The sequence below is a fragment of the Streptosporangium sp. NPDC051022 genome (assembly GCF_040683035.1).
Classification (GTDB): Bacteria; Actinomycetota; Actinomycetes; order Streptosporangiales; family Streptosporangiaceae; genus Streptosporangium.
The window spans coordinates 55,951-97,302 of sequence record NZ_JBFBCF010000005.1; the positions used below are offsets into that span (position 1 = coordinate 55,951).

Annotated in this window: 34 protein-coding genes and 1 tRNA gene (1 of these 35 only partly in view); 15 read left to right on the forward strand and 20 right to left on the reverse strand. The window is 71.0% G+C overall.

Features of this window, described 5'->3' with window-relative positions:
- Window positions 1-302: the 5' end (the start) of a SurA N-terminal domain-containing protein gene (locus AB0N02_RS11395; RefSeq protein WP_363944986.1), read on the reverse strand. The gene continues 325 nt to the left of window position 1, outside the view; 302 of the gene's 627 nt are visible here — the first part of the coding sequence; the start codon lies at window positions 300-302; its stop codon lies beyond the left edge, outside the window.
- A gap of 26 nt (window positions 303-328) precedes the next feature.
- Window positions 329-3,859, reverse strand: coding sequence for a transcription-repair coupling factor (gene mfd / locus AB0N02_RS11400; protein ID WP_363944988.1), 3,531 nt, complete (start codon window positions 3,857-3,859; stop codon window positions 329-331).
- A 154-nt stretch (window positions 3,860-4,013) separates the two neighbouring features.
- Here mfd and AB0N02_RS11405 point away from each other — a divergent pair, with 154 nt between their 5' ends.
- The 3 genes from AB0N02_RS11405 (at window position 4,014) to AB0N02_RS11415 (ending at window position 7,175) form a co-directional block, all read left to right on the forward strand.
- Window positions 4,014-4,742, forward strand: a complete 729-nt coding sequence (locus AB0N02_RS11405; RefSeq protein ID WP_363944989.1) for a methyltransferase domain-containing protein — start codon at window positions 4,014-4,016, stop codon at window positions 4,740-4,742.
- Window positions 4,743-4,820: 78 nt separating this feature from the next.
- Window positions 4,821-6,050, forward strand: a complete 1,230-nt coding sequence (cysC, locus tag AB0N02_RS11410) for an adenylyl-sulfate kinase (protein WP_363944990.1) — start codon at window positions 4,821-4,823, stop codon at window positions 6,048-6,050.
- 156 nt (window positions 6,051-6,206) lie between these two features.
- Window positions 6,207-7,175, forward strand: coding sequence for a sulfite exporter TauE/SafE family protein (locus tag AB0N02_RS11415; protein WP_363944991.1), 969 nt, complete (start codon window positions 6,207-6,209; stop codon window positions 7,173-7,175).
- Here AB0N02_RS11415 and AB0N02_RS11420 read toward each other — a convergent pair.
- Window positions 7,059-8,030: a hypothetical protein gene (locus tag AB0N02_RS11420; protein WP_363944992.1), complete on the reverse strand. Its 972-nt coding sequence runs from the start codon at window positions 8,028-8,030 to the stop codon at window positions 7,059-7,061. The genes AB0N02_RS11415 and AB0N02_RS11420 overlap by 117 nt on opposite strands.
- A 583-nt stretch (window positions 8,031-8,613) precedes the next feature.
- Between AB0N02_RS11420 and AB0N02_RS11425 the strand changes: the two genes are divergently transcribed.
- From AB0N02_RS11425 to AB0N02_RS11450, 6 genes are all read left to right on the forward strand, one after another.
- A complete protein-coding gene (locus tag AB0N02_RS11425; RefSeq protein WP_363944993.1) occupies window positions 8,614-9,933 on the forward strand; it encodes a Wzz/FepE/Etk N-terminal domain-containing protein in 1,320 nt (439 codons plus the stop codon).
- Window positions 9,930-11,222, forward strand: a complete 1,293-nt coding sequence (locus tag AB0N02_RS11430) for a hypothetical protein (protein ID WP_363944995.1) — start codon at window positions 9,930-9,932, stop codon at window positions 11,220-11,222. The genes AB0N02_RS11425 and AB0N02_RS11430 overlap by 4 nt, the downstream gene beginning before the upstream one ends.
- Window positions 11,219-12,166 (forward strand): hypothetical protein, encoded by a 948-nt coding sequence (locus AB0N02_RS11435; RefSeq protein WP_363944996.1) that lies wholly within the window; start codon window positions 11,219-11,221, stop codon window positions 12,164-12,166. The genes AB0N02_RS11430 and AB0N02_RS11435 overlap by 4 nt, the downstream gene beginning before the upstream one ends.
- A complete protein-coding gene (locus tag AB0N02_RS11440) occupies window positions 12,163-13,020 on the forward strand; it encodes a sulfotransferase (RefSeq protein ID WP_363944997.1) in 858 nt (285 codons plus the stop codon). The genes AB0N02_RS11435 and AB0N02_RS11440 overlap by 4 nt, the downstream gene beginning before the upstream one ends.
- The gene (locus AB0N02_RS11445; protein WP_363944998.1) at window positions 13,008-14,348 is read left to right on the forward strand and encodes a lipopolysaccharide biosynthesis protein; all 1,341 of its coding nucleotides are present in this window, start codon (window positions 13,008-13,010) and stop codon (window positions 14,346-14,348) included. Before AB0N02_RS11440 ends, AB0N02_RS11445 begins: the two co-directional genes overlap by 13 nt.
- 281 nt (window positions 14,349-14,629) lie before the next feature.
- Window positions 14,630-15,526, forward strand: a complete 897-nt coding sequence (locus AB0N02_RS11450; protein ID WP_363944999.1) for a sulfotransferase — start codon at window positions 14,630-14,632, stop codon at window positions 15,524-15,526.
- A 108-nt stretch (window positions 15,527-15,634) separates the two neighbouring features.
- On the opposite strand, the gene AB0N02_RS11455 is transcribed toward AB0N02_RS11450, so the two are convergent.
- From AB0N02_RS11455 to AB0N02_RS11485, 7 genes are all read right to left on the reverse strand, one after another.
- Window positions 15,635-16,534, reverse strand: a complete 900-nt coding sequence (locus AB0N02_RS11455) for a WecB/TagA/CpsF family glycosyltransferase (RefSeq protein ID WP_363945000.1) — start codon at window positions 16,532-16,534, stop codon at window positions 15,635-15,637.
- Complete coding sequence (locus AB0N02_RS11460) at window positions 16,534-17,475, reverse strand: glycosyltransferase (RefSeq protein ID WP_363945001.1); 942 nt, start codon at window positions 17,473-17,475, stop codon at window positions 16,534-16,536. The genes AB0N02_RS11455 and AB0N02_RS11460 overlap by 1 nt, the downstream gene beginning before the upstream one ends.
- Window positions 17,472-18,431 carry a sulfotransferase gene (locus AB0N02_RS11465; protein WP_363945002.1) on the reverse strand — a complete coding sequence of 320 codons (960 nt, stop codon included), beginning with the start codon at window positions 18,429-18,431 and terminating at the stop codon, window positions 17,472-17,474. The genes AB0N02_RS11460 and AB0N02_RS11465 overlap by 4 nt, the downstream gene beginning before the upstream one ends.
- A 341-nt stretch (window positions 18,432-18,772) precedes the next feature.
- A complete protein-coding gene (gene cysN, locus AB0N02_RS11470) occupies window positions 18,773-20,035 on the reverse strand; it encodes a sulfate adenylyltransferase subunit CysN (RefSeq protein ID WP_363945003.1) in 1,263 nt (420 codons plus the stop codon).
- A 199-nt stretch (window positions 20,036-20,234) separates the two neighbouring features.
- Window positions 20,235-21,149: a sulfate adenylyltransferase subunit CysD gene (cysD, locus tag AB0N02_RS11475; protein ID WP_363945004.1), complete on the reverse strand. Its 915-nt coding sequence runs from the start codon at window positions 21,147-21,149 to the stop codon at window positions 20,235-20,237.
- A 19-nt stretch (window positions 21,150-21,168) separates the two neighbouring features.
- Entirely contained in the window at window positions 21,169-21,936 is a 768-nt protein-coding gene (locus tag AB0N02_RS11480; protein ID WP_363945006.1) for a 3'(2'),5'-bisphosphate nucleotidase CysQ, read from the reverse strand.
- The gene (locus tag AB0N02_RS11485) at window positions 21,936-23,273 is read right to left on the reverse strand and encodes a sugar transferase (RefSeq protein ID WP_363945409.1); all 1,338 of its coding nucleotides are present in this window, start codon (window positions 23,271-23,273) and stop codon (window positions 21,936-21,938) included. Before AB0N02_RS11485 ends, AB0N02_RS11480 begins: the two co-directional genes overlap by 1 nt.
- A gap of 180 nt (window positions 23,274-23,453) precedes the next feature.
- Between AB0N02_RS11485 and AB0N02_RS11490 the strand changes: the two genes are divergently transcribed.
- Window positions 23,454-24,020, forward strand: coding sequence for a 3'-5' exoribonuclease (locus AB0N02_RS11490; protein WP_363945008.1), 567 nt, complete (start codon window positions 23,454-23,456; stop codon window positions 24,018-24,020).
- Window positions 24,021-24,069: 49 nt separating this feature from the next.
- On the opposite strand, the gene pth is transcribed toward AB0N02_RS11490, so the two are convergent.
- The 5 genes from pth to AB0N02_RS11515 form a co-directional block, all read right to left on the reverse strand.
- Window positions 24,070-24,666 (reverse strand): aminoacyl-tRNA hydrolase, encoded by a 597-nt coding sequence (gene pth, locus AB0N02_RS11495; RefSeq protein WP_363945009.1) that lies wholly within the window; start codon window positions 24,664-24,666, stop codon window positions 24,070-24,072.
- Between the two features lie 92 nt (window positions 24,667-24,758).
- Complete coding sequence (locus tag AB0N02_RS11500; protein WP_363945011.1) at window positions 24,759-25,373, reverse strand: 50S ribosomal protein L25/general stress protein Ctc; 615 nt, start codon at window positions 25,371-25,373, stop codon at window positions 24,759-24,761.
- A gap of 233 nt (window positions 25,374-25,606) precedes the next feature.
- Window positions 25,607-26,587, reverse strand: coding sequence for a ribose-phosphate diphosphokinase (locus AB0N02_RS11505; RefSeq protein WP_363945013.1), 981 nt, complete (start codon window positions 26,585-26,587; stop codon window positions 25,607-25,609).
- An 88-nt stretch (window positions 26,588-26,675) separates the two neighbouring features.
- Window positions 26,676-28,112: a bifunctional UDP-N-acetylglucosamine diphosphorylase/glucosamine-1-phosphate N-acetyltransferase GlmU gene (gene glmU / locus AB0N02_RS11510; protein ID WP_363945014.1), complete on the reverse strand. Its 1,437-nt coding sequence runs from the start codon at window positions 28,110-28,112 to the stop codon at window positions 26,676-26,678.
- A gap of 166 nt (window positions 28,113-28,278) precedes the next feature.
- A tRNA-Gln gene (locus tag AB0N02_RS11515) sits at window positions 28,279-28,350 on the reverse strand.
- A 364-nt stretch (window positions 28,351-28,714) separates the two neighbouring features.
- On the opposite strand from AB0N02_RS11515, the gene AB0N02_RS11520 reads away from it, so the two are divergent.
- The 4 genes from AB0N02_RS11520 to AB0N02_RS11535 all read left to right on the forward strand — a co-directional run bounded on the left by AB0N02_RS11520 (window position 28,715) and on the right by AB0N02_RS11535 (window position 33,841).
- Window positions 28,715-29,656 (forward strand): fatty acid desaturase, encoded by a 942-nt coding sequence (locus AB0N02_RS11520; RefSeq protein ID WP_363945015.1) that lies wholly within the window; start codon window positions 28,715-28,717, stop codon window positions 29,654-29,656.
- A gap of 165 nt (window positions 29,657-29,821) precedes the next feature.
- Entirely contained in the window at window positions 29,822-30,844 is a 1,023-nt protein-coding gene (locus AB0N02_RS11525; protein ID WP_363945016.1) for a TetR/AcrR family transcriptional regulator, read from the forward strand.
- A gap of 62 nt (window positions 30,845-30,906) precedes the next feature.
- Window positions 30,907-32,970 (forward strand): RNA degradosome polyphosphate kinase, encoded by a 2,064-nt coding sequence (locus AB0N02_RS11530; protein ID WP_363945017.1) that lies wholly within the window; start codon window positions 30,907-30,909, stop codon window positions 32,968-32,970.
- The gene (locus tag AB0N02_RS11535) at window positions 32,963-33,841 is read left to right on the forward strand and encodes an NUDIX hydrolase (RefSeq protein WP_363945018.1); all 879 of its coding nucleotides are present in this window, start codon (window positions 32,963-32,965) and stop codon (window positions 33,839-33,841) included. Before AB0N02_RS11530 ends, AB0N02_RS11535 begins: the two co-directional genes overlap by 8 nt.
- A gap of 146 nt (window positions 33,842-33,987) precedes the next feature.
- On the opposite strand, the gene AB0N02_RS11540 is transcribed toward AB0N02_RS11535, so the two are convergent.
- Window positions 33,988-35,466 carry a CYTH and CHAD domain-containing protein gene (locus AB0N02_RS11540; protein WP_363945019.1) on the reverse strand — a complete coding sequence of 493 codons (1,479 nt, stop codon included), beginning with the start codon at window positions 35,464-35,466 and terminating at the stop codon, window positions 33,988-33,990.
- A gap of 156 nt (window positions 35,467-35,622) precedes the next feature.
- Window positions 35,623-36,399: a trans-aconitate 2-methyltransferase gene (locus AB0N02_RS11545; protein ID WP_363945020.1), complete on the reverse strand. Its 777-nt coding sequence runs from the start codon at window positions 36,397-36,399 to the stop codon at window positions 35,623-35,625.
- Window positions 36,400-36,568: 169 nt separating this feature from the next.
- On the opposite strand from AB0N02_RS11545, the gene AB0N02_RS11550 reads away from it, so the two are divergent.
- The gene (locus tag AB0N02_RS11550) at window positions 36,569-37,111 is read left to right on the forward strand and encodes a MarR family transcriptional regulator (protein ID WP_363945021.1); all 543 of its coding nucleotides are present in this window, start codon (window positions 36,569-36,571) and stop codon (window positions 37,109-37,111) included.
- A gap of 127 nt (window positions 37,112-37,238) precedes the next feature.
- Here AB0N02_RS11550 and AB0N02_RS11555 read toward each other — a convergent pair whose 3' ends face one another.
- From AB0N02_RS11555 to rsmA, 3 genes are all read right to left on the reverse strand, one after another.
- The gene (locus AB0N02_RS11555; protein ID WP_363945022.1) at window positions 37,239-39,050 is read right to left on the reverse strand and encodes an ABC-F family ATP-binding cassette domain-containing protein; all 1,812 of its coding nucleotides are present in this window, start codon (window positions 39,048-39,050) and stop codon (window positions 37,239-37,241) included.
- A 27-nt stretch (window positions 39,051-39,077) separates the two neighbouring features.
- Window positions 39,078-39,980: a 4-(cytidine 5'-diphospho)-2-C-methyl-D-erythritol kinase gene (locus AB0N02_RS11560; RefSeq protein ID WP_363945023.1), complete on the reverse strand. Its 903-nt coding sequence runs from the start codon at window positions 39,978-39,980 to the stop codon at window positions 39,078-39,080.
- Window positions 39,981-40,067: 87 nt separating this feature from the next.
- Complete coding sequence (gene rsmA, locus AB0N02_RS11565) at window positions 40,068-40,913, reverse strand: 16S rRNA (adenine(1518)-N(6)/adenine(1519)-N(6))-dimethyltransferase RsmA (protein WP_363945024.1); 846 nt, start codon at window positions 40,911-40,913, stop codon at window positions 40,068-40,070.
- Window positions 40,914-41,352 lie beyond the last annotated feature (439 nt).

Here is a 41,352-nt window from a genome sequence, read left to right on the forward strand (position 1 = left end):
TCGATCTCGGCGTCGGTGGCCGTGACCCCCTGGCTCTCGGCCGCCTTGGTGTACTGCTTGGCGGTGACGAGCTGGAACAGCACGATCTGCGAGGTGCTGCCGGGCAGCTGCAGCTGCGAGGGGGAGACGTTGAGCTTGGCCAGCTCACCCTCGTACTCCCGCACGCTGCTGTCCAGCTCGCTGGAGCTGATCCGGTCTCCGCCCACGATGGCGGCGGCCCCTGCCTGCCCCGGAGAGCAGGCGGTCAGCGCGGCTCCGGCGGCGGCGACCGCGAGGAGGACACGCACTCGAGTCGACTTCACTTGCAATCCCTTCATGACAGACGCCGCTACTTTACCGGCACGTTCTCAAGGAACATCGCCTGAACCAGATCACCGCACCACCTGAGCAGATCCAGGTCGCGCAGCGGCTGGCCACCGAGCGGCCTGGTCTTCGGCACGGGCACCAGCAACGTACCGGCCGCCTGCTTCAGCAGCGCCTTCGGGTACAGCCTTTGGAGTCTGACCTGCTGGGAGTCCCTGAGCTCGACGGGGGCGAACCTGACGTTCTGGCCCTGCAGGGTGACGTCGGTCAGCCCGGCCGTACGGGCGCGGATCCGGAAGCGGGCGACCTCCAGCAGGTTCTCGACCGGCTGGGGCGGCCTGCCGTACCGGTCGACCAGTTCCTCGCGCACCGCGGCGATCTGCTCGTCGGAGTCGACGGCCGCGATCCGCTTGTAGGCCTCCAGGCGCAGCCGCTCGGAGGTCACGTAGTCGTGCGGGATGTGCGCGTCGATCGGCAGCTCGACCTTGACGTCCTGGCGCTCCTCGGTGACGGCGGCGCCCGACAGCTTGGCCTTCTGCTCCTGCACTGCCTCGGCCATCATGCGCACGTACAGGTCGAAGCCGACGCCCGCGATGAAGCCCGACTGCTCGGCGCCCAGGATGTTGCCCGCGCCGCGGATCTCCAGGTCCTTCATCGCCACGTACATGCCCGCGCCCATCTCGGTGTGCTGGGAGATGGTGGCCAGGCGCTCGTGGGCGGTCTCGGTGAGCGGCTTCTCCGGGGGATACAGGAAGTAGGCGTAGCCGCGCTCGCGTCCCCGGCCGACCCGGCCGCGCAACTGGTGGAGCTGGGACAGGCCGTAGTTGTCGGCCCGGTCGACGATCAGCGTGTTGGCGTTGGGCACGTCGAGGCCCGACTCGACGATCGTGGTCGAGACGAGCACGTCGTACTCGCGCTCCCAGAAGCCCACCATGATCCTCTCAAGCTGGTGCTCCTGCATCTGGCCGTGCGCGACGGCGATCCTGGCCTCGGGCACCAGCTCGTGCAGCATGGCCGCGACCCTGTTGATGCTCGCGACGCGGTTGTGGACGAAGAACACCTGGCCGTCGCGCATCAGCTCGCGCCGGACGGCCGCGGCGATCTGCTTGTCGTCGTAGGGGCCGACGAAGGTGAGGATCGGGTGCCGCTCCTCCGGCGGGGTGAGGATCGTGGACATCTCGCGGATGCCGGTGAGCCCCATCTCCAGCGTGCGCGGGATCGGCGTCGCGGACATGGCCAGCACGTCCACCTGCGTGCGCAGGTGCTTCATGGCCTCCTTGTGCTCGACGCCGAAGCGCTGCTCCTCGTCGATGATGATCAGGCCCAGCTCCTTGAACCTGACCTCGGGCGAGAAGAGCCGGTGGGTGCCGATCACCACGTCGACCGACCCCTCGCGCATGCCCTCCATCGTCGCCTTGACCTCCGCGTCGCTCTGGAAGCGCGACATCGGCCTGACGTTCAGCGGGAACCCGGAGAAGCGCTCGGCGAAGGTGGACAGGTGCTGCTGGACCAGCAGCGTGGTCGGCACCAGCACCGCCACCTGCTTGCCGTCCTGCACGGCCTTGAACGCCGCCCGCACCGCGATCTCGGTCTTGCCGTAGCCGACGTCGCCGCAGATCAGCCGGTCCATCGGGATCGGCCGCTCCATGTCGCGCTTGACCTCGTCGATGGCCTCCAGCTGGTCCCCGGTCTCGGCGTAGGGGAAGGCGTCCTCCATCTCCCGCTGCCAGGGCGTGTCCGGCCCGAACGCGTGGCCCGGCGAGGCCATCCGGGCCGAGTAGAGGCGGATCAGCTCCCCGGCGATCTCCTTGACCGCCTTCCTCGCCTTGGTCTTGGCCTTGGCCCAGTCGGCGCCGCCCATCCGGTTGAGCGTGGGCGCCTCGCCGCCGACGTAGCGGGTGACCTCGTCGAGCTGGTCGGTCGGCACGTACAGCCGGTCGCCCTTGGCGTACTCGATCACGAGGTACTCGCGCGTCGCGCCCTGCACGGTCCGCTGCACCATCTCGACGTAGCGCCCCACGCCGTGCTGCTCGTGCACCACGTGGTCGCCGATCTTGAGCTGGAGCGGGTCGACCATGTTGCGCCGCTTGGACGGCAGCCGCCGCATGTCCTTGGTCGACGCCTTCTGCCCGACCAGGTCCAGGTGGGTCAGCACGGCCAGCGCGGGGCTGACGAAGCCGTGCTCGACCAGGCCCGTGGTGACGTGGACGACCTTCGGGTCCGGCGCCCGGTCGAGCGTGGGCTCCAGCCGGGCGGGCAGGTCGACCCCCTTGAGCAGCTCGACCATCCGCTCGGCCGGGCCGTGGCCCTCGCTGAGCAGGACGACGGCCTTGTCCTCCTCCAGCCAGCCCTTGATGTCGCCCAGCGCGCGCTGGGTGTCGCCCCGGTAGGCCTCCGCCTCGCGCGCCTGCAGCACCAGCCCGTCGCCCAGGTCGTCGCCGCCGAACGGCGCGATCGACCACCAGGGCTGGCCGAGCTCCCGCGCGTGGTCGCGGACCTCCTCCAGGGTGCGGAAGGCGGCCGCGCCCAGGTCGATGGGCGCCTCGCCGCCCGCCGCCGCGTTGATCCAGGACGCCTCCAGGAACTCCTGGCTGGTGCGCACCAGCTCGTCGGCGCGCCCCCGGATGCGCTCCGGGTCGCACACGAACACCGCGGCGCGCGCCGGCAGATGGTCGATCAGCAGGTCCATCTCCCCGGCGAGCACCGGCGCGAAGGCCTCCATGCCCTCCATCGGGACGCCCTCGGCCAGCTGCAGGAGGATCTCGGCCAGCGCGGGATGCTCCTCGGCCAGCGCCTTGGCGTTCTCCCTGACCTCCTCGGTCAGCAGCAGCTCCCGGCAGGGGGCGGCGAACAGGCCTCCGTCGGCCACCTCCAGCGAGCGCTGGTCGGCGACCTTGAACCAGCGGATCTCCTCGACGGTGTCGCCCCAGAACTCCAGCCGCAGCGGGTGCTCCTCCGTCGGGGGGAAGACGTCCAGCAGGCCGCCCCTGACGGCGACCTCGCCGCGCTTCTCCACCATGTCGACCCGGCCGTAGCCGTTCTCCACGAGCCTGGCGACGACGTCGTCGAGGTCGGCCTCGTCGCCGGCGCGCAGCCGTACGGGGCGCAGGTCGCCCAGGCCCCGCACGATCGGCTGGAGCACGGCCCTGACCGGTGCGACGACCACGCGCAGCGGCCCGGCGGCGGCGTCTCCCTCGATGGGGTGCGCCAGCCTGCGGAGCACGGCCAGCCGCTGGCCGACCGTGTCGCTGCGCGGCGAGAGGCGCTCGTGCGGCAGCGTCTCCCAGGCGGGGAAGACGGCGACCGCGTTGCCGTCCATGAGGCTGGTCAGCGCCGCGGCGAGATCCTCGGCCTCGCGACCGGTCGCGGTCAGCGCCAGGACGGTCCGCGCCCCGCCCTCGCCCCCGTCCCTGGCGAGCGCGGCCACGGTGAAGGGCCGCAGCGCGGGCGGCGCGATCAGCGAGACGTCGGAGAGGTCGCCCTCACGCACGTCCCGCAGCACGGAGGCCAGCTTCGGCTCTCCAGCGACAAGGTCAAGTAGTCCGGAAAGGCTCATCAGATTCGCCCACAGCCCCACGACGGCAACACGACAGGCCCCCGGCCCACACGGCACGGGGGTTACGTCCCCAAGGCTACTTCCAGCGCGACCGTCACCCGCAGGCGGCGGGAAATGCGCGACGAATCGTGCGCAGTTGACTACTGTCTGTCACATGTCTGAGGTACGGTCGGTCGTCTCACAGGACGACATGTTCAGCCGGCGGATCCGCGAGCAGTGGACGGGGCAGTCGGGGCGGCGGCTCGACATCCTGGTCGCCGGGTGCGGATGGCCGGATCCGCTGAACCTGGAGCGGATCGAGGCGCGGGTCATCGGGATCGACGAGGATCTGCCGACGTTGCGGGCGAGCACGTCGGCGCGCAAGGACCTCGACTCCTGGGCGCTGGGAGACCTGCGTTCGGTGCCGGTGCCGCCCCGCGCGTTCGACGTCGTGCACGTGTCGTTCCTGCTGGAGCGCATCGAGCATCCCGAACTGGTGCTCGACCGCCTGCTCACCGGGCTGCGTCCCGGCGGCCTGCTGCTGATGCGGATGCGCGACCGCGCCTCGGCCTACGGCACGTGCGACCGCCTGCTGCCGTCCGGGCTGCGGCGGCTGCTGTGGCGCGGGTTCGCCCCCGAGGGCGCCGTCGGCCCGCTGCCCCCCTTCTACGGGGAGGTCACCTCGCGCGAGGGGATGCATTCCTTCTGCCTGACGCGGGGGCTGATGGTGACCGACGACGTGTCGGCCGTGAGCGGACCGGCGCTGAGCGGGCCCAGGCGCGGGCTCGCCCGGCTCGCCTGCTCGCTGGTCGAGAGCGCCTCCCGAGGACGGCGGTCCGCCGCGCACGACGAAATCGCCATGGTGGTCCGCAAGCCGCAGAGCCATTTCGCCCGTCTGATATGAGGCCCGGGGGTTGGTATGGGACAACTGGAGTAGGTAAGGTGACGAAATCCGACTAATTCGATCGGGATTGTGGAGCAGATGACGGCCTCTTTCGACTGGACCCCCGGCGCCCGTGAGCTGGCCGACCTGGAACTGCTGCTCTCAGGTGCGTTCCAGCCGCTGACGGGCTTCCTGAGTTCGGCCGACGCGCACGCGGTCGACGCGCACGGCACGCTGGCCGACGGCACGCGCTGGCCCGCGCCCGTCGTGTTCACGCTGCCCGACGACCACCCGGCGGCCCCCGGCGACCGGATCACGCTGCGCGACCCCGAGGGCGCCGCACTGGCCGTGCTCACCGTCGTCGACCGCCGGGACGGCTTCGTCGCCGGCCCCGTCGAGGCGCTGGACGCCCCCGAGCACGGGCCCTTCGCCAGGCTCCGCCTCACCCCCGCGGAGGTCCGCAAGGAGCTGGCGGGCCGGGAGACGCTCGCGGTGACCATGCGCGGGGCGCTGGACGACCTGGAGGAGATCAGGGCGACCGCCGAGGAGCTGGGCGCCACGATCCTGCTGCTGCCGCTGGCGTTCGGGGAGGAGGGTCCCGCGGTGGTCCGCGCCGCCCTCAAGGCGCGGGAGCGGCTGCCGGAGGACACGCTCCTGGCCGTGGTGCCGCTGGCCCCCCGGGAGGACCCCAGCATCGACCTGGAGCTGCGCGAGCACGTGGCCGAGGCGTACGGCGCGACCGAGCACCTGGCGGGTCCCGCGCCCGTGCGGCTTCCCGGGCCGCCGCACCGGCGCGGCCTCGTGGTCTTCTTCACCGGCCTGTCCGGATCGGGCAAGTCGACCGTCGCCAGGGGACTGCGCGACGCGCTGCTGGAGCGCGGCGGCCGTACGGTGACCTATCTCGACGGCGACGTGGTCCGGCACCTGCTGTCGGCGGGGCTGACCTTCTCCAAGGCGGACCGCGACCTCAACATCCGCCGGATCGGGTTCGTCGCCGCCGAGGCGGCCAGGCACGGCGGGCTGGCGATCTGCGCGCCCATCGCGCCCTACGCCGCCACCCGCGAGGAGGTCAGGGCGATGGTCGAGGCCGTCGGCGCCGACTTCCTGCTGGTCCACGTGGCCACCCCCCTGGAGGAGTGCGAGCGCCGCGACCGCAAGGGCCTCTACGCCAAGGCGAGGGCGGGCCTCATCCCCGAGTTCACCGGCGTCTCCGACCCCTACGAGGAGCCGGATGACGCCGACCTGGTCGTCGACACCACCTCGATCAGCGTGGAGCGGGCGGTCCAGCAGGTGCTGGACCCGCTGATCCAGGGGGGCTGGGTCCGCTGAGCGGCGGGCCCGGCACGACCGCCGTCCGGTCGGGGAGAGCGGTACGCCACGCGGGCGTTCCGACGAGCGCCGTCCAACCGGGGACGCCGGGTCCGTCACACGACGGGCCCGGCGACGCCGCAGTCCACGCAGTGATCGAGAAATGGTGAGCGACCGATGGCCATCGACATTCCCCTCGTCGCCGGATCCTTCTTCGTCGCGATCGTCGTCGGGTTGACCGGCATGGGCGGCGGCGCCCTGATGACGCCGATGATGATGCTGTTCTTCAACGTGCCGCCCCTGGCGGCCGTCTCCAGCGACCTCGTCGCCTCGGCCGTGATGAAGCCGGTCGGCGGGTTCGTCCACATGCGGCGCGGCACCGTCAACATGCGGCTGGTCGGCTGGCTGTGCGCGGGTTCCGTGCCCGCCGCCTTCTGCGGGGTGTTCGTCGCCCGGGCGTTCGGGGACGGCGAGCAGGTCCAGCAGACGATCAAGTACGCCCTGGGCGTCGCGCTGCTGCTGGCCGTCGCGGGACTGGTGGCCAAGGCCTGGCTGGCGCGCAAGGATGCCACCGCCCCTCAGGGGGGCGTCTCCACGGGCGTGGACGACATTGTCGTGCGCCCTATTCCGACCTTACTGGTCGGTATGATCGGGGGGCTGGTCGTCGGCATCTCGTCCGTCGGCTCCGGATCGCTGATCATCGTGGCGCTGCTCGCGCTCTACCCCGCCCTGAAGGCCAACCAGCTCGTCGGCACCGACCTGGTCCAGGCCGTGCCGCTGGTCGCCTCCGCCGCACTGGGTCACGTGCTGTTCGGCGACTTCCAGCTCGCCATCACCACCTCGCTGCTGATCGGCTCGATTCCCGGCGTCTATCTCGGCGCGCGGATCTCGGCCTGGGCGCCGGGTGGCGTCATCCGGACCCTGCTGGCCGTGGTACTGCTGGCCTCGGCGCTGAAGCTCCTGGAGGTCGGCAACACGGCCACGATCTGGATCCTGGGCGGGGCCGTGGCCGCCGGGGGCGTCGCGTGGTCACTCCTGCGGAACCGGGGCGGCGCGCAGGTAGGGGTCGCGGGCGAGCTCCCCGAAAGCCTTCAGACCGCCGGGAGTGGTGTCGAAACGGGTGTCGCCCCGAGGAGCCCTCGGTGAGTCGAAGTAGACCAGCGCCTTGATCCAGGGATAGTCGCGCATCCGCTCGCGCACGCCGGTGAAGAAGGACTCCTTGAACCCGGGACTGCCGGGGCGCTCGAACACGCCCCACTCGGCGACCATGACGGGTTTGTCCGGCAGGCGCGAGCGGGCCCACCGATAGAACCCCGGCCAGCCGGCGAACTCCTCGCGGGTCTTGTTGACCAGCCCGTCGAAGGTCTGGACCCGGCCGTCGGCGTAGGGGTCCATGGCCACCCAGTCGACCACGTCGTCGCCGGGGTAGAGGCCGCCGAACCAGGGCGCGGCGGACCAGTTGGGCGCCCCCATGTAGGTCATGACCGTGATCGCGTTGTCCACGCCCCCGCGCCGCAGGCGGAGCACCACGTGCCGAAACATCGCGGCGTAGTCCTCGGCGGTCATCCCCGATCCGGGGGCCTGCCGTACGTCGTTCTCGGGCTCGTGGTGCACGGTGAGGAAGAACCTCTCCGGGAAGCCCCGGCGGATGTGGGCGGCCAGCCGGTCGATGCGCCGGTCCAGCGCGCCGGCGGCGATCTCCGCCCAGGTGCGGTCGAGGGACGGCTTCCAGTTGATCAGCAGGAGCCTGCGCCCGCTGTGCTCACCGTCCCGCTCACCGTGCCGCTCACCGTGCCCGCGGGCGATCCCGCGCTCCTCGGCGGTCGGGAAGAGCTCGGCCCCCCGGTGGTAGAGGTGCACGATGTCGGCCGGACGCCCCATGCGCTCCTCGACGCGCTCCAGCGCCCGCCGGGGTGGCCTGCCGGTGAAGACCTCCGGCGCGATCCCCCACCAGACTCCGCAGGAGGGGACGAGCTTGGCGGTGACCTCGCAACCGCCCACCCGCGATCCGGCGTACGGCCCGCCGCCCGCCGGTGAGCCACCGCCCGGCCCACCGCCCGGCCCACCGCCCGCCCGGTCCGTGGCGCGCCCGTCCGCGGCGCGTCCCGGCGGGTCCGTGAAACGCTCCGCCGGGTCCGTGGAACGTCCCGGAGCGCCCGGGGCGCTTTCCGGGGAGTCTCGGGAAAGGGCATGGTTCTGGCCGCAGGCGGCCAATCCCAGCGTCAGGGAGAAACCCAGTCCGGCGATTACCGCCCTTCGCGAGAACGGCGCCGATATGACATTTAACAAATGCATGGATTCCTCACAGATACTCCATTTGTACGTTTCTTGACCTCTCTCTCGCCCCAGCCTCCCATCGCCGGGACGTGCGATGTCACGGGTTCACCCGCCTCCACACCGACCCCCCAGGACAACACAAGAGGAATGTCGGATAAATGACTTTTATTTGCCCGGTGCCGTCGTGATGACTTCAAGGAAAATCTTGTGTATCGGATCGGGAAAACAGCATGCAGACCTATAGTTCCTAGGGCCTCGAATCGCCGACTCCCCGCAGCCGACTCCGCCCGAAAGGGACTCGCAACACATGAGCCCGTCGCCGGACGCCTCCGCCCGCCGCTCAGGCGGAGACCTGGCGGACTACGCCTCCCTCCTTCGCCGCAGGTGGCCCACCCTCCTGTTCTTCCTCACCGCCGGAGTCGGCGCGGGCGCCGCCCTGCTCCGGACCACCCCGCCCGCCTACACCGCCTCCGCCCAGGTGCTGGTGACCCCGACAGGGGTGCAGGAACAGACCAACCAGATCACCAACCGGCAGCGCGAGTCGCTCAACCTCGACACCGAGGCCCAGATCGCCCAGTCCGCGGTCGTCGCCAGACGAGCCGGGATCGCGCTGGGGGACACCCCCGGCCCGGTCGAGGTCACCGTGCCGCCCAACACCTCGGTCCTGGAGATCTCCTACACCGCCGCCGATCCGGACTCGGCCGCCACGGGGGCCGCCGCCTACGCCCGGGCCTACCTGGCCCACCGGGGCGAGGCCGCCAAGCAGGCACTGACGGTCCAGCTCAGAACGCTCCTGGCCAAGTTGAGGCAGGTCAACACGGACCTGGCCGCCGTGGCCGCCACGCTGCCCGCCCTGCCCAAGGGCACGGCCGAGCGAACCCTGGCCCTGCAGCGGCAGAACGTGCTCGGCCGCCAGGTCTACAACCTCACCGTCAAATACGACGGGCTGCGGACGGTCGCCGTCACCCCCGGCTCCGTGATCAGCGACGCCGTCGCGCCCACCGACCCCAGCGCCCCGAGTCCGCCCCTCTACCTGGGCAGCGGCCTGATGCTCGGGCTGCTGAGCGGGGTCGGCCTCGCCTGGCTCCGCGACCGCCTCGCCGGAACCGGCACGGGTTTCGGAGCCGGAGCGCGCCTCGGGGGCGGCACGGGCTTCGAAGCCGGAGCGGGCTTCGGAGGCGGCGTGGGCTTCGGGGGCGCTACGGGTTTCGGGAGCGGTACGGGTGCCGCCGGCGAGGCCGCCGTACGGGCCGCCCTGGAGGCCGCCGCGTGGGCCGGACGCGTGCGGATCAGCGGCCCGGCCGGTGAGGAGGGCGCGGTGCTACTGGTCAGCGTGCCGGGAACGTCCTCGCGTGCGGCGGCGCGGGCCGTACGGAAGCTGAAGCGGCGGGGGATCCCGGTGATCGGCGCGCTCGTCGCACCCCTGGACGCCAAGGCGGCCGCCTCCGCTCCGGCCGGTCCCGTTCCTCCCGGATCCGCTTCGCCCGATCACGCCCGAACCGATCACGCGGCCCGAACCGGTCCCGTTCCCCCCGGATCCGTCCCGCCCGGCTCCGTTCCGGCCAGGCCCGCGATCACCGCACCGCTCAGGGCGCCCTCGGTGGGCGAGAGGGTCTTCCCCCCGTGAGAGAGCTGGATCGGGCCGCGTGGCCGATCGCCGCGCTGCTCGTGGGATACCCCCTGTGGTGGGCGCTGGGCTTCGGCGGGCTCTCGGTCGTCCTGCTCGCCCCGCCGATGGCGCTGGTCCTGTGGCGACGGCGGCCGATCAGGGCGCCACGGGGGTTCGGGCTCTGGCTGCTGTTGCTGGCGGGTTACCTGATCAGCGGGCTCATGCTCGGTGAGATGCCTCCGGACACCTACGGCGACTTCGGCGCCGGGCGGGTGATCGGCTACCTCATGCGCCTGTCGCTCTACGTCTCCATGTTGATCATGGTGCTCTATCTCGGCAACCTGACCGAACGGGAACTCCCCCAGCTCACGCTGGTGCGCATGCTCGGCGCGCTGTTCATCACGACCGTCGCGGGCGGACTGCTGGGAGTGCTCGCCCCGAACGCCGACTTCACCTCACCGGTCGAGCTCCTGCTGCCCCACTGGATCAGCGACAACGCCTACGTCCACAACCTGATCCACCCCACCTCGGCGCAGGTGCAGAAGGTCCTCGGGCACGCCTCCCCGCGCCCCGAGGCCCCGTTCGAGTGGGCCAACGCCTGGGGCAGCAACGTCTCGGTGCTGCTCGTGTGGTTCACGGTCGGCTGGTGGGCGTACGGCGGCCCGCGCAGGCGCGCGGCCGTGGTCCCGCTGCTCGGGCTGGCCGCCGTACCGATCGTCTACTCCCTCAACCGGGGCCTGTGGATCGGCCTGGGGGTGGCCGTGCTCTATCTGCTGCTGCGCCTGGGCGCGCGGGCCAGGATCGTGACCTGCGCGGCCGTCGCCGCGGGGACGCTGGTGTTCCTCCTCAGCCCGCTGCGGACGATGGTGGTCCAGCGGCTGGACAATCCGCACAGCAACGACATCCGCGCCTTCACCGTCTCGGCGACCGTCGCCGCGGCGCGCACCTCGCCGATCATCGGTTACGGCAACACCCGCAACGCCACGGGCAACCACCGCACGATCACCACCGGCAGGACCGGCTGGTGCGACGCGTGCGGTCATCCGCCGCTGGGCAGCGACGGCCAGCTCTGGCACCTGATGATCACACAGGGGTTCGTCGGCGCATCGCTCTACGTGGCGTTCTTCGCCGGGGCGATCCGCCGGTACCGGCGCGACCGGAGCCCCATCGGCATGGCCGGAGTCCTGGTGATGATCCTGACCCTGCTCTACATGTTCGTCTACGACGGGCTGGTCACCCCGCTCAGCCTGTATCTCATCTCATTCGCCCTGCTCTGGAGGAACTCGATGGCGAGCGGGACCGCATGAACGACGCCCGTGCCCGGCTGCGCTACCTCATGGAGACGGTCGATCTGCTGTTCCCCGGCGACGGCGTGGCCCGGCCGTACACCCTGCTTCCCCACCCGCTGCTTCCCCGTAGGCTGGCCCCTCGCGCCTGGTGGCATCCCGGAGCGAGGATCATGGTCCCCTCCGGGGAGGACACGATCGAGACCTACCTCAGCGAGGTGCTGGACGCCCCGATCAGGACCGTGCTGCACGTCCGCCCCGCGGGACGGGCCAACCGCAAGCCGGTCCTGGAGGCCCACGCTCCTGACGGGCCGACCGCCTTCGTGAAGATCGGCGACACCGCCCGGGTCCGCGAGCTCGTCGCGCACGAGGCGCGGACGCTCGCCCTGCTCGCCGACACGCCGCTGAAGACCGTCGTCCCGCCCACCGTGCTCCACCACGGGACGTGGCGCGGCCTGTCCGTGCTCGCGCTGGCCCCCCTCCCGGTACTGCGGGGCCCCGTCCCCGCCCGCCTCCGCACCGAGGCGATCGGCGAGATCAGCCGGATCACCGACCGGCTCCCCCCGGTCCCCGCCGTTCCGGGGGGCACGGGCGTTTCCTGCGGTGGGTTCGCCTGGCACGGAGACTTCTCCCCCTGGAACATCTCGCGTGCGGCGGACGGGCGGCTGCTGGTGTGGGACTGGGAGCGGTTCGCCACCGGCGTGCCGCTCGGCTTCGACGCCGTCCACCACTTCCTCCAGCGCGCCCTGCGCCGCGCCGACCCGGCGACCGCGGCCCGCGCGTGCCTGGCGCAGGCCCTGCCGACACTGGCCCCGTTCGGGCTCTCGGCCGCCGAGGCCAGACTGACCGTGATCCGCTACCTGATCACTCTGGCCGACCGGCACGCGGCCGACGGCCACGCCCCTCTCGGCCCACCGGAGCACTGGCTCAACCCCGTCGTCGACTTCGAGGAGCTGCTGCCGTGAAGCCCACGCTGAAGCGTTCCGTACACGCCGTTTCACGAACCACGGGGCGTCTCACCGCGGCCGGCCGGGTGCTGCCCTCGTTCTTGATCGCCGGGGCGCAGCGCTCCGGCACCACCTCGCTCTACCGCGCGCTGTCGCAGCACCCGTTGATCTTCAAACCCGTGCTCCACAAGGGCGTGCACTACTTCGACATGGCCTACGACAGAGGTCTGTCGTGGTACCGGGCGCACTTCCCGCTGCGGGCGAAGCTGTCCAGGCTGTCGCACCGGTACGGCTGCCGCCCCCAGGTCTTCGAGTCCTCGCCCTACTACCTGTTCCACCCGCTGGCCGCCTCCCGGATCGCCCGGGACCTGCCGGGCGTGAAACTGATCGTGCTGGTGCGGGACCCGGTCGAGCGCGCCTTCTCCGCGCACGCCCACGAGCTGGCCCGGGGCTTCGAGACCGAGCGCTCCTTCACCAGGGCGATCGAGCTGGAGGAGGTACGGCTGGCCGGGGCGGTGGACGACCTGTGCGCCGCGCCCCACTCCATGAGCCACGCCCACCGTCACCACGCGTACCTGGCCAGGGGACGCTACGCCGAGCAGCTCGCCCGCCTTGAACCGCTGGTCGGCGGGGACCGCGTCCTCGTGCTCGACAGCGGACGGTTCTTCACCGAGCCGGAGATCGTCTACGACCGCGTGCTGGAGTTCCTCGGGATGCCGCACATCGGCGACCCGGTGTTCGAGCGGCACAACGTCCAGCCCCGGCCCGCCCCGATGCCCGAGTCACTCCGCCGCGAGCTCTCCGAACGCTTCGAGGAACCCGACGCCCTGCTGGTCCGGTGGCTCGGCGCGGAGCCGTCGTGGCGGCGCTGACCCCGACGGCCGGGATGGCCGGGATGGCCAGGAGCGGGCTGGCGGGACTGGCCGGAGCGGCCGTCGGGGCCGGGGCGCAGTTCCTGATGGTCGTGCTGGTCACCCGGGGCACCGGCAGGCAGACGGCGGGCGCCTTCTTCGCGGCGACCGCGCTCTGCCTGACGGTCGGCGGAATCCTGCGGATGGACGCGGGCAACGGTCTCATCCACGTCATCGCCAGAGCCGGTGCGTCCGGCCACGAACGGGTCCGCGGCTATGTCAGGGCCGCGCTGGTGCCGGTCGCCGCGCTCTCCCTCGCCGCGGGGGCGACCGTCTTCCTCGGCGTCCCCGATCCCACGTTCCGGGTGCTGGGAGCCGCGCTGCCGGTGATGGTGTGCGCGGACGTCATGGTGGCCGCCACCCGGGGGTTCGGGGCGATGCTGCCGACCGTGCTGCTGGAGGGCGTGCTCCAGCCGGTGGCCCAGCTCGTCCTGGTCACGGTCTCGATGCTGGCGGGGGTGCGGTCGGGGCCGGTCCTGGCGGCGGCCTGGGCGTTGCCGTACCTTCCGGTGCTGGTGCTGGCCACGGTCTGGCTACGCGGACGGCTGCCCCGCGCACCGCACCCCCCGGATGCCCCTCGCGCCGCGGGCGCGCTCGCTCAGGACGTCACGACCACCCTGGACGCCGCGCGCGACCTGTGGCGCCACACCTGGCCCAGGTCGGCGGCGGCGGCGATCCAGGCGGTGTTCCAGCGGCTCGACGTCGTGGCCGTGGCGGTGCTCGCCGGACCCGCCGAGGCCGCGGTCTACACCGCGGCCACCCGCTTCAAGGTGGTGGGCCAGCTCGCGGGACAGGGGCTGGCCAGGGCGGCACAGCCGAGGCTGGTCGACGCGCTGACCACCCGTGACCTGAGGCGCGCCCGCGAGCTGTACCAGTCGGCGACCGTGTGGCTGGTCCTGCTGACCTGGCCGATCTGGCTGGCGTACGCGGCCTTGGCCCCGTGGCTGCTGGGCGTGTTCGGTGAGGGGTACGCCGCCGGGGCGCCGGTGGCGCTCGTCCTCGCCATCACGATGATGATCGCCACCGCCTGCGGCATGGTCGACGTGGTGCTGACGGCCGCGGGACACACCGGCTCCAGCCTGGCCAACCTGGTCGCGGCAGTCGCGGTGACCGTGGCGCTCGGCGCGTCGCTGATCCCCTCCTCCGGCGCGCTCGGCGCCGCCCTGGGCTGGGCCGGGGGCACGCTGGTCAAGAACCTGCTGCCGCTGTGGCAGATCCACCGCCGCTACGGCCTGCGCCCCTTCGGCGCCCACAGCCTGGCGGCCCTGACCTCGTGGCGGTCCGGGTGACGTCCCCGCGACCGGACACGCGAACGGACACACAGACGGGCATACAGACGGGCATACAGACGGGCACACGAACGGACACGACCACGGACGCGCAGGCGGACGCACAGACCAACTCGCTGACGGACGCACGGACGGACTCGCGGACGGGCTCTCGGATGGGCTCTCGGACGGGCGGGACGGCCGACGGCATGGCGGACGCGCGGACGGCCGATGCTCCGGGCGCACGGACGGACGGGACAGCGGACGGGTGGACCGGTGGGGCGGTGGAGCGGGGAGGTCCCGTGCTGGTGACCGGGCTGCCCAGGAGCGGGACGAGCTGGACGGGCAAGATGCTCGCCGCGAGCGGCGAACTGGTCTACGTCAACGAGCCGCTGAACCCCCAGCACCCGCCCGGCCGCTGCCCCGGCGTGCTGAACGCCCACGTCACCCACCGTTTCCAGTACATCTGCCCGGACAACGAGGAGACCTGGCTGCCCGCCTTCGCCGACACCGTCGCGCTGCGCTACCGGTTCCTGGCCGAGCTGCGGCGCAACCGCTCGCCGTACGACCTGGCGAGGATGGTCAGGTACGGCACGGCCTTCACAGCCGGGCGGCTGGCCGGGCGCCGGGCGCTGCTGGACGACCCGTTCGCGCTGTTCTCCGCCGGCTGGTTCGCCGAGCGGCTGGGCTGCCGGGTGGTGATCCTGCTGCGCGACCCGGTGTCGTTCGTCGGAAGCTGGCAGCGGCTCGGCTGGACGGTCTACTTCCACGAACTGCTCGAACAACCGCTGCTGCTCCGGGACCACCCGCACCTGGAGGCACTGCGCGGCCTCGTGGGCTGCCAGGACCGCCTCACCAAGGCCGTGGCCCTGTGGCGGGCGGCCCGGACCGTCGCCGCCGACCTGGCGGCCCGGCACCCCGGGATCCGGCTGGCCCGCTACGAGGACCTGGCCGCCGCCCCCCGTGAGGGCTTCCGCCGCCTGTACGGCCGGCTCGGCCTGACCTGGTCCCCCCGCGCCGAGGAACGGATCTCCAGGGCCTGTACGGCGCCCACGACCGACGAGGACGGCTTCGCCTGGACCGGTCTGTCCCGTACGGCCTACCGCCCCATGGACTCCCGAAGGGCCCTGAGCACGGCGGCGGGCAGGCTGACCCCCGAGGAGACCCGCCGGGTCAGGGAGCTGGCCTTCCCTCCCTGAGGCCCCCGAGGACCCGGAGAACCCCGAGGACTCAGAGAACCCCGAAGGCCCCAAGGACCCGGCTGAGCGTGCCGTCCGGGCGGGCGGGGACACGGCCCGGAGGGACGGTCAGGAGAACAGGCGGCGGAACAGGCAGACCGTGAGCAGCCGGAGCGCGAACGGCAGGTCGTGCAGCAGGTAGCGGCGGGCCAGCCTGCCGGGTTCGTTGAGCAGCCGGAAGAGCCATTCGAGCCCGGCCCGCCGCATCCACGGCGGCGCCCGGCGCACCGCGCCCGCCGCGAACGCGATCGCCGAACCGCAGCCGACGAACCAGGTGGCGGGCAGGTCCTCGCGGAGCCGCGCGATGAGCCGGTCCTGCTTGGGGAAGCCGAGCCCGACGAAGACCAGCCGGGGCGCGGCGGCCACCAGGGCCTCCCTGATCTTCGCGCAGCCCTCCGGGGTGGGCTCGAACCCGTACGGCGGGGCGTCCGCGCCCACGACGAGCAGGCGGGGATGGCGGGCCGTCAGCCGGTCGGCCGCCTGCCTGGCCACTCCCGGCGCGCCGCCCAGCAGGTAGACCGGGTGGCGGTAGAAGGCGGCGGCCTCCGACAGGGACCAGATCAGGTCCGCGCCGGTGACCCTGCCCGGCAGGGGCGTGCCGAGCAGCCTCGACGCCCACACCAGCGGCATGCCGTCGGCGACCGCGAGGTCGGCGCGCTCGACGATCTCACGTGCCTCGGGGTCGCGGGCGGCCGCCCAGCCGATGTCGACGTTCGGGGTGACCAGGTGGCCGCCCTCGCCGCGTTTCAGCGCGGCGACCACGTGGTCGACCACCTCTCCCTCGGTCATCGGGTCGATGGCCAGCCCCGCCACGTGCACCCTGCGGCGCAGCCTCCTGCGGGTCGCCCTGTCGGGGCGTGCCCGGCGAAGCGTCTCCCGACCCGTCCCGGTATCCCTGCCTGTCCCGGTCTCCCGGACCGTCCCGATCTCCCGACCCGTCCTGGTCTCCTGAGCCGTCCTGAGCGCCATCAGATGCCGTGCCCGCGGTGGTGCAGGGTGCTGAGCACCGTCAGGGGCGAGACCAGGCCGGCCGCCACGGCCAGTGCGATGGGCGCGCGGGGTTCGCCGCGTCGTGCGGCGAACGCCCGCCACGCCCAGCGCCCCGCCTCCCGCCTGCGGCCCAGGGCCGCGTGGTGGAAGGCGAGCTGGCCGTAGACCCGCGCCGCGCCGCGCGAATCCACGGCCAGATCAGGGTGCCGGGCGAGCATCCACTCCAGCCCGGCGATCCGGTCGGCCCAGCGGGTGGTGTAGAGGGACCCGCCCCAGCGGACGCGCACCAGCGGGCGGTCGACGTGCACGATGGGGCGGCGGGCCGCGGCGCGCAGTGCCAGATCCCAGTCCTCGTTCTGGCCTCCCGGCGCGCTCTCGTCGACCCGGAACGCGCCGCGCCTGAACAGGAAGGTCGAGGAGTGGACCATCACCATGCGCGAGCGCAGCAGGTGGGCCCGGGTGATCACGGAGGTCCCGGCCAGGCGGGGGACGCGGCGCGTGCCGTACTCGACCTCGATGGCGCAGCTGGAGAACTCCGCGCCCGGTGTCTCCCGCAGCGCGGCGACCTGGGCGTCGATCTTGCCGGGCAGCCACTGGTCGTCGTCGTCGCAGAAGGCCACCAGGTCGGTGCCGAGCGCCGCGATGCCCGTGTTCCTCGCCCCCGGCAGGCCGGAGCCGAACCTGTTGGTCACCACCCGGACGCCGCGCCCGGCCGCCCGTTCCTCGCCGAGCGTCCTGGCCCGGCTGGCCAGCAGGCCGGCCACCTGGTCGGTGACCACGGCCGTGTCCGGGCCGTCCACGACGATGACGACCTCGACGGCCCCGGGGTGGTCCTGGTCGAGCGCGGCGCGGGTGGCGGCGCGCAGGTGTTCGGGCCGATGCCCTCGCGTGGGGATGACCACACCCACCGATGGACTCACGTGAGCCTCCCGCGATAGCCGTACTTGATCATTAGGGGCCAGGTCAGCGTGGTGACCAGGCGGCGGTGCCCGACCGGGACGGCGGTGCGCCAGACGTCGTCGGGGACCAGCTCGATCCGGCCGGCCGAGAAGCGCATGGGGTTGCCGGAGGCCGTGTGGGACCGCGAGAGCGTGACCTCGCCGTCACCCAGGAAGTCGAGACGGGGGCACAGGCCGATCCGGCCGACCAGCCGCCTGAGGGTGTCGGCCGGGGCGTGGACGAGGTCCTCGTAACGGACCTGGGAGACGGGGACGCCCCGGCGGGCCAGTAGCTCCAGGCCGAGGTTCTGGGTCAGCCAGTGCAGCGAGGTGCGGGCCGGCGACCAGCGCGTCATCGGGGTGCCGTCCTCGGGGCGGGTGACAGGCCGCTGCCAGGAGTGCGCGACGGCGCGGGGGTCGCGGACGACGTGCACGACGTGGACGTCGACCCCGGCCGCCGCCAGGCAGAAGGCCAGGGAGGCGTGCTTGCTGGAGTCGACCACGACGGGACAGTCGGCGATCTCACCCGCCGCGTCGTACAGCCGGCGGTGGGCGGCGACGTACTCGTTCAGCTCGGCTGTCCTGGGCGACGGCCACCCCACGGTGCCGACCCGGTTCTCGGCCAGGAGTTGCGCGAGGGTGAGGATGTGACGGGTGCGGTCGACCCGCCGCCCGAGAGTGAGGACCCGGTCGGCGAGGCCCTCCGACCAGCCGCCGAACGCGCGCTCGCCCACCTTGCGCCAGAACGGGCACGTGCCGAACGGCTCGCCGCAGCCGCAGTCCTCGTCCGCCAGCACGCCCCTGGTCCAGAGGTGGGCGACCTCGCCGAGCGGCGCGACGCCGGGCACCTCACCGAGAAGCCGCTCCAGCAACGTGGTCCCGCTGCGGCCGAGACCACCCAGGAAAACAACCCTGGCGGGGGACGGACTATCAGACACAGGCACGAATCCTTACCCGATGGATACGGAACGTGCCGAGGCTAGCGCGGAGAGTTACCGAAGGTTCGAGGAACAGACAAAGGATCTACCTGGGATGGGTCACCCCCACACCATTTCGTCGCGAGCCCGCCTCCTCGCGAACCGGCTCCGGACAGCACGACGGCCCCCTCCCCCGCCCGCGGTACGGCGGGCGGCGGAGAGGACCGCTGTAAGGACCACTGGAGGACCACTGGAGGCCCGCCCGAGGGCGAGCCGACGTCCCAGGGGATCGCCCCGGGGAGCCGTCACGAGAACGCCGGGCGTCCCTCGTGAGGCCCCCGGCGGACCACCGGGCCGGTGGGCTATCGGGCTTCGACGATCATCCCGGCGCCGACGGTGTTGTTGGTGGACTCGTCCACGAGGATGAAGCCGCCGGTGAGGCGGTTCCTCGCGTAGTCGTCGACGAACAGGGGCTGGGTGACGCGGAGCGAGACACGGCCGATCTCGTTCAGGCCGAGCGCCTGGGCCGACTCGTCGCGGTGCAGGGTGTTGACGTCCAGCCGGTAGTGCAGGTCGCGGACCAGCGCGCGGGCCGTACGGGTGGTCTGCTTGATGGTCAGCTTGGTGCGCGGGCTCAGCTTGCTCGCGTCGGCCATCCAGCAGACCATCGCCTCCAGCTCCTGGGCGACGTGCGGCCGGTTGTTGGGGCGGCAGATCATGTCGCCCCGGGAGATGTCGATGTCGTCCTCCAGCCGGAGGGTCACCGACATCGGCGCGAACGCCTCGTCCACGGGACCGTCGAAGGTGTCGATCGAGGCGATGCGGGTGGTCAGGCCCGAGGGCAGGTGCATCACCTCGTCGCCCGGCTTCAGCACGCCGCCCGCGATCTGGCCGGCGTAGCCCCGGTAGTCGTGGAAGGCCGGGTCGGTGGCCCGCTGCGGCCGGATGACGTACTGCACGGGGAAGCGCACGTCGACCAGGTTCCGGTCGGAGGCGATGTGCAGGTTCTCGAGGTGGTGCAGTAGCGAGGATCCGTTGTACCACGGCATGTTCTCCGAGCGGGAGACCACGTTGTCGCCGTGCAGCGCGGAGATCGGGATGAACGTCAGGTCGGGCGCGTTCAGCTTGGAGGCGAAGGCGGTGAACTCCTCGCGGATCTCCTCGAACCGCTCCTGGGCGTAGTCGACCAGGTCCATCTTGTTGACCGCCAGCACCAGGTGCGGCACCCGCAGCAGCGTGGTCAGGAACGCGTGCCGCCGCGACTGCTCCACCACGCCCTTGCGCGCGTCGATCAGGACGATCGCCAGGTCGGCGGTCGAGGCGCCGGTGACCATGTTGCGGGTGTACTGGATGTGACCGGGGGTGTCGGCGATGATGAACTTGCGCTTGGGGGTGGCGAAGTAGCGGTACGCCACGTCGATGGTGATGCCCTGCTCCCGCTCGGCCCGCAGGCCGTCGGTGAGCAGCGACAGGTCGGTGTACTCGGTACCGCGGTCGCGGGAGGTGCGCTCGACGGCCTCCAGCTGGTCTTCGAAGATCGCCTTCGAGTCGAAGAGCAGCCGCCCGATGAGGGTCGACTTTCCGTCGTCGACGCTTCCCGCCGTGGCAAAGCGAAGGATGTCCATCAGAACTGCTCTCCAGAGGTCGTACGGCTTGCGCGGGAAGGCTGTGCCGGGAGCGGCCCCCGGAGCACACGCGGTCGATCTTCCGTCTGGGCCGGCGGGAACGGCCGGCGCGACAGGGCGGTCCCCATGGGGAACGCCCCCCGGACCGCGTGCGCCTGCTCCCGCGAGGGAACGGGCCGGTGCGACAGGACGTCACGCACTAGAAGTATCCCTCCCGCTTGCGGTCCTCCATCGACGCCTCCGACGCGCGGTCGTCGGCGCGGGTCGCGCCGCGCTCGGTGAGCCGGGTCGCGGCGATCTCCTCGATGATCTCCTCGACCGTCGCGGCGACGGACTGGACGGCGCCGGTGCAGGTGACGTCGCCCACCGTGCGGTAGCGGACCGTCATCTCGACGAGCGGCTCGTCCTCGTCACGGGTGATGAACTCGCTGTCGGCCAGCAGCATGCCGTCGCGCTCGAACACCTTGCGCGTGTGGGCGTAGTAGATCGAGGGGATCTCGATGCCCTCGCGCCGGATGTAGTCCCAGATGTCGAGCTCGGTCCAGTTGGACAGCGGGAACACCCGGATGTGCTCGCCCTTGCGGATCCTCGCGTTGTAGAGGTTCCACAGCTCGGGACGCTGGTTCTTCGGGTCCCACTGACCGAAGTCGTCACGGAAGGAGAAGACCCTCTCCTTGGCGCGGGCCTTCTCCTCGTCGCGGCGGGCGCCGCCGAACACGGCGTCGTACTCGTTGTCCTCGATCGCGTCCAGCAGCGTGGTGGTCTGCAGCCGGTTGCGGGAGGCCCTGCGCCCGGTCTCCTCGGCCACGCGTCCGGCGTCGATGGAGTCCTGCACGCTGGCCACGACGAGGCGCGCGCCCAGCTCCTGCGCCCGGCGGTCGCGGAACTCGATGACCTCGGCGAAGTTGTGCCCGGTGTCGACGTGCATCAGCGGGAACGGGATCGGCGCGGGCCAGAACGCCTTCTCCGCGATGCGGAGCATGACGATGGAATCTTTACCACCGGAGAAGAGCAGACAGGGACGCTCGAACTCGGCGGCCACCTCACGCATGATGTGAATGGCCTCTGCCTCGAGGACGTCGAGCTGCGACGTGGTGTAGTCGCGCTGAAGCATCTGACTCTCCTAGCGGGGATTATCGGTGGAGATCCCGGATTCCGGCGAGCAACGTCGGCGCCAGTCCCGGTAGGGAAACAAGGATATCCGGCAGCGAGGGGTCACCCTGGTTGTAGGTCAGGGGTGAGCCGTCGACGCGGCTGGCATGGGCACCGGAGGCGAACGCGACGGCCACCGGGGCGGCGGAGTCCCATTCGTACTGGCCGCCCGCGTGCACGTACGCCTCGACCTGTCCGGTGAGGACGGCGGAGATCTTGGCGCCCGCCGAGCCGATCGGCACCAGGTCGGCGCCCACGAGCTCGGCCAGTTTCTGGACGAACTCCGGCGGCCGGGTCCTGCTGACCGCGATCCTCGGCCGGGCGTCCGCCCTGAGCTGCGGCAGCACGGGCGGTTCGAGGGTCGACAGCGTCCGCCCCCGGGCGGGCAGCGCGACCGCTCCCGCGGTCAGCGCGCCGCGCTCCCAGAGCGCCACGTGGACCGCCCAGTCGTCGCGGCCCTCCTCGGCGAACTCGCGGGTGCCGTCCAGGGGGTCGACGATCCAGACCCGCTCGGCGGTGAGGCGCCGGGGGTCGAGACGCTCCTTCTGGGTCGCCTCCTCGGACAGCACACTGTCACCGGGACGTGAGGTCGCCAGGGCGTCCATCAGAAAGAGGTGGGAGGCGGTGTCGCCCTCGTCGCGAAGCGCGGACGGGTCGGCGAACCCCCGTTTCTCGCGCAGCGCGAGCAGTCTCTCCCCCGCCTCGGTCGCCAGGTTCGCGGCGAGAACGTGGTCGTCGCGAATCATCATCAATATGCTCCAGCCCCTCGCGCGACAGCCGACCAGGTCTTCCACAGGATCTGCAGGTCCAAGGTGAGGGACCAGTTCTCCACATAACGTAGGTCCAACCGTACAGATTCCTCCCAAGATAGGTCAGATCGCCCACTAACTTGCCAGAGGCCGGTCATCCCCGGCTTGACCAGCAGCCTGCGCCGGACGTCGTCCCCGTATCGGGCGACCTCCTCGGGCAGCGGCGGCCGGGGACCGACCAGCGACATCTGACCGAGCAGCACGTTGATGAGCTGCGGCAGCTCGTCCAGGGAGTGACGGCGCAGCCGTACGCCCAGCGGGGTGACGCGCGGATCGTCACGGATCTTGAACAGCATGCTCCGCCCGTCGCCCACCAGGTCGATCCGCCGCCGCTCCGCGTCGGTGGTCATCGTCCGGAACTTGTAGATGGTGAACTCGGCGCCGCCCCGGCCGACCCGCCGCTGCCGGAAGAGCGCGGGCCCCGGGCTGGAGACGCGCACCGCGACCAGCAGCCCGGCGAACAGCGGCAGCAGCGCCACCAGCAGCAGCCCGGCGCAGAGCCGGTCGAAGAGGTTCTTGACCAGCTGGCGCGGGCCCGCGAGCTCGGGGTGGTCCACGTGCAGCAGCGGAAGCCCGGCCGCCGGGCGGATCGTGATCCGGGGTCCGGCCACCTCCATCAGGGCGGGGGCGACCACCAGGTCGGTCTCGGTCCGCTCCAGGCGCCAGGCCAGCCGCCGCAGCGCGACCCCGTCCATCTCCGGGCAGGCCAGCACCGCCACGGTGTCGGCCGAGATCTGGGCGACCACGAGCGGCACGTCGGTCATGCCGCCCAGGACCGGCACGCCGTCCACGTCGCCCATGCCGTCGTACGGCATGCAGACGCCGACGACCTCCATGCCGTGGTATCGCTCCCGGCGGAACCGGCGGACCAGGTCGGTGATCGCGGCACGGTGGCCGACCGCCACGACCCTGCGCATGCAGGCGCCCCGCGCCCGGTCGCGGTGCAGGGCGCGGCGCAGGCCGTACCGGGCGAGGATGGTGACCAGCGTCGTCAGCGGGACGGCCAGCACCACGTAACCCCTGGCCACGTCGGTCTTGGTGACGTAGGCGCCGATGGCCAGGGCCGCGGTGAGCGTGAACCCGCACTGGAAGACCCGCTGGAACTCCTCGGCCCCGTGGCCGATCAGGCGGGGCTGGTAGGCGCGGTTCGCCTTGATCGCACAGAACCAGGCGACGGGAAGCGCCGCGCTCAACATCACGTAGGGAGTCACATAGGGAGTAACCTCACCGAAGCGAACGAACAGGGCGAGCGCCCCGGCGAAGGAGGCGGAGCCCATGTCGGCGGCGACGGCTCGCGCCCTGTATCGGCGGACCCAGCCCGGCACACTCGGGCGGGCCGCCGGGGCGGACCTCGGCGTCGCCTGGACGACGGTCACGTCGCGCACGCGCTCCCCCTGAGTAACCAGTCATCGACGGACAGTTACCGAATGCTAGCGGGAAGAACAGGGGTCCGAGGTTTGAAAACCGAAACGTACATCTCCGTGGACGTCGAAGCCGACGGCCCGATTCCCGGTCCGTACTCGATGTCCAGCTTCGGCATGACCGTGGCGGGCAGGATGACCGGCAGGGTCTTCGAACCGGTCGACCCGCAGACCCACACCTTCTACGCCGAACTGCGGCCCATCAGCGACGACCACGTCCCCGAGGCGCTCGCCGTCAGCGGACTCGACCGGGAGGCGCTGATCCGGGACGGCCAGGAGCCGGCCGTGGCGATGCGGGCCGCCGCGACCTGGATCCGCGAGGTGTCCGGCACCGGCGCATCCGTGCTGGCCGCCTATCCCCTCTCCTACGACTGGATGTGGATGTACTGGTACTTCATGCGCTTCGCGGGCGCCTCGCCGTTCGGGCACTCCCGCTGCCTGGACATGAAGACGCTCTACGCCGCCAAGGCGGGCGTGCCCGTCGGCTGGGCGACCAAGCGGCAGATGCCCAAGCACCTGCTCTCCTCCCGCCCGCACACCCACAACGCCCTGGACGACGCGATCGAACAGGCGGAACTGCTCCAGAACCTGATGGCGTACTGACCCGCCGAGCTCCGCCCGGGAGCCCCGCCGGCTGCTGTCCGGACGTTTCTCAGCGTGGCGGGCCCGAGACCTTCAGGTCCGCGGAGTGGAAGGCGTTCTGTGTCGCCTCCAGGCCCGCCCGGATCAGCGACTCGACCACGTCGGCGGCCCGGTCGACCAGGAAGGGCAGGTCCTTGCGCTCGGCGGTCGCGAAGTCCCGCAGGACGAAGGAGGCGGCGTCCATCCGCCCCGGCGGGCGGCCGATGCCGAAGCGGACCCGCAGGTAGTCCTTGGTGGCCAGGGACTTGGTGATCGACTTCAGCCCGTTGTGGCCGTTGTCGCCGCCGCCCAGCTTGGCCCTGAGCGCGCCGTACGGGATGTCCAGCTCGTCGTGGACGACGACCACCCTGGCCGGGTCCACCTTGTAGAAGTCGGCCAGGGCCTTCACCGGACCGCCGGACAGGTTCATGAAGGACAGCGGCTTGGCCAGTACGGCGGGAGCACCCGCCAGGCGCCCCTCCAGCACCTCGGCCCGCGACCTGTGCGCCTTGAACCGGCCACCGGCCCGCGCGGCGAGCTCGTCGAGCACCATGAAACCCGCGTTGTGCCGGTTTCCGGCGTACTCAGGGCCGGGATTCCCCAGGCCCACGACCAACCAGCGGTCCACGGTCGGCGTCCCTTCTTGTATGCGCGCCGGATCCCGTACGCGCGTCAGGGCAGCCCGGTCGCGGACTGCCCTGACAGGTGTAGCAGAGAGAACTACTCGGCGGCCTCGGCGGACTCGGCCTCGACGACGGCTGCCTCGGCGGCCTCGGCCTCGGCGACCTCCGGCTCCGGCTCGGCGACCGGGGCGGCGGTGACGTGGAGGACCAGCGTCTCGGGGTCGGCGACCAGGGTGGCGCCCTTGGGCAGCTTCAGGTCGCCCGCGGTGACCTGCGCACCGACCTCCAGGCCCTCGACGTCCACCTCGACGCCGGTCGGGATGTGGGTGGCCTCGGCCTCGACCGAGACGGAGACCAGCTGCTGGTCGAGGATGCCGTCGGCGACCTCACCGGTCACGATGACCGGGATGTCGACGGTGACCTTCTCGCCGCGCTTGACGAGGAGGAGGTCGACGTGCTCCAGGAAGCCCTTGAGCGGGTCGCGCTGGACGCCCTTGGGCAGCGCCAGCTCGGAGACCGCGCCCTGGAGGCGGATCAGGACGTTCGGCGTGCGCAGGGCGAGCAGGAGCTCGTGGCCCGGCAGCGACAGGTGCTGGGGCTCGGTGCCGTGGCCGTAGAGGACGACGGGCACCTTGTGCTCGCGACGGATCTTGCGGGCGGCACCCTTGCCGAAGTCGTTACGGGACTCGGCGTTGATGACTACTTCGGACACGGCTGATCTCCTAGGGATCTTCGGTGACTGGAAGGGCGTGCTCCCCCTCACCCGCCCTAGCGGAAGGCGTTACGAGCACGCGAGCCGTGCGCATCGGCACACAACCTGTACAGGATAGCGCGCCCGGCGACCGCGAGGCCCGCGCCGGTACGGCGGGCGGAGCGGGCCGCGTGCGCGGTGAGGGCCCGGTGAGCGACGGCGGTCACCGGGCCGGAAGGCATCCCGGGAACGGGTCAGCTGTCGCCTTCGAACAGACTGGTCACGGAACCGTCGCTGAACACCTCGGTGATCGCGCGGGCGATCAGCGGGGCGATCGACAGCACGGTGAGCTTGTCGAACCTCTTGTCCTCGGCGAGCGGCAGCGTGTTCGTGACGATCACTTCGGAGATCTTGGAGTTCTTCAGCCGGTCGACGGCCGGGTCGGAGAAGACCGCGTGGGTGGCCGCGACGAGGACGTTGGTCGCGCCCTGCTCGTAGAGCGCGTCGGCCGCCTTGCAGATCGTGCCCGCGGTGTCGATCATGTCGTCGATCAGGACGCAGGTACGGCCCCGCACCTTGCCGACGACCTCGTTCACCTTCACCTGGTTGGCCACGTCGAGGTCGCGGCGCTTGTGGATGAAGGCCATGGGGGTGCCCAGCGTGTCGGCCCAGCGCTCGGCGAGCCGTACGCGGCCGGTGTCGGGCGAGACGATGGTGGTCGACTCCAGGTCGAGCTTGTCCTTGAGGTAGTTGACCAGCACCGGCATGGAGAACAGGTGGTCGACCGGGCCGTCGAAGAAGCCCTGGATCTGCGAGGTGTGCAGATCGATCGACATCAGCCGGTCGGCACCCGCGGTCTTGAACAGGTCGGCCATCAGACGGGCGGTGATGGGCTCGCGTCCCCGCCCCTTCTTGTCCTGCCGGGCGTAGCCGAAGAAAGGCATGATCACGGTGATGCGCTTGGCGGAGGCGCGCTTGAGCGCGTCCACCATGATCAGCTGCTCCATGATCCACTTGTTGATGGGGCCCGTGTGGCTCTGGATCACGAACGCGTCGCAGCCCCGGACCGACTCCAGATAGCGGGCGTAGATCTCACCGTTGGCGAAGTCGCGCAGCGTGGTGGGGGTCGTCTCGACTCCGAGGTGGCTGGCCACCTCTTCGGCCAGTTCGGGATACGCGCGCCCGGAGAAGAACATCAGGTTCTTCTCACCGGTCTTCTTGATACCGCTGCTCATGCCGTCCTCCCGCTCAGACGGCCCGTCGTTGCACCAGCGACGCTGCGCCTACTGGCTCGCTCGCTTCGCTTGCTCACGTCCTGCTCCCCTACTGGTTCTCGGTCGCGGCGGCCCGCAGCGCCGCCTCGGCCGATTTGGTGCCCGCGCGCTTGCGCGCGACCCACCCTTCAATGTTGCGCTGCCGCCCGCGGGACACACCGATCGCCCCCGGGGGGACGTCGTCGGTGACGACCGAGCCCGCGGCAGTGTATGCGCCGTCGCCGATGTTGACCGGCGCGACGAGCATGGTGTCGCACCCGACGAAGGCGTGCTCGCCGACCGTCGTCCGGTGCTTGTTGACCCCGTCGTAGTTGACGAAGATGGTCGAGGCTCCGATGTTCGCCCCCGCGCCGATGGCCGCGTCACCGACGTAGGTGAGGTGGGGCACCTTCGCCCCCTCGCCGACCTGGGCGTTCTTCATCTCGACGTAGGTTCCGGCCTTGGCCTTGCGGGCCAGCACCGTGCCGGGACGCAGGTAGGCGTAGGGGCCGACCAGCGCCTCGGGCCCGATCTCGGCCTCGACGCAGACCGCGTTGCGCACGACCGCCCCGGCGCCGACGACCGTGTCGGTCAGCGTGGTGGCCGGGCCGATCTCGGCGCCCTCCGCGACCGCCGTACGGCCGTGCAGCTGGGTGTCCGGGTGGATCACCACGTCCGGTTCCAGGGTCACGTCCACGTCCACCCACGTGCTCGCGGGGTCGATCACGGTGACCCCCGCGCGCATGTGGGTCTCGAGCAGGCGGGAGTTGAGCACCTTGCGGGCGAAGGCGAGCTGCACCCGGTCGTTGACGCCCTCCACCTCCACGTGGTCGGCCGCGACGTGCGCGCCGACCCGGTGGCCGTCCTCCCGCAGGATGGACAGCACGTCGGTGAGGTACTCCTCGCCCTGGGCGTTGGAGGTGGACACCCGCTTGACCGCGTCGGCCAGCAGCGTCCCGTCGAAGGCGTAGACGCCGGAGTTCATCTCCCTGATCGCGCGCTGCTGGGGAGTGGCGTCCTTCTCCTCGACGATCTGCAGGACCGCTCCGGTGGTGTCGCGCACGATCCGGCCGTAGCCGTACGGGTCGGGGACCTCGGCGGTGAGGACGGTGACGGCGTTGCCGTCCGCGTCGTGCCGTTCCAGGAGCGCGGCGAGGGTCTCGGTGCGCAGCAGCGGGGTGTCCCCGTACGTCACCAGGACGGTGCCCTCGATCGCGCCGACCGTCTCCAGCACGACCCTGACGGCGTGGCCGGTCCCCTTCTGCTCCGTTTGCACGACGGCCTGCGCGTCGGGACTGGTCCGTGACAGGTGCGCCTGGACCCGATCTCGTTCGTGGCCGATGACAACAATGAGCCGCCCGGGTTCGAGGCCTCGGGCGGCTGTGAGCATGTGGTCGACCAGAGTGCGGCCGCACAGCTCGTGCAGGATCTTGGGTGTTTTAGATTTCATCCGGGTGCCCTCGCCTGCGGCGAGGACGATGACGGCGGCCGGGCGCGGCACACTCACGGACGAGGCTCCCTCGGCGTCGCTGCTGAGACATGGCAAAGCGGGATGACGTATGGCTACCGCCAGGGAACCGTCCCGTCACCCACTCGACAACGTGAGGATACCTGCCCGTCCGTGAATCCACCCAGCCGACCAGCCGAGTTGCCAAAACAGACATATGGGACAGCTCCGGCACCAGGACTCGAACCTGGACAACAAGGACCAAAACCTTGCGGGCTGCCAATTACCCAATGCCGGATCAGCCTGGCGACTCGGCCTCAATCCGAACGCCCGGCCCCCCTACGATACCGACCCCTTGATATCAAACGCGCCTCGTTTTGGAGACCCCGTGGGGCACGGGGCCGCCCGGTGGCCGGGGCGCGCCACGCCGAGAATCCTCAAGGATGCTTCCGAGGCCGCCTCGGTGGGCAGAATCCGACATGACACGCCCTAGCAGGTGGGATCGGCCACACACAAGCGACGGAACCCCTACGACATCAGGGTCCGAACGTCACCTCACCCACATTAGAGGCTTAGGGATTCCTAACTTACGATGGCGTAGGTTACGGTTGCGTAGCCAGACAAAGGCCCACCTCCCCATCAAAACTCTCGTGAGGTAGTGCATGACCGTCATCGAAGAACGTCCTGCTCCAGGCCCCAAACCGGAAATCGACCCCGAACCGAAGACCACCCCCGAGCTCATCACCTTCGGGGTGGTGGTCGCCGCGCCGCTGATCGCCCTGATCACCGCCGTTCCGTTCGCCTGGGGGTGGGGGCTCGGCTGGACCGACGTCGTGATCGCCGGCGTGTTCTACGTGGTGTCGGGGCTGGGCGTCACCGTCGGCCTGCACCGCTACTTCACCCACGGGTCGTTCAAGGCCAAGCGCCCGTTGAAGATCGCGCTGGGCATCGCGGGGAGCCTCTCGCTGGAGATGTCGGTGCTGGACTGGGTCGCCACCCACCGCAAGCACCACAAGTTCTCCGACAAGGAGGGCGACCCGCACTCGCCGTGGCGGTTCGGGAGCGGTTTCCTGCCGGTGACCAAGGGGCTGCTCTGGGCGCACATGGGCTGGCTGTTCGAGACGGACCGGACCAACCGGGAGAAGTACGCTCCCGACCTGATCAAGGATCCCGACATCATCAAGCTGCACCGGTTCTTCCCGGTGATGGCGATCACCTCGATGGTGCTTCCGGCGCTCCTGGGCGGTCTGCTGACGTGGTCGTGGTGGGGCATGGCGACCGGCTTCTTCTGGGGCACGCTGGTCAGGATCGGGCTGCTGCACCACGTGACCTGGTCGATCAACTCGATCTGCCACGTCTTCGGCGAGGAGGCCTTCGAGTCGCGTGACAAGTCGCGCAACGTGTGGTGGCTGGCCATCCCGTCGTTCGGCGAGTCCTGGCACAACCTGCACCACTCCGACCCGACCTGCGCCCGGCACGGCGTGCTCAAGGGCCAGATCGATCTCAGCGCGGGGGTCATCCGCTGGTTCGAGAAGGCCGGCTGGGTCCACGACGTCCGGTGGCCCACGCCCGAACGACTGGCGGCGAGGCGAATCGCCGCCTGACGGCTTCTCACGGGCCGCCTCGGCGGCCCACATGGTTGTGACACCCCTCCCATCCTCATGACCTGGACCGAAACCTCCCCCGCGGCCCGCGGCCGGATATCCGGCATCGAGGCGGTCCCGGACACGGTTCCCGTTTCGCGACCTCGGAGCGCCATTATTAGGAATGTGAGCGAACCCCGACGACGCATGTCAGGCAAGGAACGCCGGGAGCAACTGATCCAGATCAGCCGGACCCTGTTCGCAGAGAAGGGGTTCGACGGGACATCGGTCGAAGAGATCGCGGCGACGGCCAACGTCTCCAAACCGGTGGTCTACGAACACTTCGGCGGCAAGGAAGGCGTCTACGCGGTCGTCGTCGACCGCGAGATGCAGAAGCTGCTCGGCATGGTGACGGAGGCGCTGTCGGCCTCGCACGCGCTGATCAAACTGGAGCGGGCGGCCCTCGCGCTGCTGGCCTACGTCGAGGAGAACAGCGAGGGATTCCGCATCCTGGTCCGCGACTCCCACGCGGCCTCGGGAACGGGCACGTTCGCCAGCCTGATCAACGACATCGCCAGCCAGGTCGAGGACGTGATGGTCGACCAGTTCGCGGAGCGGGGTTACGACCCGAAGCTGGCCCCCATGTACGCGCAGATGCTGGTCGGCATGGTCGCGCTGACCGGGCAGTGGTGGCTGGACGTGCGCAGGCCCTCCCGCGAGGAGGTCGCCGCGCATCTGGTCAACCTGGCGTGGAACGGTCTGACCGGCCTGGCCCCGCGTCCCCGCCTGACCTCCTCCTCCCACGGCCTGGAGCAGCGGCAGGCCCCGCCTCGTCCGACCGACAAGGAACTCCGCGAGCGGGAACGGCTGCTCAAGGAGCAGGAGAAGGCCCGCGAACGCGACCTCAAGGAGCAGGAGAGGCTCCGTGAGCGCGAACAGCGCGAGGCGGAGAAACTGGCACGGGACATGGAGAAGGCGCGCCAGCGGGAGCAGCGCGAGGCGGACAAGGCGCGTGAGCGGGAGCAGCGCGAGCGGGAACGGCTGCTCAAGGAGCAGGAGAAGGTCCGCGAACGCGAGCTCAAGGAGCAGGAGAGGCTCCGCGGACGGCAGGCCAAGGTCACAGGCGGGGAGATCTCCGGACAGACGACGCAGACCGTACAGAGCGGATTGAGCGCCACAGAGTGGGAAAAACTTAAACCAAGCGGCTAAGCAACAGCAGGCGTTGATCTTAAATTAACGCTCTGTTCAATCAAAGCGGGCATTCTGGTCATATGTCCGCCGAACCCGCGCACCCCACTCCCGAAGGACTGCCCCTTCCACAGGAACGCTTCCTCAACCGCGAGGAGAGCTGGTTACAGTTCAACCAGCGGGTTCTGGAGCTCGCCGAAGACTCCGATCTTCCCCTCCTCGAGAGGGTCAGGTTCCTGGCGATCTTCGCCAGCAACCTGGACGAGTTCTTCCGGGTGCGGGTGGCCGGGCTCAAGCGGCGGATGGCCACCGGCCTGCTGCTGCGCACCAAGAGTGGGCTGAAGCCCCGCGAGGAGCTGGCCAGGATCGCGGCGATCGCCGACGATCTCGCGCAGCGGCACTCGGTCTGCTTCCACGAGCGGCTGCGTCCCCAGCTGGCCTCCGAGGGCATCGAGATCGTGCGCTGGGACGACCTCGGCCGTGACGAGCGCACCGAGATGCGCAAACTCTTCCGGGAGCGGATCAGGCCCGTCCTGACGCCCCTCGCGGTCGATCCCGCCCACCCCTTCCCCTATATTTCCGGCTTGTCGCTCAACCTTGCCGTTACCGTCCGCAACCCCGCGACCGGTACCACCGTGTTCGCCCGGGTGAAGGTGCCCAGCCAGCTTCCCCGCTTCGTCGCGGCGTCCAAGGACCGCTTCGTCCCGCTCGAAGACGTGATCGCCGCCCACCTGGGCCAGCTCTTCAAGGGCATGGAGGTCGTGGAGCACCACGTCTTCCGAGTGACCCGCAACGAGGACCTGGACGTGGACGAGGACGTCACCGAGAACCTCATGCAGGCGCTGGAGCGGGAGCTGCTCAAGCGGCGCTTCGGCCCGCCGGTGCGCCTGGAGGTCGAGGACACCATCACCCCGGAGGTGCTCGACCTGCTGGTCGACGAGCTGGGCGTGGCCGAGCACGAGATCTCCCGGCTGCCCGGCCCGCTGGATCTGACCGGGCTGCACGCGATCGCCGACCTGGACCGCGGCGAGCTCGGCTTCCGCCCCTTCGTGCCGGCCGAGGTGGTCCACGTCCAGGACGACATCTTCGCGGTGCTCCGCGAGCGGGACGTACTGCTGCACCACCCCTACGACTCGTTCTCCACGAGCGTGCAGCGGTTCATCGAGCAGGCGGCGGCCGACCCCAACGTGCTGGCCATCAAGCAGACCCTCTACCGGACCAGCGGCGACTCGCCGATCGTGGACGCGCTGATCGACGCGGCGGAGGCGGGCAAGCAGGTCGTCGTGGTCGTGGAGATCAAGGCGCGGTTCGACGAGCACGCCAACATCACCTGGGCGCGCAAGCTGGAGCGCGCCGGGTGCCACGTGGTCTACGGGGTGGTGGGGCTCAAGACCCACTGCAAGCTCGCCCTCGTCGTACGGCAGGAGCCCTCCGGCGAACTGCGCAGCTACTGCCACATCGGCACGGGCAACTACAACCCCAAGACCGCCAGGCAGTACGAGGACCTGGGCCTGCTGACCGCCGACCCGCTGGTCGGCGAGGACGTCACGGACCTGTTCATCCACCTGACCGGATACTCCAACCACTCGGCCTACCGCCGGCTGCTGGTCGCCCCGCACTCGCTGCGCGGCGGGCTGCTGGCCAGGATCGAGCGGGAGATCTCCCACCAGGAGGCGGGCCGCCCGGCCAGCATCAGGATGAAGACGAACTCCCTGGTGGACGAGCTGGTCATCGACGCCCTCTACCACGCCTCGCAGGCGGGCGTCCCGGTCGACCTGTGGGTGCGCGGGGTGTGCACGCTGCGGCCCGGGATTCCCGGCCTCTCGGAGAACATCAGGGTCAGGAGCGTGCTCGGCCGCTTCCTCGAACACTCGCGGATCTACGAGTTCGGGCACGGCCGCAGGCCCGAGATCTGGATCGGCAGCGCCGACCTGATGCGCCGCAACCTGGAGCGCCGCGTCGAGGCGCTGGTCAAGGTGACCAGCCAGCAGCAGCGGGTCTATCTCAGCTCCCTTCTCGACAGGGCCATGTCGGAGGAGACCTCGACCTGGTGGCTCAACGCGGACGGGAGCTGGGTCCGGCATCCCGGCGAGGACCTGCAGAACCATCTGGTCAACACCCGGCGGTGGAGAACGATCGATGACTGAGCTGGACGTCCATCCGACCGACATGATCCGCGCGGCCGGGGCGGTGGTGTGGCGGGGGGCGGAGTCGGAGCCCGAGGTCGCGCTCGTCCACCGGCCGAAGTACGACGACTGGACCTTTCCCAAGGGGAAGCTCAAGCCCGGCGAGCACGTCATCGCCGGGGCGCTGCGCGAGGTCGCCGAGGAGACCGGGATCACCGCGATGCTCGGCCGGTCGCTGCCGCCGATCCACTACCTGAAGGGCAAGCGGCTCAAACGCGTCGACTACTGGGCGGCCCGGGTGGTCACCGGAGACAGGTACACCGCGGTCGACGAGGTCGACGAGGTGATCTGGCTGCCGGTGAAGGAGGCCAGGCGGCGCCTGACCTACGAGTGGGACGCCGGCCTGCTGCGCGCCCTCACCGCGGTGCCGCTGGCGACGACCCCGCTGGTCCTGGTCAGGCACGGCCAGGCGGGGTCACGCCAGGAGTGGGAGGGCGACGACGACGAGCGCCCGCTCGACGAGGTCGGCAGGACGCAGGCCGAGGTCCTCGCGGACGCGCTGGCCGCCTACCGCCCGGCGGAGCTGATCAGCTCGACGAGCCTGCGGTGCGTGCAGACGATTGAGCCGTACGCCGAGGCGGCCGGCCTGGAGATCCGCCGGGAACGGATGCTGTCGGAGACCCACCACGACCCCAGGGCCGCCCTGCGCCTGGCCTCCAAGGCTCTGGCCTCCGACCGCCCCACGGTGCTGTGCAGCCACGGCAAGGTACTCCCCGAGCTGATCGCCGGAGTCATCGACCGGCCCGGGGACGTGCAGTTACGCAAGGGCGCGTTCATGGTGCTGCACCACGCCGACGGCAAGATCGTGGGTGTGGACCGCTACATCACCTGACGGACCGCCGCGTCCCCGGGACCGCGGCATTCCCAGGACCTCGACGGACCTCGACGTTCCCGGGGACGCGGCGTTCCCGGGGCGGCCGGGCACGGCTCGCGGGGGGCCGCCGCGCCGCCCGCTCGCCCGTCCGCTCGCCCGTCCGGTCACAGCAGCCTGTCGACCGCCGCGCTGGTCTCGGCCCAGACCCTCGGGAACTCCTCCCAGGCCCGCTCGGCCCCCGCCCGCTCCAGGCCGGTCAGCACGCCGTAGGTGAAGGTGTCCTCCCCCGCCAGCCTGGCGTTCTGGGCCTCGGCCGCCAGCCGCTCCTGGGCGACGACGCCGTCCTGGTGGGTGCCCAGCACCTCCTGTACGGCCTCGGCCCGCTTGGCCAGAGCACCCATGCCGAGCACCTCGGCGGTATAGCGGGCCCGCTTCGCCACCTTGCGCACGTCGTGCATGGCGATCTCACGGGCGGCGGGATCCTCGACGGCCTGGGCCACGGCGTAGGCCCTGGTGACCCGGCGCCACCCCTTGGCCGCGACGACGTCAAGGCTGTCGGCGGGCTTCTTGGCGGCCTTGGTGAGCACGGGGGTCGCGACCAGGTCGTCCAGGGCGTCGAGCAGGGCGAAGTACCGTTCCCCACCGAGCACCTCCCTGATCCGGTCGTAGGCCTCGTGCTCGGCGTCCAGCAGATCGGAGCTGAGACGGGTCCTGACCGGGCCGACGATCAGCGCGGGGTCGAGCGCGTCGAGCCTGTGGGCGAAACGCTCCCGGATGACCTCCAGGTCGCGGGCCTCGCCGAGAACCCCGGCCAGCCACTTGAGCTCGTCCTGGAGGGCCTCCGTCGCCTCGACGATCGTCTTGAAGGACTTCAGCGCACTGCGGAGCCGCCGGGAGGCGACGCGCATCTGGTGGACCGCGTCCTCCTCGGCGCGCCGTACCCGGGGGTCCTGCGCGAGGAGCGCGGCCGCCTGGGCGGCGAGATAGCCGACGACGAGTTCGGCGGCCGATCCCGGCCTGGTCTCGGCGAGCCGTACCCGGGGGACGGGGCCGGCCGCGTTGAGCAGGCGGGACAGCTTGTTGGCCGCCTCCGCCGGGGCCGCACCCGCCTTGACCAGCCGCTTGCCGACCTTGCCGAGCAGCTTCTCGTCGCCCTCGACCAGCTCCGCCTCGACCTCGCGCCAGCGCTCGACGTACGGCTCCGCACCGAGGACGGTGCCCTTGACCCGGTCGTCGGCGATCTCGACCAGCCGGACGCCCGCGCCGTTGACCAGCTGGATCACCGAGCGGCGGGTGTCGAGCTCGGCGACCGGGGCGAGAGGCGCCCCCCTGGTGTAGGCCAGCACGAGACTCGACAGCTCGGCAGGAACGATCTTGGCGCTGCGGGTCAGCGGGTGGACGATCTCCTGACGGGCACCCTTGGCCTTGGGAAGCTTGAGGTGCCAGCCGGGGTCGGTCCCGCCCCTGCGCCTGCGCAGGGTGATCCCGCGGGCGGCGAGCCGCAGGTCAGGGGTGTCGAAGTAGAGCGCGACGAGCTGATGGGTCTTCGGCCCGACGGCCTCGGCGCACCCCGGCAGGTCGGCCAGTTCCGGAATCTCGTAGTCCGCCGGAACGTCGAACTTGTCCTCTATCTCTATAGCCACAGGCGATCCCCTGATTTGTCCAGTTATCTACCGGTTCCTTGCAGTATTTATTGATGCCCGGTTGCTCGTCCAGAAAGTCAGAGCGATTGGTCCGTAATCCCTTCACCTGAGAGAGATCCAACTCCGACATCACGTCATTCTTCGTTCATTAAGTGTTCATTTCTCGGACACTTTTCGAGCCACCACGAAGATCCTGCGGAAAGGGAACAGCGTGCCGTGCGGGCCGCGGGGATAGGCCTCCTCCAGCAGGGCCGCGCAGTCACCGAGGAAGGCCTCCGCCTCGTCCGGGGCCAGCCGGTCGAGCATGGGACGCAGGGCGCTGCCGGAGATCCACCCGAGCACGGTCTCCTCACCGGCGAGCACGTGCAGGTAGGTGGTCTCCCAGGCGTCCACCAGGCAGCCCGCCCCGGCCAGCAGGTCGTGATACTCCGCGGGGTCGCCGACCGGCGACTCGCGGACCAGGTCGGCCAGCCGGTCACGCCATTTCGTCCGGCACAGCTCACGGATCGGCGCGTGACTGGGGGCGTCGAAGTTACCGGGCACCTGGAAGGCGAGCCACCCGCCGGGGGCCAGCTCCCCGGCCCAGCGCGTCAGCAGGTCACGGTGCCCGGGCACCCACTGCAGGACGGCGTTGGAGACGATCACGTCCGTGGGCCCCCCGGGACGCCACCGGGTGACGTCCTCGACGGAGAAGGTCAGCCTGTCGCCCGCCGGAGCCTTTTCGATCATCGCGGGCGAGGAGTCGAACCCGTGAACCTCGGCGTCCGGCCAGCGCCCGGCCAGCGCGGCGGTGAGCTCACCGGTGCCGCACCCCGCGTCGACCACCCGGCGCGGACGCTCCACGGCTATCCTTGCGACGAGGTCGAAGAAGGGCCGCGACCGCTCGTCGGCGTACCGGCCGTAGATCTCCGGATCCCACATGTCCCCTGACATCGATCACCCCTACGAGGTCGCCTTCCGCGAGAATACGCCGAGTGCCGTTCCCGGCCGCCGGCCTCCGGCCCCGCCCTGTCACCGTCGGCACCCGAGCCGCCGAACCGAGGGCCCGGCGAAACAACATGGCAACACAATATCTCGACATCAAGACAGATAGACTCCTCGCATGACCCTGCACCACGCGGACCACGGCTCCGGACAATCCACTGACGAGGTGGACCGGCTGGTCGCCGCCTGGCGCCAGGAACGGCCCGATCTCGATGTGGAGCCGCTTCAGGTGCTGAGCCGGGTCTCCAGGCTCGCCCGCCACCTGGACCGTGCCCGGCGGGCCGCCTTCGCCGAGCACGATCTGGAGACGTGGGAGTTCGACGTGCTCACCGCGCTGCGCCGGGCCGGCGAGCCGTACGAGCTGAGCCCGGGAGCCCTGCTCCGCGCGACCCTGGTCACCTCCGGGACCATGACCAACCGGATCGACCGGCTCACCGCCGCCGGGCTGGTACGCCGCCGTCCCGACCCCGAGGACAGGCGCGGGGTCCTGGTCTCCCTGACCGACGCCGGGCGCGGGCGGGTGGACGGCGCCTTCGCCGACCTGCTCCGCCGCGAGCGCGAGCTGCTGGCCGGTCTGGGAAAACATGAGCAGCAGGCCCTCGCGGGCCTGCTGCGCACGTTACTTGTCCCTTTTGACGCGACCGACACCGGAGCGCACTGAGCTCCATGCCCCGACACAGCGGGATAAACCGATCGGAACCGACGACCTCGATCGGAGCACACCGTCTCTCGCCGTGCTCGGGGCGCCGTCATCGCGCCCCGGCCGGCTTCGCCGTACTCCGGTGGCCTCACTCGCCGAGGCGGTCGGCCATCTCCAGCCACTCGGTCTCGACGCTCTCCTTCTCCGCGACGATGTCCTTGAGCTCCGCGTCGAGGGAGGCCAGGCGGCCGTAGTCGGCGGCGGCGTCGGCCATCGAGGCGTGCAGCGCCGCCTCCCTGGCGCTCAGCTTGTCGAGCTGGCGCTCAAGGCGGGACAGCTCCTTGCGGAGCTCACGCTCCTCCTTGGCGGACAGGCCCGGCTCCACCGCGGCGGAGGCGGTCGCGCCCGCGGCCGGGGATGCGGAGGAGACCGCGCCCGAGGCCGCCCTGGCCGACAGCGCCGTGCCCGAGGCACGCCGCGTGAGATATTCGTCCACGCCGCCGGGAAGCATCGACAGCCTGCCGTCGCCCAGCAGGGCGACGGTCCGGTCGGAGACCCGCTCCAGGAAGTAGCGGTCGTGGCTGACCACGATCAGCGTGCCGGGCCAGCCGTCGAGGAGGTCCTCCAGCTCGTTCAGCGTCTCGATGTCGAGGTCGTTGGTCGGCTCGTCGAGCAGCAGCACGTTGGGGTCGTCCATCAGCAGGCGGAGCAGCTGCAGGCGGCGTCGCTCGCCACCGGACAGGTCGCCGACCACCTTCCACTGGGCCTCCCCCTTGAATCCGAGGCGCTCCAGCAGCTGGGAGGCGGTCCACTCCTTCTTGCCGACCTGGATGAACTTGCGGATCTCCTCCACGGTCTCCAGCACCCGGCGCGCGGGGTCGAGCTCGCTCAGCTCCTGTGACAGGTGGGCCAGGCGGACCGTCTTGCCCCGCACGACTTTGCCCGAGTCGGGCCGTACCGTGTCGGCGAGCAGGCGGAGCACCGAGGACTTGCCCGAACCGTTCACCCCGATCAGGCCGATCCGATCACCGGGGCCGAACTGCCAGGTGGCGCGGTCGAGGACCAGCGGGCCCTGGCCGGGACCGCCCGCGTGCAGCGTGACGTCCTCCAGGTCGTAGACCGTACGGCCGAGGCGGGCGGTGGCGAACTTGACCAGCTCGACGGACTCCCGCGCCGGGGGCTCGTCCGCGATCAGCGCCTGGGCCGCCTCGATGCGGAACTTGGGCTTCGAGGTGCGCGCGGGCGGGCCGCGGCGCAGCCAGGCGATCTCCTTGCGCATGAGGTTCTGGCGGCGGGCCTCCGAGGCGGCGGCCACCCGGACGCGCTCGGCCTTGGCCAGCACGTAGGCGGCGTATCCCCCCTCGTAGCGCTCGACGGAGCCGTCGACGACCTCCCAGGTCCTCGTCGAGACCGCGTCCAGGAACCACCGGTCGTGGGTGACGACCAGCAGCGCGGTCTTACGGCCCGACAGGTGTCTGGCCAGCCAGTCGATGGCCTCGATGTCCAGGTGGTTGGTCGGCTCGTCCAGGATGATCAGGTCGTGCTCGTCGATGAGCAGCTTGGCCAGGGCGGTACGGCGCCGCTCACCACCCGACAGGCTCCCGGCCAGCGCGTCCAGATCGATGTCGCCGAGCAGGTTGCCGAGGATCTCGCGGATGCCCGCGTCACCCGCCCACTCGTGCTCCTGCCTGCCGCCCAGGACGATGTCCCGCACCGAACGGGCCGGGTCGAGGTCGTCGCCCTGGGACAACGAGCCCACGTGCAGACCGCGGTTGTGGGTCACCCGACCGGCGTTCGGTTTGAGCTTTCCGGCGAGCACCGAGATGAGCGTGGTCTTGCCGCCACCGTTGCGGCCGACCACCCCGATGCGGTCGCCCGCTTCGATGCCGAGGGAGACATCGCTGAGCAGCGGCTTGGGACCGTAGGAGTGGGAGACCGACTCAAGATTGACCAGATTCATCGCGACACAAGCGTATCCGGTCCAGGCTCAGACCACCGTCGGGCCGGGAACGGGACCGTGGGCGGTGATGACGTCGCGGGCCACTCCCGCCCCCCTGAGCGCCAGGGCCAGCTCCGCGGCGTGGGCCTCGGAGTCCGCCAGGAAGGCGCAGGTCGGGCCGGAGCCCGAGACGAGGGCGCCCAGCGCGCCGTGCTCACGCCCGGCGTCGAGGGTGCGGGTCAGGGAGCGGCGGAGCATCACGGCGGCGGGCTGCAGGTCGTTGACCAGTTCGGCGCCGAGAGCCTTGGGGTCTCCCTCGCGGAGCGCGGCCAGCAGCGGCTCGGAGGCCTGGGGCCAGGCGACCTTCTCCCCGGTGGCCTCGCGCATGCGGTCGCACTCGGCGTAGACCTTCGCCGTCGACAGGCCGCCGTCGGCCAGGGCGAACACCCAGTGGAACGTGCCACCCACCGGCAGCGGGGTCAGCCGCTCTCCCCTGCCGGTGCCGACGGCCGTACCGCCGAGCAACGCGAAGGGGACGTCACTGCCCAGATCCGCGGCGATCTCCAGGAGGTCCTCGATCGGCAGGCCCAGGCCCCACAGCTCGTTGCAGGCGACCAGCGCGGCGGCGGCGTCGGCGCTGCCGCCCGCCATGCCCCCCGCGACCGGGATCGACTTGCGGATGACCAGGCTGACGCCGTAGGGGCGGCCCGCGTGCCTCGCCAGCGCGAGGGCGGCCTGGATGGCGAGGTTGTCGTCGTCTTCCGGAACCTGGTCGGCCGACTCGCCCTCGACCCGGACGCTCATCCCGGTCTCGGCGACGGCCGTCACCTCATCGAAGATCGACACGGCGTGAAAGACGTTGACCAGGTCGTGGAAACCGTCGTCACGCAGCGGTCCGACCGCCAGTTGCAGGTTGACCTTGGCGGGCACGCGGACGGTCACGGAGTTCATGTGTCCCTCATCTGCGCTCACTCGTCACGGCCCCCGATCGTAACGGGATTCCGTCCCCCGTCCGCACAGGCGCCCCGACATATATCCTCATATACGCTTTTCTGCGATTCGCGCGAAATCTTCAATGGAGAGTTGTTCACCCCGCTGCGTGGGATCGATTCCCGCGGCGCGCAACGCCCGCTCGGCGGCGGCGGCCGTACCCGCCCAGGACGCCAGGGCGGCGCGCAGGGTCTTGCGCCGCTGGGCGAAGGCGGCGTCCACCACCGCGAAGACCTCCTCGCGGGAGGCCTCGGTGACCGGAGGCTCGCGGCGGGTCATCGCGACGAGGCCGGAGTCCACGTTGGGAACCGGCCAGAAGACCGTCCGCCCGACGGGACCGGCCCTGCGGACGTCGGCGTACCAGGCGGCCTTGAGCGAGGGAATGCCGTAGATCTTGGAGCCGGGCGTCGCGGCGAGGCGGTCGGCGACCTCCGCCTGGACCATGACGAGGATGCCGCGCAGGGACGGCATTGTCTCCAGCAGGTGCAGCACCACGGGAACGGACACGTTGTAGGGGAGGTTCGCGACCAGCGCGGTCGGCTGGTCCTCCGGCAGATCTCCGGGCAGCACCCGCATGGCGTCCGCGTGGACGACGGTGAGCCGGTCGGCGAGTTCGGGAGCGTGCTCGGCGACGGTCAGCGGCAGCTGCGCGGCCAGAACCGGGTCGATCTCCACCGCGACCACACCGCGGACCTCGGGAAGCAGCGCGAGGGTGAGCGAGCCCAGGCCGGGGCCGACCTCGATGACCACGTCGTCGGGACGTAGCCCGGCGACCCGGACGATCCGGCGGACGGTGCCTCCGTCGATCACGAAGTTCTGGCCGAGTTTCTTGGTCGGGCGGATGTCGAGCCTGTCCGCCAGCTCGCGTATCTCCACCGGGCCGAGCAGGCTCATGACCGCTCCTCCCCCGGCGCTCCGAAGCCGGCGCTCACCCGGTCGCCGTACCCATCGCGCCCACTGCCTCGTCCGCTGCTCTCGGTCACGACCGCACTCCCCACGTCATCCGACAAGTTTCGCGCATCGAGCACCCTGCGACGACGCGTGACGGACGAACGGCCCCGACCGGACGGGGGTGGAGGGAGCGGACAGACCCGATCGGACGAGGGTGGGGGGCAGGTGGACCCGGCCGAGCGGGGAGTGAAGGACAGACGGCTCCGGCCTGGCGGGGTGAGGAACAGACGGCTCCGGCCGGGTGAAAGCGCGGGGCGGACTCCGGCCAACGCGAAGAGGTGGGGGGGGGGCCGCCCCCCCCCCCCCCGGGGCGGCCCCCCGCGCCCCCCCCCCCGCCGCCCCCCCCCCCGCGGGCCCGGGGCGCCCCGGCCCCCCCAGAGAG

Coding starts and splice junctions, on each gene's coding strand:
- mfd (WP_363944988.1), bottom strand. CDS start 3,859: ATGAGCCTTTCCGGACTACTTGACCTTGTCGCTGGAGAGCCGAAGCTG.
- AB0N02_RS11405 (WP_363944989.1), top strand. CDS start 4,014: ATGTCTGAGGTACGGTCGGTCGTCTCACAGGACGACATGTTCAGCCGG.
- cysC (WP_363944990.1), top strand. CDS start 4,821: ATGACGGCCTCTTTCGACTGGACCCCCGGCGCCCGTGAGCTGGCCGAC.
- AB0N02_RS11415 (WP_363944991.1), top strand. CDS start 6,207: ATGGCCATCGACATTCCCCTCGTCGCCGGATCCTTCTTCGTCGCGATC.
- AB0N02_RS11425 (WP_363944993.1), top strand. CDS start 8,614: ATGAGCCCGTCGCCGGACGCCTCCGCCCGCCGCTCAGGCGGAGACCTG.
- AB0N02_RS11435 (WP_363944996.1), top strand. CDS start 11,219: ATGAACGACGCCCGTGCCCGGCTGCGCTACCTCATGGAGACGGTCGAT.
- AB0N02_RS11455 (WP_363945000.1), bottom strand. CDS start 16,534: ATGGCGCTCAGGACGGCTCAGGAGACCAGGACGGGTCGGGAGATCGGG.
- cysN (WP_363945003.1), bottom strand. CDS start 20,035: ATGGACATCCTTCGCTTTGCCACGGCGGGAAGCGTCGACGACGGAAAG.
- cysD (WP_363945004.1), bottom strand. CDS start 21,149: ATGCTTCAGCGCGACTACACCACGTCGCAGCTCGACGTCCTCGAGGCA.
- AB0N02_RS11480 (WP_363945006.1), bottom strand. CDS start 21,936: ATGATGATTCGCGACGACCACGTTCTCGCCGCGAACCTGGCGACCGAG.
- AB0N02_RS11485 (WP_363945409.1), bottom strand. CDS start 23,273: ATGGGCTCCGCCTCCTTCGCCGGGGCGCTCGCCCTGTTCGTTCGCTTC.
- AB0N02_RS11505 (WP_363945013.1), bottom strand. CDS start 26,587: ATGAGCAGCGGTATCAAGAAGACCGGTGAGAAGAACCTGATGTTCTTC.
- AB0N02_RS11520 (WP_363945015.1), top strand. CDS start 28,715: ATGACCGTCATCGAAGAACGTCCTGCTCCAGGCCCCAAACCGGAAATC.
- AB0N02_RS11530 (WP_363945017.1), top strand. CDS start 30,907: ATGTCCGCCGAACCCGCGCACCCCACTCCCGAAGGACTGCCCCTTCCA.
- AB0N02_RS11535 (WP_363945018.1), top strand. CDS start 32,963: ATGACTGAGCTGGACGTCCATCCGACCGACATGATCCGCGCGGCCGGG.
- AB0N02_RS11545 (WP_363945020.1), bottom strand. CDS start 36,399: ATGTCAGGGGACATGTGGGATCCGGAGATCTACGGCCGGTACGCCGAC.
- AB0N02_RS11550 (WP_363945021.1), top strand. CDS start 36,569: ATGACCCTGCACCACGCGGACCACGGCTCCGGACAATCCACTGACGAG.
- AB0N02_RS11555 (WP_363945022.1), bottom strand. CDS start 39,050: ATGAATCTGGTCAATCTTGAGTCGGTCTCCCACTCCTACGGTCCCAAG.
- AB0N02_RS11560 (WP_363945023.1), bottom strand. CDS start 39,980: ATGAACTCCGTGACCGTCCGCGTGCCCGCCAAGGTCAACCTGCAACTG.
- rsmA (WP_363945024.1), bottom strand. CDS start 40,913: ATGAGCCTGCTCGGCCCGGTGGAGATACGCGAGCTGGCGGACAGGCTC.